This is a genomic window from uncultured Lactobacillus sp. (genome assembly GCF_945290125.1).
In the GTDB taxonomy this organism is placed as follows: Bacteria; Bacillota; Bacilli; order Lactobacillales; family Lactobacillaceae; genus Lactobacillus; species Lactobacillus rizhaonensis.
This window is the reverse complement of record NZ_CALYQV010000005.1, coordinates 1-57,671: the sequence shown is the minus strand read 5'-3', so window position 1 is coordinate 57,671 and position 57,671 is coordinate 1. Positions and strand designations below refer to the sequence as shown.

The 57,671-nt window shown below is 35.6% G+C and carries 58 protein-coding genes and 1 riboswitch (1 of these 59 running past the window's edge); of the genes, 50 read left to right on the top strand and 8 right to left on the bottom strand.

Translation table 11 applies throughout. From position 1 onward, the window contains the following. The 4 genes in view from Q0K80_RS01795 to Q0K80_RS01780 are tightly spaced (at most 59 nt apart) and all read left to right on the top strand, a layout consistent with a single transcriptional unit that may run on beyond the window. Positions 1 to 25: the 3' portion of a PTS sugar transporter subunit IIB gene (locus Q0K80_RS01795; RefSeq protein WP_294602278.1), read on the top strand. Its footprint begins 479 nt before the window's first position; 25 of the gene's 504 nt are visible here — the last part of the coding sequence; the start codon falls outside the window, past its left edge; the stop codon is at positions 23 to 25. 59 nt (positions 26 to 84) lie between these two features. Continuing rightward, positions 85 to 951: a PTS sugar transporter subunit IIC gene (locus tag Q0K80_RS01790; protein ID WP_294602276.1), complete on the top strand. Its 867-nt coding sequence runs from the start codon at positions 85 to 87 to the stop codon at positions 949 to 951. A gap of 2 nt (positions 952 to 953) precedes the next feature. Further along, on the top strand, positions 954 to 1,796 hold the full coding sequence (locus Q0K80_RS01785) for a PTS system mannose/fructose/sorbose family transporter subunit IID (RefSeq protein WP_294602274.1): 843 nt from the start codon (positions 954 to 956) through the stop codon (positions 1,794 to 1,796). A gap of 19 nt (positions 1,797 to 1,815) precedes the next feature. Continuing rightward, complete coding sequence (locus tag Q0K80_RS01780) at positions 1,816 to 2,112, top strand: DUF202 domain-containing protein (protein WP_294602273.1); 297 nt, start codon at positions 1,816 to 1,818, stop codon at positions 2,110 to 2,112. Positions 2,113 to 2,229: 117 nt separating this feature from the next. Here the strand turns inward: Q0K80_RS01780 and Q0K80_RS01775 are convergent, their stop codons facing one another. Beyond that, positions 2,230 to 2,991: a DeoR/GlpR family DNA-binding transcription regulator gene (locus tag Q0K80_RS01775; protein ID WP_294602271.1), complete on the bottom strand. Its 762-nt coding sequence runs from the start codon at positions 2,989 to 2,991 to the stop codon at positions 2,230 to 2,232. A 202-nt stretch (positions 2,992 to 3,193) separates the two neighbouring features. Here Q0K80_RS01775 and ulaG point away from each other — a divergent pair, with 202 nt between their 5' ends. The 7 genes from ulaG to Q0K80_RS01740 all read left to right on the top strand — a co-directional run bounded on the left by ulaG (position 3,194) and on the right by Q0K80_RS01740 (position 8,914). Beyond that, positions 3,194 to 4,267, top strand: coding sequence for an L-ascorbate 6-phosphate lactonase (ulaG, locus tag Q0K80_RS01770; RefSeq protein ID WP_294602268.1), 1,074 nt, complete (start codon positions 3,194 to 3,196; stop codon positions 4,265 to 4,267). A gap of 36 nt (positions 4,268 to 4,303) precedes the next feature. Further along, on the top strand, positions 4,304 to 4,780 hold the full coding sequence (locus tag Q0K80_RS01765) for a PTS sugar transporter subunit IIA (protein ID WP_294602265.1): 477 nt from the start codon (positions 4,304 to 4,306) through the stop codon (positions 4,778 to 4,780). A 5-nt stretch (positions 4,781 to 4,785) separates the two neighbouring features. Next, positions 4,786 to 6,279 carry a PTS ascorbate transporter subunit IIC gene (locus Q0K80_RS01760; protein WP_122025595.1) on the top strand — a complete coding sequence of 498 codons (1,494 nt, stop codon included), beginning with the start codon at positions 4,786 to 4,788 and terminating at the stop codon, positions 6,277 to 6,279. Positions 6,280 to 6,300: 21 nt separating this feature from the next. Beyond that, positions 6,301 to 6,603, top strand: a complete 303-nt coding sequence (locus Q0K80_RS01755) for a PTS sugar transporter subunit IIB (protein ID WP_122025596.1) — start codon at positions 6,301 to 6,303, stop codon at positions 6,601 to 6,603. A 12-nt stretch (positions 6,604 to 6,615) separates the two neighbouring features. Then, positions 6,616 to 7,254, top strand: coding sequence for a 3-keto-L-gulonate-6-phosphate decarboxylase UlaD (locus Q0K80_RS01750; RefSeq protein ID WP_294602258.1), 639 nt, complete (start codon positions 6,616 to 6,618; stop codon positions 7,252 to 7,254). 70 nt (positions 7,255 to 7,324) lie between these two features. Next, a complete protein-coding gene (locus Q0K80_RS01745) occupies positions 7,325 to 8,206 on the top strand; it encodes an L-ribulose-5-phosphate 3-epimerase (RefSeq protein ID WP_294602256.1) in 882 nt (293 codons plus the stop codon). Positions 8,207 to 8,218: 12 nt separating this feature from the next. Then, entirely contained in the window at positions 8,219 to 8,914 is a 696-nt protein-coding gene (locus Q0K80_RS01740; RefSeq protein WP_294602254.1) for an L-ribulose-5-phosphate 4-epimerase, read from the top strand. A 123-nt stretch (positions 8,915 to 9,037) separates the two neighbouring features. Here Q0K80_RS01740 and Q0K80_RS01735 read toward each other — a convergent pair whose 3' ends face one another. Next, complete coding sequence (locus Q0K80_RS01735; protein ID WP_294602251.1) at positions 9,038 to 9,718, bottom strand: hypothetical protein; 681 nt, start codon at positions 9,716 to 9,718, stop codon at positions 9,038 to 9,040. 56 nt (positions 9,719 to 9,774) lie between these two features. Here Q0K80_RS01735 and yaaA point away from each other — a divergent pair, with 56 nt between their 5' ends. The 11 genes from yaaA to Q0K80_RS01680 all read left to right on the top strand — a co-directional run bounded on the left by yaaA (position 9,775) and on the right by Q0K80_RS01680 (position 18,052). Next, positions 9,775 to 10,542, top strand: coding sequence for a peroxide stress protein YaaA (gene yaaA, locus Q0K80_RS01730; RefSeq protein ID WP_294602248.1), 768 nt, complete (start codon positions 9,775 to 9,777; stop codon positions 10,540 to 10,542). A 50-nt stretch (positions 10,543 to 10,592) separates the two neighbouring features. Continuing rightward, positions 10,593 to 11,198: a histidine phosphatase family protein gene (locus tag Q0K80_RS01725; RefSeq protein ID WP_294602246.1), complete on the top strand. Its 606-nt coding sequence runs from the start codon at positions 10,593 to 10,595 to the stop codon at positions 11,196 to 11,198. A gap of 139 nt (positions 11,199 to 11,337) precedes the next feature. Beyond that, a complete protein-coding gene (locus Q0K80_RS01720) occupies positions 11,338 to 11,859 on the top strand; it encodes a TetR/AcrR family transcriptional regulator (RefSeq protein ID WP_294602244.1) in 522 nt (173 codons plus the stop codon). Then, positions 11,859 to 12,920, top strand: a complete 1,062-nt coding sequence (locus Q0K80_RS01715) for an ABC transporter permease (RefSeq protein ID WP_294602240.1) — start codon at positions 11,859 to 11,861, stop codon at positions 12,918 to 12,920. The genes Q0K80_RS01720 and Q0K80_RS01715 overlap by 1 nt, the downstream gene beginning before the upstream one ends. A gap of 1 nt (position 12,921) precedes the next feature. Beyond that, positions 12,922 to 13,596, top strand: a complete 675-nt coding sequence (locus Q0K80_RS01710; protein ID WP_294602237.1) for an ABC transporter ATP-binding protein — start codon at positions 12,922 to 12,924, stop codon at positions 13,594 to 13,596. Positions 13,597 to 14,050: 454 nt separating this feature from the next. Continuing rightward, positions 14,051 to 14,272: a hypothetical protein gene (locus tag Q0K80_RS01705; protein ID WP_046324227.1), complete on the top strand. Its 222-nt coding sequence runs from the start codon at positions 14,051 to 14,053 to the stop codon at positions 14,270 to 14,272. A 105-nt stretch (positions 14,273 to 14,377) separates the two neighbouring features. Continuing rightward, the gene (locus tag Q0K80_RS01700; RefSeq protein WP_294602235.1) at positions 14,378 to 14,974 is read left to right on the top strand and encodes a TetR/AcrR family transcriptional regulator; all 597 of its coding nucleotides are present in this window, start codon (positions 14,378 to 14,380) and stop codon (positions 14,972 to 14,974) included. 163 nt (positions 14,975 to 15,137) lie between these two features. Then, on the top strand, positions 15,138 to 15,677 hold the full coding sequence (locus Q0K80_RS01695; RefSeq protein ID WP_294602232.1) for an NAD(P)H-dependent oxidoreductase: 540 nt from the start codon (positions 15,138 to 15,140) through the stop codon (positions 15,675 to 15,677). Positions 15,678 to 15,688: 11 nt separating this feature from the next. After that, positions 15,689 to 16,237, top strand: a complete 549-nt coding sequence (locus tag Q0K80_RS01690) for an NADPH-dependent FMN reductase (RefSeq protein WP_294602229.1) — start codon at positions 15,689 to 15,691, stop codon at positions 16,235 to 16,237. Between the two features lie 83 nt (positions 16,238 to 16,320). Then, positions 16,321 to 17,112 (top strand): tyrosine-protein phosphatase, encoded by a 792-nt coding sequence (locus tag Q0K80_RS01685; RefSeq protein ID WP_294602226.1) that lies wholly within the window; start codon positions 16,321 to 16,323, stop codon positions 17,110 to 17,112. Between the two features lie 10 nt (positions 17,113 to 17,122). Beyond that, the gene (locus Q0K80_RS01680; protein WP_294602224.1) at positions 17,123 to 18,052 is read left to right on the top strand and encodes an FAD:protein FMN transferase; all 930 of its coding nucleotides are present in this window, start codon (positions 17,123 to 17,125) and stop codon (positions 18,050 to 18,052) included. 58 nt (positions 18,053 to 18,110) lie between these two features. Here Q0K80_RS01680 and Q0K80_RS01675 read toward each other — a convergent pair whose 3' ends face one another. After that, positions 18,111 to 19,181 (bottom strand): C39 family peptidase, encoded by a 1,071-nt coding sequence (locus tag Q0K80_RS01675; protein WP_294602222.1) that lies wholly within the window; start codon positions 19,179 to 19,181, stop codon positions 18,111 to 18,113. A 230-nt stretch (positions 19,182 to 19,411) separates the two neighbouring features. After that, positions 19,412 to 19,948 carry a CvpA family protein gene (locus tag Q0K80_RS01670; protein WP_110445543.1) on the bottom strand — a complete coding sequence of 179 codons (537 nt, stop codon included), beginning with the start codon at positions 19,946 to 19,948 and terminating at the stop codon, positions 19,412 to 19,414. 157 nt (positions 19,949 to 20,105) lie between these two features. On the opposite strand from Q0K80_RS01670, the gene rsmG reads away from it, so the two are divergent. The 16 genes from rsmG to Q0K80_RS01590 all read left to right on the top strand — a co-directional run bounded on the left by rsmG (position 20,106) and on the right by Q0K80_RS01590 (position 36,703). Next, complete coding sequence (gene rsmG, locus Q0K80_RS01665; RefSeq protein WP_294602217.1) at positions 20,106 to 20,828, top strand: 16S rRNA (guanine(527)-N(7))-methyltransferase RsmG; 723 nt, start codon at positions 20,106 to 20,108, stop codon at positions 20,826 to 20,828. Between the two features lie 15 nt (positions 20,829 to 20,843). Further along, a complete protein-coding gene (gene noc / locus Q0K80_RS01660; protein WP_294602215.1) occupies positions 20,844 to 21,692 on the top strand; it encodes a nucleoid occlusion protein in 849 nt (282 codons plus the stop codon). 15 nt (positions 21,693 to 21,707) lie between these two features. Beyond that, positions 21,708 to 22,487: an AAA family ATPase gene (locus Q0K80_RS01655; RefSeq protein ID WP_122037228.1), complete on the top strand. Its 780-nt coding sequence runs from the start codon at positions 21,708 to 21,710 to the stop codon at positions 22,485 to 22,487. Next, on the top strand, positions 22,465 to 23,352 hold the full coding sequence (locus Q0K80_RS01650) for a ParB/RepB/Spo0J family partition protein (protein ID WP_294602210.1): 888 nt from the start codon (positions 22,465 to 22,467) through the stop codon (positions 23,350 to 23,352). Before Q0K80_RS01655 ends, Q0K80_RS01650 begins: the two co-directional genes overlap by 23 nt. Continuing rightward, positions 23,345 to 23,620, top strand: coding sequence for a DUF951 domain-containing protein (locus Q0K80_RS01645; RefSeq protein WP_294602207.1), 276 nt, complete (start codon positions 23,345 to 23,347; stop codon positions 23,618 to 23,620). Before Q0K80_RS01650 ends, Q0K80_RS01645 begins: the two co-directional genes overlap by 8 nt. Before the next feature lie 24 nt (positions 23,621 to 23,644). Further along, positions 23,645 to 24,745: a redox-regulated ATPase YchF gene (gene ychF, locus Q0K80_RS01640; RefSeq protein ID WP_294602205.1), complete on the top strand. Its 1,101-nt coding sequence runs from the start codon at positions 23,645 to 23,647 to the stop codon at positions 24,743 to 24,745. A 9-nt stretch (positions 24,746 to 24,754) separates the two neighbouring features. Next, complete coding sequence (locus Q0K80_RS01635) at positions 24,755 to 25,537, top strand: DUF1129 family protein (RefSeq protein WP_294602202.1); 783 nt, start codon at positions 24,755 to 24,757, stop codon at positions 25,535 to 25,537. A 142-nt stretch (positions 25,538 to 25,679) separates the two neighbouring features. Then, the gene (locus Q0K80_RS01630; RefSeq protein ID WP_294602199.1) at positions 25,680 to 27,404 is read left to right on the top strand and encodes an ABC transporter ATP-binding protein; all 1,725 of its coding nucleotides are present in this window, start codon (positions 25,680 to 25,682) and stop codon (positions 27,402 to 27,404) included. Positions 27,405 to 27,413: 9 nt separating this feature from the next. Beyond that, positions 27,414 to 29,276: an ABC transporter ATP-binding protein gene (locus Q0K80_RS01625; RefSeq protein WP_294602196.1), complete on the top strand. Its 1,863-nt coding sequence runs from the start codon at positions 27,414 to 27,416 to the stop codon at positions 29,274 to 29,276. A gap of 187 nt (positions 29,277 to 29,463) precedes the next feature. After that, a complete protein-coding gene (locus Q0K80_RS01620; protein WP_294602194.1) occupies positions 29,464 to 30,990 on the top strand; it encodes an ABC transporter permease/substrate-binding protein in 1,527 nt (508 codons plus the stop codon). Between the two features lies 1 nt (position 30,991). Beyond that, the gene (locus tag Q0K80_RS01615; protein ID WP_294602192.1) at positions 30,992 to 31,960 is read left to right on the top strand and encodes an ABC transporter ATP-binding protein; all 969 of its coding nucleotides are present in this window, start codon (positions 30,992 to 30,994) and stop codon (positions 31,958 to 31,960) included. Between the two features lie 178 nt (positions 31,961 to 32,138). Next, the gene (locus Q0K80_RS01610) at positions 32,139 to 32,825 is read left to right on the top strand and encodes a response regulator transcription factor (protein WP_046324244.1); all 687 of its coding nucleotides are present in this window, start codon (positions 32,139 to 32,141) and stop codon (positions 32,823 to 32,825) included. Between the two features lie 4 nt (positions 32,826 to 32,829). Further along, a complete protein-coding gene (locus Q0K80_RS01605) occupies positions 32,830 to 33,984 on the top strand; it encodes a HAMP domain-containing sensor histidine kinase (protein ID WP_046324245.1) in 1,155 nt (384 codons plus the stop codon). 44 nt (positions 33,985 to 34,028) lie between these two features. After that, a complete protein-coding gene (locus tag Q0K80_RS01600) occupies positions 34,029 to 35,600 on the top strand; it encodes a UDP-N-acetylmuramoyl-L-alanyl-D-glutamate--2,6-diaminopimelate ligase (protein WP_294602184.1) in 1,572 nt (523 codons plus the stop codon). Positions 35,601 to 35,614: 14 nt separating this feature from the next. Continuing rightward, complete coding sequence (locus Q0K80_RS01595) at positions 35,615 to 36,361, top strand: amino acid racemase (protein ID WP_294602181.1); 747 nt, start codon at positions 35,615 to 35,617, stop codon at positions 36,359 to 36,361. A gap of 147 nt (positions 36,362 to 36,508) precedes the next feature. Then, the gene (locus tag Q0K80_RS01590; protein WP_294602178.1) at positions 36,509 to 36,703 is read left to right on the top strand and encodes a hypothetical protein; all 195 of its coding nucleotides are present in this window, start codon (positions 36,509 to 36,511) and stop codon (positions 36,701 to 36,703) included. A gap of 113 nt (positions 36,704 to 36,816) precedes the next feature. Here the strand turns inward: Q0K80_RS01590 and Q0K80_RS01585 are convergent, their stop codons facing one another. Both Q0K80_RS01585 and Q0K80_RS01580 read right to left on the bottom strand, forming a co-directional pair. Then, positions 36,817 to 38,055, bottom strand: a complete 1,239-nt coding sequence (locus Q0K80_RS01585; RefSeq protein ID WP_294602175.1) for a PTS transporter subunit EIIC — start codon at positions 38,053 to 38,055, stop codon at positions 36,817 to 36,819. 98 nt (positions 38,056 to 38,153) lie between these two features. Continuing rightward, on the bottom strand, positions 38,154 to 39,272 hold the full coding sequence (locus Q0K80_RS01580; protein WP_294602172.1) for an ROK family protein: 1,119 nt from the start codon (positions 39,270 to 39,272) through the stop codon (positions 38,154 to 38,156). Between the two features lie 155 nt (positions 39,273 to 39,427). On the opposite strand from Q0K80_RS01580, the gene Q0K80_RS01575 reads away from it, so the two are divergent. From Q0K80_RS01575 to yicI, 3 genes are read left to right on the top strand one after another with little or no spacing between them, the layout of a single operon-like run. Next, a complete protein-coding gene (locus tag Q0K80_RS01575) occupies positions 39,428 to 40,315 on the top strand; it encodes an ROK family protein (protein ID WP_294602169.1) in 888 nt (295 codons plus the stop codon). After that, a complete protein-coding gene (locus Q0K80_RS01570) occupies positions 40,305 to 41,783 on the top strand; it encodes a glycoside hydrolase family 1 protein (protein WP_294602166.1) in 1,479 nt (492 codons plus the stop codon). Before Q0K80_RS01575 ends, Q0K80_RS01570 begins: the two co-directional genes overlap by 11 nt. A gap of 2 nt (positions 41,784 to 41,785) precedes the next feature. Continuing rightward, on the top strand, positions 41,786 to 44,065 hold the full coding sequence (gene yicI / locus Q0K80_RS01565) for an alpha-xylosidase (protein WP_294602162.1): 2,280 nt from the start codon (positions 41,786 to 41,788) through the stop codon (positions 44,063 to 44,065). 186 nt (positions 44,066 to 44,251) lie between these two features. Here yicI and Q0K80_RS01560 read toward each other — a convergent pair whose 3' ends face one another. Then, the gene (locus tag Q0K80_RS01560; RefSeq protein ID WP_294602159.1) at positions 44,252 to 45,034 is read right to left on the bottom strand and encodes a MurR/RpiR family transcriptional regulator; all 783 of its coding nucleotides are present in this window, start codon (positions 45,032 to 45,034) and stop codon (positions 44,252 to 44,254) included. A 124-nt stretch (positions 45,035 to 45,158) separates the two neighbouring features. Here Q0K80_RS01560 and Q0K80_RS01555 point away from each other — a divergent pair, with 124 nt between their 5' ends. The 7 genes from Q0K80_RS01555 (at position 45,159) to Q0K80_RS01525 (ending at position 54,130) form a co-directional block, all read left to right on the top strand. Next, a complete protein-coding gene (locus tag Q0K80_RS01555) occupies positions 45,159 to 46,475 on the top strand; it encodes a PTS transporter subunit EIIC (RefSeq protein ID WP_294602156.1) in 1,317 nt (438 codons plus the stop codon). Positions 46,476 to 46,492: 17 nt separating this feature from the next. Further along, complete coding sequence (locus Q0K80_RS01550) at positions 46,493 to 47,371, top strand: Nif3-like dinuclear metal center hexameric protein (RefSeq protein ID WP_294602153.1); 879 nt, start codon at positions 46,493 to 46,495, stop codon at positions 47,369 to 47,371. Between the two features lie 154 nt (positions 47,372 to 47,525). After that, positions 47,526 to 47,659, top strand: a riboswitch (FMN riboswitch). 120 nt (positions 47,660 to 47,779) lie between these two features. Beyond that, positions 47,780 to 48,841 (top strand): bifunctional diaminohydroxyphosphoribosylaminopyrimidine deaminase/5-amino-6-(5-phosphoribosylamino)uracil reductase RibD, encoded by a 1,062-nt coding sequence (gene ribD / locus Q0K80_RS01545; RefSeq protein WP_294602150.1) that lies wholly within the window; start codon positions 47,780 to 47,782, stop codon positions 48,839 to 48,841. After that, positions 48,826 to 49,431, top strand: coding sequence for a riboflavin synthase (locus Q0K80_RS01540; RefSeq protein ID WP_294602148.1), 606 nt, complete (start codon positions 48,826 to 48,828; stop codon positions 49,429 to 49,431). The genes ribD and Q0K80_RS01540 overlap by 16 nt, the downstream gene beginning before the upstream one ends. Before the next feature lie 11 nt (positions 49,432 to 49,442). Then, on the top strand, positions 49,443 to 50,669 hold the full coding sequence (ribA, locus tag Q0K80_RS01535; RefSeq protein ID WP_294602146.1) for a GTP cyclohydrolase II: 1,227 nt from the start codon (positions 49,443 to 49,445) through the stop codon (positions 50,667 to 50,669). A 1-nt stretch (position 50,670) separates the two neighbouring features. Further along, positions 50,671 to 51,144: a 6,7-dimethyl-8-ribityllumazine synthase gene (gene ribH / locus Q0K80_RS01530; protein ID WP_294602143.1), complete on the top strand. Its 474-nt coding sequence runs from the start codon at positions 50,671 to 50,673 to the stop codon at positions 51,142 to 51,144. A 352-nt stretch (positions 51,145 to 51,496) separates the two neighbouring features. Further along, entirely contained in the window at positions 51,497 to 54,130 is a 2,634-nt protein-coding gene (locus Q0K80_RS01525) for a BspA family leucine-rich repeat surface protein (protein WP_294602140.1), read from the top strand. 188 nt (positions 54,131 to 54,318) lie between these two features. Here Q0K80_RS01525 and Q0K80_RS01520 read toward each other — a convergent pair whose 3' ends face one another. Further along, the gene (locus Q0K80_RS01520) at positions 54,319 to 55,503 is read right to left on the bottom strand and encodes an MFS transporter (RefSeq protein ID WP_294602137.1); all 1,185 of its coding nucleotides are present in this window, start codon (positions 55,501 to 55,503) and stop codon (positions 54,319 to 54,321) included. A 279-nt stretch (positions 55,504 to 55,782) separates the two neighbouring features. Between Q0K80_RS01520 and Q0K80_RS01515 the strand changes: the two genes are divergently transcribed. Together Q0K80_RS01515 and Q0K80_RS01510 are read left to right on the top strand one after the other, a co-directional pair. Continuing rightward, positions 55,783 to 56,490 carry a coenzyme F420-0:L-glutamate ligase gene (locus Q0K80_RS01515; protein WP_294602135.1) on the top strand — a complete coding sequence of 236 codons (708 nt, stop codon included), beginning with the start codon at positions 55,783 to 55,785 and terminating at the stop codon, positions 56,488 to 56,490. 75 nt (positions 56,491 to 56,565) lie between these two features. Further along, a complete protein-coding gene (locus Q0K80_RS01510) occupies positions 56,566 to 57,555 on the top strand; it encodes a D-2-hydroxyacid dehydrogenase (protein WP_294602132.1) in 990 nt (329 codons plus the stop codon). Positions 57,556 to 57,671 lie beyond the last annotated feature (116 nt).

Here is a 57,671-nt window from a genome sequence, read left to right as displayed (position 1 = left end):
ATTCAAAGGAAAATTCGGTTATTGAGATACATTTACTCAAACGAATATCTAACCTTAATAATTTTATAAGAAGAAGGAGAAAAAATGACTATAAGTTGGTTACAAGCCGCCATTTTGGGAGTATTTGCGTGTTTATGTTCTAACTCCTGTATGGCTGGTCAAGCAGTCGGTAATTATACTATTGGACGACCACTAGTTGGTGGATTGGTCTGTGGTATCGTTTTAGGCAACTTGCCGCTAGGAATTGCCTGTGGAGTTGCTACCCAGTTGGTTTACATTGCGTTAGTTACACCCGGTGGTACGGTTGCTGCTGACGTGCGGGCAATTTCATATATTGGTATTCCTCTAGCTATGGTTGCTATTTCATCACGTGGACTTAATCCAATGGGTTCAGCAGCTGCAAACATGGCAAAATCTCTTGCCACTTTAGTAGGTACAGTCGGATCAGTACTATTTTATGCAGTGGCATTTATGAACCTGATTTGGCAGGCATTTGGTTGGAAAGATATTGAAAAAGGTAAGTTAAATCGCCTATACGGAGTTGATTTTAGCTGGCCTTGGTTATCTCACTTAGTATTTTCATTTCTGCCTACTCTTTTGATGACTCACTACGGTGCAGAAGCCGTAACTGCTTTGAAAACAGCTTTACCAATGAACGGTATCCCAATGAAGACTCTGTTTACTGTTGGTGCGATGCTGCCATGTGTTGGTATCGCTATCTTGCTGCGTCAAATTATTAATAAAGCGATTGATTTCATTCCATTTTTAGTTGGTTTTACTTTAGCCGCTTCATTACACTTAAACCTTGTTGCTGTAACAGTTATTTCATTATTATTTGCTGTAATTATGTATGAAATTGAAATGGCTAAGGGCTCAGGAAATTCAAATGCAAGTTATGCCTCATCAAATGGAAATGCTGTTGATGACGACGAAGACGAGGAGGACATCTAAAAATGGATGCAGAGAAAAAGAGAATTAGCCATAAGACCCTGAGTAAGTCTTTTAACATCTGGTTTTGGGGCGCTTTAACCTGCTTTTCACAGGAGCACATGCAGACATTTGGCTATTTATGTTCAATGTTGCCAATTATCAAGGAATTATATCCTAATGACAATGAAACACAGACTAATAACATTAAGGCATATACAGCTTTCTTCAACACCAACCCAATGTTAGGTTCGGTTATCATTGGTGCTATTGCCAGTCTTGAAGAAGCTCGTGCAAACGGTGAAAATATTGATAGTCAAACTATTAATGACATGCGTGCCGGTTTGATGGGACCAATAGCTGGTATTGGTGACTCACTAATTGATGGTACTTTGATTCCGATTTTACTTGGTATCGCTTTAGGTATGTCAAGAAATGGTTCACCAGTTGGTGCTATTTTTTACATCATCGTTTGGGATCTTATCGCTTACTTTGGTCAACGTTTCCTTTACTTCCGTGGTTACAAGCTGGGAGATAAAGCTGTCGGCTTTTTAGTAGGTAAGCAAGGTAAAGCCGTTAGACGTGCGATCTCCATTGTCGGTGGTATGGTTGTTGGTGGTGTTTTGGCTACCTGGGTTAACGTCACTACTTCCTTACAACTTAGAGATAATACCGGACACGTTTTCCTTGATTTGCAAAAGCAGTTAGATGGTATTTTCCCTGGTATCTTAACAGTAATCGTTACTCTTTTCTGCTGGTGGTTAATGTCCAAAAAGCATGTTTCTGCTATCTGGACAATGATCATTCTGATTGGTGTAGCTTTTGTCGGTGTTGTCCTCGGCGTATTCAATCCAGGACTTAAGTACTAAAAGTAAAAGCGGTGTAATAATGGACCTTAAGAAAATAACTGCTGGTTATCAAAACGAAGTTAATTATCAAAAAAAGATGCTGCAAAATTTACAGTATTGGCTGCAGACTTTATTGGCAATTGCCGCAATCGGCTTGGTCTTATGCTATTATTTCTATGGCAAAACCACTTGGCTGTTTATTGTAGGTCTGATTTTACTAGTAATTGGTGCGCTTTGTGCGGCTATTGTTGCTTATGGTAGGCACCGTGGTAAGCAGAACGTTAAACTGATAATTTCTGATTACGAAAAGAAAATTAACTATTTGAAAAATAAATAAAAGTTCTAATAAATAGTAAAAGACTAATAAATTACGTTAATGACGCGTTAATTTATTAGCCTTTTTATTTTTTTATATAAAAATAAAGATACTAAATACTTATATCAAATTTTATACTTATAACTGTATCTGAACAACTTGAACTCCAGCTTTCATGAAACTTTCAACTGTGTCTCTAGGAGTGAATGAATCGGTAATTAATAAGTCAATATCACTGGCCTGGCCAATTGTAAAATTAGAAAATTGGTTAAATTTACTGTAATCAGCAACGACAATTAGTTTACGGGATTGTCTAATAATTGCCTTGTTCACTTTGGCTTCTTCCATAAATGGTGTTGAGATGCCACGTTCAAGGCTTAAGCCTGCACAACCAATTATTGCCCAATCAGCGAAAATTTTTAAAAAAGGTTCAACAGCGAGATCACCGCTCATAATCATTTTGCGAGTGACATTACCACCGCTTAAAATGATTTGGCTGTTACTGGCATGCATGTCTAAATTTCCTGCATAGCCATTATTGGTCAAAATATTGACATCTTTTTTTAACAAATAAGGAATTGCTTCAAAAGCAGTAGTGCTTGAATTGATGAAAACCCAATTATGCTTTTCAACATGATTGGCTGCTTCTTCACCCAATCTTTGTTTGATATAACTAACGGAATCAGTAAAAGGAACTTCTTCAGGGCTGACCAAAGAAATGACGCCTTTTTCTTGTAATATCTTACCTTGGTTGGCCAGATTACTACAATCTCTGCGGACTGTCATGATTGAAACATTCAGCTTTTGACTCAGTTCATCTAAGCTGATTTTTTTTTGGTGGTTAAGTAAATTAATAATTTTTTGACGTCTGTTTTTGATTTCTTGATATGAATTCTTCATTTTTAATTCACCGTATAATGTTAAGTTCAATTTTTTATTATAAAAAATAACATAAAAAACGATAATTATCACTAAATTTATTTATTTTTTTGGAAAAATATCATTTAAAACAAATATTATCATAAAATATGGTTGAAAGCGATAACATGGAACAATATAATTTACTTTGAGATCAAAAGTAAAATAGTTTTAGGAGGAAAAGATGACAAAACCAACAAACATTAATGAAGTCACACCAGCAGTTTTCGCAGAGAATAATTTTCCAGAATGGGGCACGTTCTTGAATGAACAGATTGCCGCGAAGCAGGTACCTGAAAAGTCATTTGCAATTTGGTGGCTTGGCTGCATGGGTACATGGCTCAAAACTCATGAGGGAACAAATATTGCCATTGACATGTGGAACGGTACAGGAAAGCATACCCACGGTGATGGCAAGATGCGCCAAGGTCACCAAATGATGAGAATGACAGGTGGAGAGGCCCTACAACCTAATTTACGTAACAAACCTTACGTAATTGACCCATTTGCCATCAGAGACTTAGATGCATTATGTGTTACACATACTCATCATGATCACTTGGATATTTACACAGCCGCTTGTGTTAATAAGTTCTGCCCTAATGCTAAATTTATCGGTCCACAAGGTGTAGCTGATGAATGGGAAGAATGGGGTGTACCTGCTGAAAAGATTACAGTTGTTAAACCTGGCGATGAAGTTAAAGTTGGTTCAGTAACAATTAAGGCTTTGGAAGCCTTCGATCGTACAGAACTTGTTACTGAAGATGACCCTAACGTTAAATTAGCTGGTACTAAACCAATAGAAATGGCTAAAGTGGCCGTTAATTATTTGGTTAAAACTTCAGGCGGTAATCTCTACCATTCAGGCGATTCACATTATTCTAACACTTTTGTGAAACATGGTAACGAAAATGAGGTAGATGTGGCACTTTGTGCATATGGTGAAAATCCGCGCGGAATCACGGATAAACTAGATGATTCTCAAGTTTTGCGTATGGCAGAAGCTTTGAATACTAAAGTAATTATCCCAATGCATTATGATATTTGGACTAATTTCTATAGTGACCCCAAAGATATCTTAGCTCTGTGGAACAGAAAGAAGTATCGTCTACAATATCAATTTAAGCCATATATTTGGCAAGTTGGTGGTGAATTTAATTACCCACAAGATAAAGATAAATTTGAATATATGTATGATCGTGGATTCCACGATGCGTTTAAGAATGACCCTGATTTACCATTCCCAGAATTATTATAATTTGATTTTTAATTGAAAGTTTGGCGGGAGGAAATCATGCTCAGTTATTTTTTAGAAAATCACTTGATTAATATCAGTCACAAACACCCAAAGGATTGGCAGGAAGCCATTAGGATATCCGGTGAAATAATGAAAGAAAATAATCTTGTTACGGATAAGTATATTGATCAGGTAATTGCAGATGTTAAGCAATATGGACCGTATATTGTAATTGTTCCCGGAGTGGCAATGCCACATTCACAAGCTGACAGTTCGGGAGTTTTAGGGACTGGGATTGGTCTGACGATATTTCCAGAAGCAGTTTCCTTCGATCAGAAAGATCCAGAAAAAGATGCACAATTATTTTTTATGCTGGCAGCTAAAGACAATCCAACTCATATGAAAAATATTGCCAATTTGTCTAACTTACTAATGGAAGATGGCATGATTGAAGACCTCCGTAAAGTAAAAAGTTTACGAGATTATCAAGAAGTCATGCGAAAACATGATATGAGTAAAGAAAAAAGCAGGTAAGAAAAATGCAAAATATTTTAAATGCTTTGTTAGCTGTTTGGAGTTACTTTGCCACTAATGTTTTAAATCAACCAGCTTTTATGATTGGTTTTATCGTTCTTATTGGTTATATTTTGGAACGCAAAAAGTGGTATGAAGTTTTATCAGGATTTTTAAAAGCCACAGTTGGTTATTTTATTTTAGCTGCTGGTTCCGGCGGTTTGGTTAATACCTTTAGGCCGATTTTAGTAGGATTGAAGGACCGTTTTCATTTGAGTGCTATGATTATCGATCCTTATTTTGGACAAAATGCTGTTAATGCGGGAATAATGCAACGCTTTGGCCGTTCCTTTGCAGATACAATGCTTTTGTTATTGTTCGCATATATTATCAATATCTTATTAGTTAGATTTTCTAAGTATACTAAATTACGCGCAGTTTTTACAACGGGTAACGTTCAAGTACAACAAGCGGCAACGGCTTTTTGGCTGATATTATTCTGCTTTCCTAAATTAAATCGTTTCTCAATCTTAGCAATCATGAGCTTGATTTTGGGATTGTACTGGGCAGTTGGTTCTAACCTGACCGTAGGAATTACCCAGGAACTGACAGATGGTGCCGGCTTTGCCGTTGCTCACCAGCAAATGTTTGGTATTTACTTTTTTGCTAAACTTTCTGAAATGATTGAGAAGCATTCAGTTAAAAAGAGTAAGGGCAAAAATAAGCGACTGGAAGATATTAAACTGCCAAGTTTTATGTCAATCTTTAACGATAACATGGTATCGACTTCAATTTTAATGCTGATTTTCATCGGTGCAATTTTGGTTGTGCTCGGTCCTGACTATTTAACTAAAGCTCATTTTATGCAAAAAGGGCAAAGTTTTATCTTTTACATTTTGCAAACTTCTCTACAATTTTCAGTTTACTTAGCAATTTTACAACTAGGTGTCAGGACTTTCGTTAATGAATTAACCGAATCATTTACAGGAATTTCAGATCGCTGGCTTCCAGGTGCGGTACCTGGTATTGATGTTGCTGCCACACTGGGTTTTGGCTCACAAAATGCTCAGACAATTGGATTTATGTTTGGTGCGCTTGGTCAATTTACGATGATTATTTTATTGCTAGTTTTCCATTCACCGACACTAGTTATAGCAGGATTTATTCCATTATTCTTTGACAATGCCGCAATAGGTCTATATTCAAATGACCGTGGAGGATATAAGTGTGCGATGATTATGCCTTTCATCTCAGGTTTAATTCAAGTTGCCGGTTCAGCTTTAATCGCTACCTGGGTAGGTATGGCAAGATACGGTGGCTACTTAGGAATGTTTGATTGGGCTACTGTTTGGCCATTCTTTACAGTAGTTATGAAATACCTTGGCTATATCGGTGTTGCACTTATCATTATTTTGCTTTTGGCAATTCCCCAATTACAATACCGTGCTGATCCGGAAGGATACTTTATGATCACTGAAGATTACCCAGCATGGAAGAAATTAAATAATAAAGAAGAATAATTAGAGAAAGGAAAATTCAATATGAAAATTTTGACTGCCTGTGCTAATGGTTCAGGAACAAGCTTAATGTTACTGCGGACTGTTAAAAAGACGTTAGAGAAGATGGGCTATCAAATAACGCAAGCTGATCATACTTCCATTTCGGAAGCTAAGGGTATTGCTCGCAACTATGACGTAGTATTTACCTCAGTTCCGTTTATTAATATGTTTGACGAAGTAAAAAAACGCGGCGGTGAAGTGATTGGCATAAAAAATGTTATTTCGGCCAAAGAAGTTGAAGATAAAGTAAATGCCTCTGACATTCCCACAAAGTTTAAGAAGTAATAGGAGATAAAAATGAATTTACCAAAATTACAGGTTGCTTTAGATAGTGATAACACAGCTCAGGCAATAGAAGTTTTACGCAAAGTAGAAGATGTAATTGATGTTGTTGAAGCAGGAACTATTCTCATTTACCGTGATGGATTGAGTGCAGTCAGAAACTTGCGTGCAATGGCGCCAGATAAAATCTTGTTAGCCGATGCTAAATGCGCTGATGCTGGAACCAAATGTGGTCAATCATGCAAGGAAGCCGGTGCAGACTGGATGACATGCATTAACGCTGCGACTGTTCCCACTATGAGCAATGCCCAAAAGGAAATTGAAGTTCAAGTTGAACTCTATGAAGGTTGGGACAATAAAGATAGAATGCAGGAATGGCTCGATCATGGTATTCACCAGGTAGTTTATCATCAAAGTAGAGATGCTAAATTTGCAGGTCAAAAATGGTCAGAGCAGGATGTTGAAAACGTCAAAGATTTGATTGCTATGGGCTTTAAAGTTTCAGTAACTGGTGGCGTTCATCCCGAAATCCTGAAACTATTTAAAGGAGTTCCAGTTTATACGTTCATTGCTGGTCGTGCAATTAGAGAAGCTGACGATCCTCATGCTGTTGCTAAACAATTTAAGGATGAGATCAACAGAATCTGGGGTTAATTATATGTTAAAAAGGGATAAATGAGCGATTGTTCATTTTCCCTTTTTTTATTAATTATGAGGAGAAAAAATGACAGTTAATGCTTTAGGAATTTATGAAAAAGCTTTGCCTCAAAACTTGTCGTGGCGTGAAACTTTTGAATTAACTCATGATTTGGGTTTTAATTTTTTAGAATTTTCAGTTGATGAGAGTGACAAGAGACTGGCAAGACTAGACTGGACACGTGAACAAAGAAATGAAATTCGTAATTTGATGTGGGAGACAAACACACGCATTAATAATTTAATGCTTTCTGGTCATAGACGTTTTCCTTTGGGATCAGCTGACCCAGCGATTAGAGAAAAATCTTTATCAATGATGCAGAAGGCGATAGATCTTTGTGTAGATTTGGGTATACATAACATTCAAATGGCTGGTTACGATGTTTATTATGAAAAAAAGTCTGCAACGTCTCGGGAATATTATGTTGAGAATTTGATCAAGTGTGTTCATATGGCAGCTAGCAAAAATATTATGTTGTCAATTGAAACAATGGATGATCCCTTTATAAATAGCTTACCTAAAATTGCACATTATCACGACTTAGCCAAGAGCCCTTGGCTCCAAGCTTATCCCGATTTGGGAAACTTGAGTGCCTGGCCGGAAAATGATGTGCCGGTACAACTTGAAAAATACATTGATACTATCTGTGCAATTCACCTAAAGGACAGTAAAATGGTTACTTCAGCTTTTAAAGGGCAGTTTAAAAATGTACCTTTTGGTGAAGGATGCGTTGACTTTAAAGGCCTGCTTCGAACGCTAGTGAGATTAAACTATAATGGCAGTTTTACCATTGAAATGTGGTCTGGAGATAATGGTGATAAAAACGCGCTTGACGAAGTGAAAAGTGCGAAGGCATTTTTTGACGATATTTTTAAGTGCGTAGGAATAACTCAAGAGAAGGTTAATTAAAGGAGAAAAAGAATGCTGGAAAAATTGAAAAAGGAAGTTTACCAAGCAAATATGTCACTACCTAAGTTGAATCTAGTCACTTTCACTTGGGGAAATGTTTCAGGAATAGACAGAAAAAAAGGACTATTTGTTATTAAGCCTTCTGGTGTTCCTTATGAAGAATTACAGCCAGAAGATATGGTAGTTATTAATTTAAAAGGAGAGGTTGTTGAAGGTGATAAGAATCCATCTTCTGATACTCCAACTCATACATATCTCTATAATCATTTTCCTAAAATTGGCGGAATTGTTCATACCCATTCACCATGGGCAGTTTCCTTTGCGGCAGCCAAAATGGATATTCCCGCTTTGAATACTACTCATGCAGATACTTTTTATACTGATGTACCGGCTGCAGATGCTTTGACGAAAGAAGAAATAGAAGAAGATTATGAGGGTAATACTGGTAAAACGATTGTCCGTACCTTTAAGGAGCGTAATTTAGATTATGAAGCAACTCCCGCTGCACTAGTTAGTCAGCATGGTCCTTTTACATGGGGAGAAACACCTGCAAAAGCCGTTTATAATGCTAAAGTATTGGAAGTAGTAGCTGAAGAAGATTTCCATACTTTGGAACTAACTCATCAAAGGTCTGAACTGCCACAGTACTTACTTGACAAACATTATTATCGTAAACATGGTCCTAATGCTTATTATGGTCAAAGATAAATATTAAAAACTAATTCATTTAAAAAACTGATAAATCTTATAAAATATACTACTTGAAGAAAAATTCAGCTAGCATTTTAAAACACAGATTTATCAGTTTTTAAGTTGGGTTTTTACCGCTTGCTAATATTTTGTTTCTTTAATATCATCTTCTGGCCGGTGCTCTTGAATCCTGATCACTTGCCAGGTAAAATCACTTTTAGATGCATTTTCTAAATTGATTGTCAATTCATTATCAGCAAAAGTGAAATCAAGTTCAGTTCTTTGCGCAACCGTTTCAACGCGGTTGGGTTCATTGCTCAAGCCTTGAATTTTTAGTATTTCAGGCAATGGGGTCTTAATGAAGACGTACTTCTGATAGTGCATGTGTCTATTTTGCAATACAAAGCCATTATCTTCATTAACATTGCTGATAGTAAGATTACACGGCTCGCCTTCATTAAGAGCATGACCAAAGAGATGCATCCAGTTATTGAGTTGCGTAAGCAACGCTTTAGTTTCTGCCAGTAAATTGCCGTCATCCGTGATTGGAATATCAATTATTGCTTTTTGTCCTGCTTTGCGCTGTGAAACCAGTTGTTCTACCGCATTTGTCGCAGATAATTTACAGTCACTTTGAATAGGCTCAGTAGTGACTAAGGCAATAGTATACTTTCTGCAGGCTTTTTCAAAGTCAGTTTTAAATGCATCCGTAGCAACAGCTCGAGCACCAATATTGCGTGCAGTTTTTACTAAGAAATCAGCATCTACACCTTTAGCATTTTTTAGTTTAAAATTTAATATAATGGCAAAATCAGGATTCATTAATTTTTCTCCTCTAGTAATTATCAGTAATAAGTTTAACCCAAAAGGTGGTAAAGATGAAAATTATTATTTCACCAGCGATGAAGATGATAGTCGACCGCGAATCTTTTCCTGCAAGAACGCACCCACAGTTTTTACCGCAAGCTCAAGAATTAGCTGCTTTTTTGAAAAAGTGCAGTTACCAGAAATTGCAAAAAATCTGGCAGTCAAGTGAACGCATGACCAAGGAAGGTCAAAGACAAATTAAAGAACTTAATTTGCAGCAAAAGGACAATCTAACTCCAGCCGTTATTTCATATTCTGGTATTCAATATCAATACATGGCTGCTGACTTGTTTACTGCCCCTGCTCTATCTTATTTACAAGATAATGTTCGGATATTATCGGGACTATATGGCGTTTTACGGCCTTTTGACGGTGTATGGCCTTACCGTTTAGAGATGAAAAATAAAGTTTGGGGTTTTAGTCAGCCCAACTTGTACCAATTTTGGGGTTCAACAATCGCCGATAATCTTTTTAATGAAGATCAAGTGTTAATTAATTTAGCTTCAAAAGAATATTCGCGTAATATTGCGCCTTTTGTTGCAAATAACAGACAAATGGTTAGCATTGATTTTCAAGAAAAGAAAAATGGCCAGTGGAAGACAGTTGGTGTGCATGCCAAAATGGCACGTGGAGAGATGGTGCGTTATATTGCAGAAAAGCAATTGAGTAAGCCGCAGCAATTGCAGGACTTTCATGATTTTGGCTTTAATTATGTACCAAATATTAGCACCGCCAATACTTATGTATTTCGAACAGAATATGATTTTAGGCGGCGCTGAAGAATTTAGAGTAAAGGTAAATATTTACGACATGGAAATGTGAGGTTATTATGGAAATTGTTTTTGTTCGTCATGGTCAAACTGATTTAAATAAAACTGGTCGTATTCAAGGCTCAGTCTATGATCATGATTTGGATGAGGTTGGCCGTGTAAGCGCTGAAAAAGCTGCTGCCAATTTTGATCCTTCTGGTTTTGACGTGGTCTTTTCAAGTCCCTTAAAGAGGTCTTTGACTACCGCTAAAATTTTTACTAAGGGACAAAAAGAAATTAAAATTGATCAGAGATTAACAGAAATTAATTTTGGCGAGTGGGATGGTGAATTTCTTTCCGAATTAGGACAAAAATATCCTGATGCCATCGATCCATGGGGTAAGGCAGCTGCTGCTTACATTAAATACGCACCTAGTGGTGAATCATTTACGTCATTAGATGAAAGATGCGGCAGCTTTTTAGATGATATGAAAAAGAACTATTTAACTAAAAAAGTTTTGGTATTTTGTCATGGCACCCTTATCAGAATGATGTTTGCTCATTATTTTACACAAGGTGATATGAACTTCTTTGAAACCATGGACAATTGTGCTTTGGCAAAGGTTTCTTATCGTGACGGTATTCCCCGGATAAACTATTATAACCGCATCTTGACAATAGAATAAAAAGCAATAGACCTCAAAAAGAGGTCTTTTTTGATGGCTGCAATTAATTGAGCGTTGTAATTGACGACTTGTCAAAAATGAATTATTCTTTTATTCAAGTGACACGGTGTCACCAAGAGTAAAAGGAGATGAATTGAATATGGCTAAGTCAACTTTTATTAATTTGCCACGAGATAAGAAGCAAAAAATTGAAAGTGCTTTACTGAAAGAATTCAGTCAATATCCTTTGGCAAAAGCTCAGGTAGCCCGAATAGTTAAAGAGACTGGGATTGCGCGTGGTGCTTTTTATAAGTATTTTACGGATTTAAATGACGCTTATCACTATATGTATGATTTAGTTCTGAAAACTGTTCATTCACCAGTGAAAATATTGCCGCAATTTCAAGCCCAGCAGTATTACGATAATGTAACTCATTTCCTGGATGAAACAAAAGAAAGTACATATGCAGGATTAATTAAAATGCATATTTTGTATAACGAGAATACATTTGATCATCATTTTCCGTCAAAAATACTGTCCGCACTAGATTCCCAAAATTGGAGTGCCATGGTACTTAGCCATGCAGCTATTAGAATGGTACTTGAGAATCCAGAACAAAAAGAAGCTATTATGACTCGCTTGAAGGCAAGTTTGGAACTGTTAAACAGAGGAAAAAATTAATGTTTTTAGCAATTAAAGAAATAAAAAGAGAAAAACTTCGTTATGGCTTAATTATTTTAATGATCTTTTTGATTAGCTATCTGATATTTATTTTGTCAGCACTGGCAACAGGTTTAGCCAGTGAAAATACCCAAGCATTAGAATCTTGGAATGCGCAGAAAGTAATTTTAAACATAAATGCCAATGTCAGTATGAGTCAGTCGATTTTAACAAAAAGCGACTTAAAAAAAGATGCATTAACTAAAGATGAAGCCTTAGTTGGACAAATTCCGGTAGTAGTCAAGAACTCAAAGCGACCACAAATTTCAGCACAGTTCATCGGAATTAAAAAGGAGCAGTTCATTTATCATGATCAGGAACTGATTGCAGGTAGAAGAGCAAAAAAGAATAATGAAGTAACTGTCGATCAGGCATTTAAAACTAAGGGTTACCAGTTAGGCGATAAATTAGCGCTAAACGGTTCTGCTAAAAAGTACCGCATTGTTGGTTTTATTAAAAATGCTAAAATCAATATTGCCCCAATTATTTATGGTACGCTGCAGTCTTGGAAAAAATTACGTCAAGGAATGCCAACTTTGCGTGCTTCGGCAATAGTGTCTCGTAATCCGGATTATAAATATAATTACCAAAACTGTAAGACATATCCCATTGATCAGTTTATTAAAAAACTTCCGGGGTATACTGCCCAAAATATGACTTTTGAATTAATGATTGGTTTTTTATATGTTATTTCGTTAATTATAATTGCAGTTTTCCTTTATATTTTAACAATGCAGAAAATGCATAATTATGCGGTTATGCGTGCTCAGGGGATTCCCAGCAGTACGTTAGTTAAAGCGACTATTAGTCAAGCACTGATATTAGTGCTTGCAGGTTTAATTATCGGATTAATAGCCACGATGATAACAATTAAGGTTTTACCAGCTGCTGTTCCGATTAGTTTCACACCAAAAATTATTTTAACCGGAACAATCGGATTATTGGTAACTGCAATTATCGGCAGCTTAATTCCGGTTAGATCAATATTAAAAGTAGATCCAGCACAGGCAATAGGTGAATAACATGGCAATTATTGAATTAAAGAATGTTCAAAAAGTTTATGGCACAGGGGCGGCACAAGTTGTTGCGCTAAAAAACATTAATTTTAAGGCAAGCCTAGGCGAAGTAGTATTAATTATGGGCCCCTCAGGAGCTGGTAAAAGCACTTTTTTAACAATTGCCGGCTCTTTGCAAAAACCGACTGCGGGTAAAGTTATTGTTGGCAGTCGGGACATTGCGCATATTTCTACCAGAGAAAGTGACCGTTTACGACTAACGCAACTTGGTTTTGTACTGCAGGCTTATAATTTAGTACCGTTTCTAAAAATTAAAGAGCAATTTGAATTAGTTAATAAGGTAAAAAAAGAGGGCAATATCGGTGCTGCCAAATTGCAAGAATTACTCAAGCAGCTGGGAATTAGTTCTTTAATTGATAAGTATCCTAATGAACTATCAGGTGGGCAACAGCAACGCGCAGCTATTGCCCGTGCTCTTTATGCTAACCCACAAATTTTGCTGGCTGATGAGCCTACCGCTTCTCTTGACAGTGAGAATGTGGCTGAAGTAGGGCAATTGTTTAAAAAATTAGCCAAAGATTATCACAAAGCCATTTTGCTAGTCACACATGATCCGCGGCTAGAACAATACGCAGATCATATTTATGAAATGATGGATGGAAAAATCAAGCAAAAGAGTTAATTGCTAATTTTCAAGAATAAAATAACTATTAGCAATGTTTTTTTAAAAAATGTCAAAGTAACTAAATTGTTTTATCAATAGTAATTTTTTGTTTATAATTTTTTTAACTAGTTCTAATTATTGTTATTAATTGAAATCGCTTATTAAAAGTTAGAAAAATCCTTTATTCTTTTGTGTTGGAAAAAAGTACTTTGTCCTTGACAAAGTACTTTTAAATTTACTATTCTTAATGATAGTAAAAAATGTGTTATTTTTAATCAAAATAACAAAAGTAATTAAAAATAAAATTATTAATTTTTAAGCTGTTTGCTGAATTGATTAAGAAATGAATTCTACGTTAAACTGACTAAAATATTTTATTTCATGTTTTTATTTGGCAGGCTTTTTGTTTTATAGATTAATAGTGTAATACTAAATTTTTGCTAAATAAAGCTTTTTATCTAGAGGTACAATGATGAACGATATTCCTGAAGACAAATCTATTGAATTAACAACCGACTACCAGAACCATAGCATTAATATGGCTTTTTCAGATAATCTCACAGATGATTCTGAACGTGGCTATATTCTATCAGCTGCTTTCTTTTCATTTTGTGCAGCTCAAGGCTTAAGTAAAGAAGAATTAAGTGATATGGTTTCAACTTATTATGATGAATTCTTGAATAATGAGGATTAACTGCTCATTACATTTGTGTGCTTAAATATATTTCACCGGCGGCAATACCGGTTCTAAAAAACCGGTTTAAAAAATATGTTTTAATGTTAATCAAGGAAAAACAAAATGGCTAGAAAAAAAGAAATAGGGAAAAGTAAGATCTTAAATATTGCTTATAAAATGGTTGTTAAGGATGGAGTTGAAAGCTTAACGGCCCGCAGCATTGCTAAGGCTGGCCATTTTTCTACTCAGCCTTTGTATCTTGAATTTGATAGTATGGAAGATTTGCGCCAAGAGGTTTTGCGTAAAATTGCGGACAACTTAAGGAATAAAATTTTACAAAAAAGATATACTACTGAACCATTGATTGACATGGATTTATCGTATATTGATTTTGCCCAAGAACAAGAGAACCTCTTCAAGGCAATGTTTGTTGAAGGTAAGTGCGGCAATAAAATAATCGCTAATACTTTAATAAATTTTGGAACTGAAAAATTTAAAGAGCAATATCCGGATAGTAAGTATTCAGCAGAAAAAATCAGAAGTATTATTATTGCTAACTGTATAACTACTAGTGGAATTGCTTCATTAATAGTTAATAAAATTGCAGCTTTTTCACAAACACAAATTATCAACGTTTTAAAGGCACAAATTAATGATGCAATTTTAAACGATTGGCTCAGCAAGAAAAGTAATGTTTCTTTGTTTAAGACAGAAGAATAGACAAGCAAAGCTCCAAAATGGTTTTTACTACTTACATAATGTAAGGGAAATAACCTATACAAGTGTATTAAATTATTAAAGCTATCTGAAATCAGGAACATGGTAAAAAGGTACGGATATGCTATAATTAACAGTAAAATTAGTTTCCTGAAAGGTGGTTTTTATGAAAATCCTTGCATTATCTGGCTCAAATGCCAAAAATTCATTTAATGAAGCATTGCTTAAATTTATTTCTAAGCGTTTTGCCGACAGGTATGATTTTAAGCTGGCAACAGTTAAAGGGCTGCCAATGTTTAAAGAAGGTGAGGATGCCCCAGAAGCAGTCCAAACCTTGAGTAAAGAAATTGAAGATGCCGACTTGGTATTAATCGGTTCTCCTGAGCAACAACACTCTGTTACCAGTGCTTTAAGTAGCGCGCTTGAGTGGTTATCTTGTGTAACCCACCCATTTAAGGGTAAGCCAGTTGCTATTGTTTCAACTTCACCAATGCCACAAGGCGCATCTCGTTCACAAAGTCGTTTGAAGAGTCTGTTTTTAGCACCTGGTTTTGGCGCTAAGGTCTTCAATGGTGATGAATTCATGATGGGTGTTGCACCAAAGCAATTTGATGATAATAGTGACTTGAAAGATGAAGAAACCGTTAAATTCTTAGATCACTTTTTCGATGAAGTTGATAGTTGGTACGCACAAGTAACTAAATAGGAGGGTTGAGAATGAAAATATTAGCAATTGTTGGTACAAATGCACCTTTTTCATATAATCGCTTTTTAGCACAATTTATTGCCAAGCGTTATAGTGACAAAGCAGATATTGAAGTTAAAGAAGTCGACAAGTTGACACCTTTCTGCAGAACAGAAATGGCTGATGATACTATCAAGGCTTGGATCGAAGATGTTAAGAGTGCTGATGGTATTGTAATTACTACTCCAGAATATGATCATACAATTCCTGCTGCTTTAAAGAGCAGTCTTGAATGGCTAGGTTCACACGCTGGTCCTAACGTTATGAAGATGAAGCCCGTTGCTGTTGCTGGTGCATCATATGGTTCACAAGGTACTGGCCGTGCTCAAGAAGACATGCGTGAAATTTTGCTTTCACCTGATATGAGTGCAAATGTTTTACCAGGTAATGAAGTTTTAATTGGTCAAGCTCCAGATAAATTCAACAAAGAAACTGGTGAATTGACTGATGAAGCAACCATCAAGCAATTAGATGGTATGATGGACAACTTCTTTAAGTTTGTTGAGCAAGCACATAAATAAACTTTTGCTAGATTAACTGGCAGAGAGTAAAATAACCGGATAGGGGGTATCCTATTCGGTTATTTTTTTGAAAGGAAGTTGGCATGACTGAACCTGTCATTTTACCTGTAAAATCTGTTCGTAATCCGCGTGATTTAGGTGGCTATATTGGCTTTAACGGACATCAGATTAAGTTTCATCGCTTATTACGCACTGGTAACATAAGTAAAATAACGCCAGAAGATGAACAATTTTTACTTAATTATGGTCTGACTAAAATTATTGATTTGCGTTCTCCAGCAGAATGTAAAGCTAATTCTGATAAAAGCATTCATGGCGTTGCTCATTATGAATTTCCATTATCGGCTGATGATAATACCGGTGGTAATGGTTTGGATATGAGCAGAGAATTTGAGCAATACCGCAAGGATCAATATGCCGGCTTTTATATGATGTGTCAAAGGTATCATGATCATATCAGTAATCAATTTTCTCAGAATAATATTCATCAAATTGTCAGTTTAATTGCTGCTACAACTGATGGTGCAGTTTTATATCATTGCTCAGAAGGTAAGGACAGAACGGGATTAGTCACAGTAATACTGCTTTATATTTTAGGCGTAGATTTAGAAACAATTCGCCAGGATTACCTTTATTCCAATATAATGCTCAATGATTACCGTAAAGTTCGCGATGAAAGGTTTAAAAAAGCTGGTGAAAATGATAAATTTCGGGCCAACATGCGTATTTTAGGTTCAGTTGCTAACGCATATTTTGATACCAGCTTGATTACCATCAATGAAGATTTTGGTGGAATTGATTCTTATATTGTTAATCAATTAGGAATTGACCAGCAAATGCAAGAGAAAATAAGAAAGAGCTATTTGGAAAATTAGGGATAAAATAATGATTAAAAATTTGGCTTTAGAACAACAAGTAGGACAGCATCATGCCTTGGGTACAGCAATCACTTTGCAGGTTTTTGGTGCTCGTGATCAAAGCGTGATTAATGATTCCTTTACTTTGATTGACCATTATGAAGACTTATTGACAGTTAATCGTGATGAATCGGAAGTAATGGATGTTAATCATGCTGCAGGTAAGCATCCAGTTCAAGTTTCAAGTGGTACCTACGATTTGGTTAAATTGGCGGTAGAAAAAAGTCGGGAAAATTTTGGTTTCAATGCTCTGATAGGCCCAGTTGTTAAGTTATGGGCAATTGGTTTTAAAAATGCTCACGTTCCTACTGCTGAGCAAATTAAGCAAAGAATGGCACTGATTGATCCGTTTAAAGTTGATCTAAACGATGCTGATCAAACCATTTTTTTACAAAAAGAGGGCATGGAATTAGATTTAGGCGGTATTGCTAAAGGCTGGATTGCCGACCGTATCAAAGATTACTGGCGGGCATACGGTGTTCATGCCGGAATTATTAATCTTGGTGGTAATATTTTACTTGTAGGTGATTCACCCAAGAGAGCCAGTGGTGAATGGTCAGTAGGAGTACAGGATCCAAAAGAGTCTCGTGGCAATAATATTGCTTCGGTAATGGTGCCAGAATGTTCTGCAGTTACCAGCGGAACTTATGAACGTTATTTAGAAGTTGATGGTCATAAGTATCATCATTTAATTGATCCGCGAACTGGTTATCCGGTTGAAACTGATTTAGCCGGAGTAACTACTTTTACCAAGTATTCAGTTGAAGCTGAAATCGAATGTAAGAGATTGTTTTTTGCAGGTAAGCCGGTTACTGGTTGGCATGATGATCCTGACCGCATTGGAGCAGTTTTTGTTTATAACGATGAACACGTTGAGTATGATAACTTTCAAAAGTAATAAAAAAGTGCCCCTAAGGCACTTTTTTACTTACAATTTAAATTTGTAAGTAAGTATATTATTTGAATGAGAGAGCTTTATGACAAAATTCTGCTTGAATAGCACTCTTTGGTACCCAAGCAATTGCACCATGATCATAATTCATGTTCTTGCTACCAGTACTCTCTTTATCAAACTTGGAATAATAGAGTGGATCATAAACTAAGAACTTGTCTTTCTTGTAGCCAGTGATAACTTTGCAGTGATTGCGCTTGTAATCGCCGGCTTTTTGATATGAAGAAAAGCCATAGTATAATACTGGCTTGCCAGCCTGGATGTACATCTTAAGATCATCAACTGATAGTTTTTTACTGGAAACATTAATGATCTTTTTGCCCTTCTTAAAAGTCCGGGCATATTTAGCTAAGGCACCTGGACTAATTACATAGCCAAAACCGACACCGGTGTAAACATTGCCCTTTTGTCCGCCTTTAACTGGCTGCATTGGTAAATTATTTTGAATTTTTGTAAGCAAGCTAGTGGTAATTTTCTGCCCCTGAGAACCCAACAACATCGCCATTGACGCTCCTGCGCAGCCCCATGGGGTTTTAACAGGAACGTATTGACTGACATACGGCGTCTTCTCAATTGTTTTAGCTTGATTAGGAGTAGCTACAGCTTTTTTATTAATGTAGCCAATGGCCTTCATACCCTTTTTGTTAAGCCAGTAGTATGTTTTGCCGTTGTGGGTAAATTTTTTATTGACATTAAATGTTTGATGAAAATATTTCTTGGCTGCTTTCTTCTTGGTAAAATTATCGAGATAAATACCATAATTCTTTTTAATAATTGCTACTTTGAAAGTTTTGACTTTTTTGGCAGTGGTATTAGCAGGCTTTTTATTTTGAGTCTCGGCTTCGGGGACATTGGTTTCAGTCTTATCTGTTTCTTTATCTGTCTTTTGGCTTTCTTGCGGCTTTTGAGTCTCAGAATCTTTATTTACTTGATTATTGTCCTGCTTTAATTGCTTATTTTGAGATTCTGTTTTTGCGCTAACTGTTTTCGTCAGATCGTTACTGAAAACGGGTGTTGCAAGAATAATGGCTGCAGAAATAGTTACAATTTTCTTTAAGGTTAATTTACTTTTCAATTTATCCTCCTAGTTTTTCTTATTCAAATTACCTTCATAACAAGTTTACTACAACAAATGGCAAATATATGCCAAAAAATTATGTGGATTTCTATTATGTGTAGAGGTATATATAACGTAATTACTTAAATTATTTTAGCTAAAAGATCAAAGTAAATTTTTGTTAATTGTTTGAACAAAAACAGCGCCTAAACTAACAAGTTTAAACGCTGATGATTATTTTATTCAATTTAGGCAGCAGTTCTGCTGATACTGAAGATACTGTTGAACAATCCGTTGGATAAGCCAGGTGTGTTATAAATGATGAAACGAATAAATGATGAATCTAAAGTTTGCTGAATAAACCACGGATTTTGCAGAGCATTAAGCATTGACAGGATAATGTAAACGAAGAAATAACTGGCAAAAAAAGATACGACAGCACCTAAAACGCTATCTAGTAAATTGCCAAAGTTAGTTGCATGGGGATTTTTATTAGGTACCCAGCCTTTAAAAATCTTAACAACCATTTTGCCAAAAAAGACAATGATAAAAAATGCCAGAAAGCGAAAGAGCATTAAGTTGGTTCCAGGAGTTAAAGTAGTTTGAATATTTTGCCCGGTAATCTGACTGTAAAGCCAATTGCCGACAGGATTTTGAAACAGAATAGCTGTAATGAAAACAATGGCAGCAAATATCAGATTAATAATTAATCTGGTGAAGCCTGTTTGGAATCCTTTGTAGGTTTTTAGTGTCAAATAAGCCAGTACAATTAAAGTAACAATCATATTTATCTCCTTTGACGATATTATAGCTTAATTTATGCGTTTAGACTTTGACGACAGTCGAAAAATATTTCATAATTAAAGGGATGCATTGACTTTACATTAAGCCAATTTTAGCGTTAAATTTAAAGGGTGTGAAACAAGGTTTCACGGGTGAAAAATGAATCCTGAACAGTTCGTCCAAGAATTATCAAAACGTAATTTTAAATTAAATGAAAAACAAATCAACCAATTTAACCAATACTTTACCAGTCTGATTGAGACTAATAAAAAAGTTAATCTTACGCGAATAACAGAAAAAGATGAGGTCTATCTAAAGCATTTTTGGGATAGTATCACACCTCTTTTCACATTTGGTTCAGTATTAAAAGCGGCTGATACTTTATGTGATGTTGGTGCCGGTGCCGGTTTTCCTTCTATTCCATTGAAGATTATGCTGCCTGAATTAAAGGTTACTATCGTCGATTCTCTGGGCAAACGGTTGAGTTTTTTACAGGGCTTAATCACCCAGTTAAATTTAAAGAATGTTACCTTGGTTCATGGTCGTGCCGAAGATGTGGGGCAAAATAAACAATATCGTGAACAATTTGATGTTGTGACTGCCCGTGCTGTTGCTAACATGGCCGTTTTAAGTGAGTATTGTTTGCCGTTAATTAAAGAAAGTGGCAATTTCATTGCTCTCAAGGGGCCAAAAGCTGAAGACGAACTGAAATCAGCTCGGAAAGCCTTAAAAGTTTTAGGTGGTAAGGTCATTGCAGTTAAAGAATTACAATTACCTCAGAGTACTGAAGAGCGCACTTTGATTCTGATAGAAAAAGTGCAGGCTACGCCTAAGAAATATCCGCGGCAGGCGGGAACTCCGCACCGCAAACCAATTCATTAAACAGGGGGACTCAAAATGTCATTATTTTCTTCTTTACGTCATCATGAAGAAATACCTAAAAATAAGCAAATTCAGGATATTGAGCTAAGTAAAATAAAACCCAATTCTTTTCAGCCGCGGCACCAGTTTTCTGAAGAATCAATTCATGAGTTGGCATCAACCCTTGATAAAGACGGGTTACTGCAACCAATTGTTGTACGTGAAAAAGAGGGCAATTATGAAATTATTGCTGGTGAGCGCAGACTGAGAGCCGCAAAGCAGCTTGCTTGGGCAAAAATACCGGCAATAGTTAATAACATGGATGATAGCCAGGCTGCATCATTAGCTTTAATTGAAAACCTGCAAAGGGAAGATTTAAATCCGATTGATGAAGCACAGGCTTATAGTAATCTTATGAAATTAAACAACCTGACTCAAACTACCTTGGCCCAAAATATTGGCAAGTCACAATCTTATGTTGCGAACAAGTTGCGTCTTTTAAAGTTAACACCAAAGGTACAAAGTTATTTGGCCAGTGGTGAAATTTCACCACGTCATGGTCGTTGCTTAGTGGGATTAAGCGAGAAAGATCAAGGTCGTGTCTTAGACGAAATACTTGCAAATAACCTGAATGTTAGCGACACCGAAAAAATTGTTAAAAATGTTGAACAATATTTTGCAGGCAAAAAAGTTAAGGATAAAGAAAAAGAGCAGGCAGAACAAACAAGACGAGCAGCTAATCGCATTCCTAAAGATTTGAAAGTACAAATTAATACAATCAAAAAGGCAATAAAACTCGCACAACAGTCTGGCATCAAGGTTAAGTTCAAAGAAAATAATGATCCGGATGATTATATGATTACGATTGAATTGAAAAGAAAGTAGGAAGGCATGGAAAATATGGTGAGTGTAATTTCAGTTGCTAACCAAAAAGGTGGCGTCGGTAAAACGACAACAACTATAAATTTAGCGGCTTCGATTGCGGAACGCGGTTATCAAGTCTTAATTGTCGACATTGATCCGCAGGGTAATGCAACCTCTGGCCTGGGGATTGAAAAATCTGCTATTGATCAAGATATTTACAGCGTTTTGATTAATGATGTTCCCCTTAAAGATACGATTTTCCATACTTCAACTAAGCGGCTAGATCTAGTTCCGGCAACTATCAATTTGTCTGGGGCTGAAACGGAATTAATCAGTATGATGGCCAGAGAAACGCGCTTGAAATCAGCTTTAGATTCAATTAGCGGCAATTATGATTTTATTTTTATTGATTGTCCGCCTTCATTAGGACAATTATCTATCAATGCTTTTACGGCATCTGATTCAATTTTAATTCCCGTTCAAAGCGAGTATTACGCTATGGAGGGGCTTAGCCAGCTGCTTAATACCATCCGTTTAGTGCAAAAACACTTTAATAAAGATTTAGGTGTTGAGGGCGTTTTGCTGACCATGCTGGATGCTCGGACTAATTTAGGTGCAGAAGTTGTAAAAGAAGTACGTTCCTATTTTTCTGATAAGGTTTATAAAACTATTATCCCGAGAATTACTAAGCTGGCTGAAGCTCCTAGTTACGGAGAAGCAATTACTGAATATGCCCCAAATTCTCGTGGTGCTGAAGTTTATGATGATTTAGCTAAGGAGGTGTTAAAGAATCATGGTAAGAAACTCAAGAAATAAAGATACTAAAAAGCATGGTGGTTTAGGTCGGGGAATCGAAGCCTTGTTTGAAGACGAGCCGCAAATTGAAGATAATGAAGAAGAAATTCAGGATTTAAATTTAAGCGATATTAGACCTAATCCTTATCAGCCACGTAAAAACTTTGATGATAAGTCTCTTAAGGAGCTGGCTGATTCGATTAAAGAAAATGGTGTTTTTCAACCGATTATTGTGCGTAAGTCGGTTAAAGGCTATGAAATTATTGCGGGTGAACGCAGATTCCGTGCTTCAAAACTAGCTAAAAAGACTACTATACCCGCCATTGTCCGTGATTTTAGCGAAAGCCAAATGATGGAAGTTGCCGTTTTAGAGAATCTGCAACGTGAGGACTTAACGCCTCTTGAAGAAGCTCAGGCATACGAAATGTTGCAAAAAAACTTGGGTTTGACCCAAGAAGAAGTTTCTAAAAGAATGGGTAAGTCCCGTCCGTATATTGCTAACTACTTGCGTCTTCTGACACTCCCTAATAAAACTAAGCATTTATTACAGCACGGTGAGCTTTCAATGGGACAAGCCAGAACGCTTTTAGGTTTAAAGAATAAGGACAAAATTGATGAAGTAGCCAAGCAGGTGGTTAAGGAAGGGATGCCGGTACGCAAAGTTGAGGCGCTGGTAGCCAATCTTAATTCTAAAAAGCCGCGCAAAAAGTCAGTACATAAATCACCTTTTATTCGTGCTACCGAACATCAATTAGCTGATAAGCTGGGTTCAACTGTCAACATTTCCGCAAGCAAAAAGGGTAGCGGCCATTTGTCGATTGGCTTTTCTTCAACAGACGAGCTGAATAGGATACTCGATGTTCTGGGAGTTGACATTGATGAATAAAGAAATTACATATGGCTTGGCAGATACGGTATTAATGAAAAAACCACATGCTTGTAAAACTAATGACTGGGAAGTTTTGCGTTTAGGAGCTGATATCAGGTTAAAATGCATGGGGTGTGGCCATATCGTAATGATGCCGCGTTCAAAATTCGCGCATAACTTAAAAAAAGTTTTAACTAAGGCTAATGATCCGGTTAATATTAAAAATACGCTTTATGTCCCTAAAGGAGAAATAGCCCGTCCGGATATTAATCAAGAAAATAACTGATTTTGTTAAAGAAAGAGGATTAAAATGTCATTAACTGCTGGGATTGTTGGATTGCCTAACGTTGGCAAGTCAACTTTGTTTAACGCAATTACTAAAGCGGGTGCGGAAATGGCCAACTACCCGTTTGCAACGATTGAGCCTAATGTCGGAATGGTTGAGGTTCCGGACAAGAGACTGGCTCGAATTCAGGAATTAATTCCGGCTAAGAAAATTGTTCACACTACTTTTGAGTTTACCGATATTGCCGGACTAGTTAAGGGTGCTTCAAAAGGCGAAGGTCTGGGTAATAAATTTTTGGAAAATATTAGGCAAACAGATGCTATTATCCATGTTGTTAGGGCCTTTGAAGATGATAATATTACTTCCGTCACTGGTAAAGTAGATCCGGAAGAAGATATTAACACTATTAATTTGGAATTGGCAATTGCAGATCTTGACGCCGTTAATCGCCGTATTAATAAGGTAAAAAAGATTGCCCAGCAAAATGACAAAGAGGCTAAAGCAGAATTTAATGTTTTGCAAAAAATTAAGCCTGTTTTAGAAGAAGGTAAAGCTGTCCGTTCAATCAGTTTTAATGACGATGAGCAAAAAATTGTGAAGGCTTTGTTCTTGTTAACGGATAAACCCGTTATCTATGTAGCTAACATCGCTGAAAGTTCAATGGCCGATCCGAAAAAAGACCAGTACTACCAAGTGGTTAAAAAACACGCAGAAAGTGAAAATGCGGAATGTTTAGGTATATCTGCTGCAACCGAAGAAGAAATTGCTGGCTTGGATGACGATGAAAAAGCCGAGTTTTTAGAAGCAGAAGGCGTAACCGAATCTGGCCTTGACCGGTTAATCCGTGCGGCCTACCATATTTTGGGTCTGAGGACTTTCTTTACGGCTGGTGGCCCTGAAACACGTGCATGGACTTTTCATAAGGGAATGAAGGCTCCGCAAGTCGCAGGTGTTATTCACTCTGATTTTGAGCGAGGATTTATTCGCGCTGAGGTAGTTTCATTTACTGACCTCGATCAGTATGAAACTATGCAAAAGGTTAAAGAAGCGGGAAAGCTACGTCTTGAAGGCAAGGATTACGAAGTTCAAGATGGCGACATTATTGAATTTAGATTTAACGTTTAGGAAAAAATAATGGCAGAAAAGAAAACTGAAGAACAAGCTAAGATAGATACTAATAAGCAGGAAAAGTTAAAAGAAAAAGTAATTAATCAGAATAAGGATGACGAAGTTAAGCAAATGCAGCCTGCTGAGTTGCGTAAGCAGCTTAGTAATAAGAACTCTGACTATGTTTTTCGTTTGCAAAAAGAACTGGAAACACAGGGTAAAATGAGTCAAGAAGATGCACAAAAAAGAGTGGATGAGCTTTTAAAAGACTTGGTAATTGTTCAACGTCATGGTCAACCAGCCAGCACATATTATAATATGTCGCCTAAGCTTAAGGCTGCAGATATGTTAAAACCCAAAAAGAAAAAAGCCTCAGATATTCCATTTTGGCAATACGCGACGGATAATGCCTTATTTTATGTTGCTATTTTCTTTGGCCTTTTTGGCTTAATTGGCTTGTTCCAAAAGAATGATAAATATAATTCGCAAATGGGTGTATTAACGCTGCTGATTGTTGGTGCTTCACTAGGCGTTTTCATGACCAAATATAATGACTGGGTTTTGCCTAATGGCAGTAAAAATCGTAAAATTCCGTGGTCAAAATTAATCTGGGGTTTTGTTTTACTGATGGGCATGCTCTTCATCTGCTTTGGCGTGTTAGGCCTGCCTGCGTTACAAGTGATCAACCCAGCTTTGCCAGGAATATATAACTTAATTATTGCAGCGGTAGCGTATGGCATTCGCTGGTTGTTCCGCCGGCATTATGAAATTATTGGTTCAGCCTTTTCACCAGCTGATAAGAGCAAATAGGTGCTTTTTGTCAAGAAAAGAGCTATACTTAGATAACTATATGTTTTAAAGGATAAATAGATTTATTATGAATCTATTTATCCTTTTTAAACTGAATACACGTTAAAAAAGAACGCATTAATAAATTAGAAAGAGGTATTTAATGATTAACACTCTGCGAAAGTCAATCAGGCAGTATAAGAAACTGTCTTTGCTGTCGCCATTATTTGTTACTGGTGAAGTTATCATTGAAATGTTAATACCGTATTTAGTTGGTATATTAATAGACAATGGCATTATGAAGGGAAATATGTCATATATCACTAAAAATGGTGTTATTTTACTAGTGTTAACAGTTGTTTCACTTGTTTTAGGTTCCGGTGCCAGTTATGCCTCTGCTCATGCTGCTTCTGGTTTTGCGGCTAACTTGCGTAAAGATATGTTCTATCATGTGCAAGATTATTCATTTGAAAATATTGACAGGTTTTCCAGCGCGAGTCTAGTTACGAGGATGACTACTGATGTTAATAACATTCAAATGTCCTATCAAATGCTGATTAGAATAGCAGTCCGGGCACCAATGATGTTGCTGGTTTCAATTATCATGTCAATAATAGTTAGTCCACAATTGTCACTTGTTTTTGTCGTAATTGCACCAGTTTTTGTAATCCTTTTAGGCTTGGTAATAAAAAGTGCCAGCAAATATTTTCCTAAAATCTTCCGCGGTTATGACCGTATGAATCAGGTTGTGAGGGAAAATGTTCGTGGTATTCGCGAAGTCAAAACCTATGTGCAAGAAGAAGCACAAACTGTCAAGTTTAAAAAATCAGCCGGCTTTATTTATAGACTTTTTGCTACAGCTCAGAAGATCATGTCTCTTAACTCAATGATTGTCATGGCTGTTTTGAATATTTCTAATTTAGCTATTTGCTGGTTTGGTGCTAAGGAAATAGTGGGTGGCAGTTTACAGACTGGTCAATTAATTTCAATGTTCTCATATTCCAACTCTGTCTTGGGCAGCCTGAATATGCTGGCTATGATCATTACTCAGCTGGTAGTTTCAGGAGCTAGTGGTCATAGGGTTGCTGCTGTTATTAATGAAAAGCCTTCAATTGAGAATCCACGTAAACCGTTAAAGCATGTGAATAATGGAGAAGTGATTTTTGATCATGTCAACTTTAAGTATGACCCAGATGATAAGGAACTGGCTTTAAGTGATATTAATTTAAATATCAGGCCGGGTGAAACAATAGGAATAATTGGTCGTACGGGGGCATCAAAATCCACATTAGTTTCTATGATTCCGCGGCTTTACGATACCGATTCCGGAGCAGTGCGTGTATCAGGACACAATGTTAAGTCTTATGACTTAAAGACGTTGCGTGATAATGTTGCCATGGTTTTACAAAATAATGTTTTGTTTTCAGGCACTATAAAGGAAAACCTCAAATGGGGCAATGAAAATGCAACAGATGAAGAAATTATCGCTGCCTCAAAAATTGCTCACGCTGATGACTTTATCCGTGAAATGCCAGACCAATATGATACTATGGTCGAGCAAGGCGGAAATAATGTTTCTGGTGGTCAAAAGCAAAGAATCACTATTGCAAGAGCATTGCTCAAAAAGCCGAAGATTCTGATACTAGATGATTCTACTTCTGCAGTTGATACACAAACTGAGCGTCAAATTCGGGAAGCCTTGGCAAAGGATATGCCCGATACCACCAAAATTATTATTTCTCAAAGAATTGTGTCAATTAAAGATGCAGACAGGATAATTGTAATGGATGAAGGCAAGATTCAGGATATCGGGACACATGAAGAGCTATTGCAGCGTAATGATTTATACAGCTCTATTGCTAAGTTTCAAGAAGAACAGAAGAAGTAGGTGATTAATTTGGATAAAGCAGTAGAAAATAAAAACAGCCAGAATACTGGTAAGCGTTCCACAATTTTATGGCGTCTGCTTAAATTAGTTGCCAGTACAAGTCCTTGGATGCTGATTGCTTCAACGGTTGCAATAATTTTAACAGCTGCAGCAAACGTTTTAGGTTCACTATTTATTGAACGTTTGATTAATGCTTACATCATTCCGTTAACTAAAGAAGCTCAGCCAAATTTTGGTCCGCTTTTACATGCGATTGCCGTTATGTTCGGTTGCTATGCCATAGGTTTTATTTCTAATTATCTTTTTGCTGTGTTAATGGCAGTTTTAGCACAAAAAGTACAATATAGAGTGCGGCTGGAAATGTTTGAGCACATGGAGAAGTTGCCAATTTCCTATTTTGATGAAAATGATTATGGCGACATCATGAGTTGCTATACTAATGATATTGATACCTTGCAACAAATGATTTCGCAGTCAATTCCGCAGTTTATGAACTCTGCGTTGAACCTCATCTTTGTTTTGGGTGCAATGTTGGCTTTAAGTTGGCAATTAACTATCTTTACCTTGATTGTGTTTGCACTCTCTATTATAATCGTCCGTTTTTTGACCGTTCGGTCCTCTCATTATTTTCAATTGCAACAAAAAGAATTGGGTCAAGTTAACGGCTACAATGAAGAAATGCTTAATGGCCTTAAGGTAATAAAAGTCTTTAGCCATGAGCCTGAAGTTGAAGAAGACTTTGATGCTTATAATGAATCTTTAAAAGTAGCTTCTGGTAAAGCTCATACATACGCTACAATTTTATTCCCTATTATGGGTAACATGGGCAATTTGCTGTATGTCTTAATCGCCATTTTAGGTGGAGCAGTTGCTATTAACCGTATTGCTCCACTTTCATTAGGTGTCATTGGAGCTTTCTTGCAATTATCCAAGCAATTTGCAATGCCAATAGCCCAGATTTCACAACAATTAAATTCAATTGTAATGGCTTTAGCGGGTGCTGAAAGAATCTTTAAGTTAGAGGATCAACCCGTTGAAATTGATAATGGTGACGTCACTATTACCAAGGATGAAAATGTTAAGGGTGCCTGGCACTGGAACGTACCGCAAAAAGATGGCTCTATCAAGAAGGTCACAGTTAAAGGACATATTGTCTTCGATCATGTTAATTTTGGCTATACGCCCAATAAACAAATTTTGTACAATATTTCTATTGATGCTAAACCAGGCATGAAAGTAGCCTTAGTTGGTGAAACCGGTGCTGGTAAAACAACGATTTCTAATATGATTAATCGCTTTTATGAAATTAATTCTGGTACGATTACTTATGATGGTATTCCTATTAACAGAATCAAGAAGGATGATTTGCGGCAGTCACTGTCAATTGTTTTACAGGATACTCACATGTTTACCGGTACAGTGATGGATAATATCCGTTTTGGTAATACCGATGCCAGCGATGATGATGTATATCAGGCTGCACACTTATCTCATGCTGATGAATTTATTCATCATTTGGATGAAGGTTATAAAACAATCATCGATGGCAATGGTGGAGACTTATCTCAAGGGCAAATGCAGCTGCTCAGTATTGCACGAGCAATGATAGCAGATGAACCAGTGATGATTTTGGATGAAGCCACTTCAAGCATTGATACTCAAACGGAAAAACTGGTACAAGCTGGTATGGATAACTTGCTTGCTGGTCGTACTAGCTTTGTCATAGCTCACCGCTTGTCTACAATTGTTAACTCGGATCTAATTCTGGTACTTGATCATGGCCATATTATAGAGGCCGGCAATCATGAACAACTTCTTAAGAAGAAGGGTTATTACTATGAGTTATATACTGGTAAAAAAGAAATTGAATAGATGTATTCAAAAAATTCCTAGTCTTATAGACCGGGATTTTTTTTGCCTTGAATAACGGTGTAAGCAATAATTACTTTTTAACCATTAGTTTGTGTTATGGTAAAACAAATGAAATTTATCAGGTTCAACACTATTAATATAATTTGGTTATAATTCAAATTTTAAAAAGTAACAAAGGAATTAAGCGATGAATCAAATTATCCAGATTTTAAGCGAACGCAAAGGCGATTTGGGAGTTGCTTTATTACAGCACTTGCAAATATCGTTAGTTTCGTTGCTGATTGCAATGATGATTGCCATGCCTTTGGCCTTTTGGGCAGTAAAGCATACTAAAATAGCAGAATTATTATTGCAAGTTGCCAGTATTTTACAGACCGTTCCGTCACTAGCACTTCTAGGTTTATTAATTCCGCTTGTTGGTATCGGAACAGTACCTGCCGTGATCGCTTTAGTGGTATATGCACTATTACCGATTTTTCAGAATACATACCTGGGATTAACTGAAATCGATCCAGCGCTAGAAGAAGCTGCTGGCGCTTTTGGCATGTCACGCATGCAAAAACTGCTTAAGGTGGAGTTACCTTTAGCTATGCCGACGATCATTTCTGGTATTAGGACGGCCTTAGTTTTAATTATTGGTACTGCCACCATGGCAGCTTTAATTGGTGCTGGAGGCTTGGGCAGTTTTATTTTATTAGGAATTGACCGCAACAATACCGGACTAATTGTAATAGGCGCTGTTTGTTCTGGCGTTTTGGCGATTACTTTAAGCGCGTTGATTAAGTGGTTGGAACACGCATCAGTTAAAGCAGCTTTGGGAATATTAGGAGCTAGTGTCATCTTCTTAGCAGGAAGTGGAATTTATCAAACTGTTACTAGTCAGAAAGAAACAGTTACAATTGCCGGTAAGTTAGGTTCTGAACCAGAAATTTTGATTAACATGTATAAAGAGTTAATTGAACAAGACGATCCACACGTTCAATTGACGTTGAAACCTAATTTTGGTAAAACCACCTTTTTATATACTGCTTTGAAAAATAATAAAATAGATATTTATCCAGAATTTACGGGAACTGTTTTGGAAACCTTCGCAAAATCCCTGGTTAAAACGGCCGGTTTGTCTGAAAAGGAAACCTATGAAAAAGCAAAAGAATTGCTGAACAAACAGGATAAGCTCACTTTGCTTAAACCCATGGCGTATGACAATACTTATGCCTTAGCAGTTAAAACTTCATTTAAAAATAAAAATCATTTAAGAAAGATCAGTGATTTGGCTAATATTACCAATCAGCTAAAAGGGGGAATGACATTAGAATTTATTGATCGTGGTGATGGGTTCAAGGGTATTAAGAAATTATACAAAATTGATTTCCCCGTCAAGTCAATGGAGCCAGCGTTGCGTTACCAGGCAATCAATCAGAATAAAGTTAACATAGTTGATGCTTATTCAACTGATAGTGAATTGCGGCAATATCATTTGAGTATTTTAAAAGATGACAAGCATAATTTTCCTATTTATCAAGGCGCTCCTTTAATGACCAATGATTTTGCCCGCAAGCATCCGCAAATTGTCCACAGTTTGAATAAGCTGGCTAACAAGATTACCGAAAAGCAGATGCAGGAAATGAACTATGAAGTTAATGTTAAAAATATGGATCCTGGACGAGTAGCGCATCATTTTTTAGTAAAACAGCATTTGCTTAAGGAGAAGTAAGATGACTTCAGCGATTAAATTTGAGCATGTAAATAAAACTTTTGCTAATAAAGTAGTAGTTAACGATCTTAATTTAGATATTCAGCAAGGCGAACTTTTCGTTTTGGTAGGAAATTCAGGCAGTGGTAAAACTACGTCGATTAAAATGATTAACCGTTTGGAAGATCCTAGTACGGGCCAGATTTTAGTTAATGAGCAGCCTACAACTGATTATAACGTCCAAAAATTGCGCTGGAAAATTGGCTATGTTTTGCAACAAATTGCTCTTTTTCCCAACATGACTGTTGCTAAAAATATTACTTTGATTCCAGAAATTCAAGGTGCTAAAGCTGATCTGGCGGAAATGGCGGCAAATTTATTGGAAAAAGTTGGTCTCAATCCACAAGAATATGCTCACCGTTACCCGCATGAACTGTCTGGTGGCGAACAACAAAGAATTGGAATTTTACGCGCGATTGCGTCAAAGCCCCCGATTGTTTTAATGGATGAACCATTTAGCGCTTTGGATCCACTTTCGCGCGCAAATTTACAAGAGCTGGTGATCAATTTGCACAAGCAGCTGCATAATACAATCTTATTTGTGACGCATGATATGAATGAAGCTCTGCACTTAGCTGACAGGATTGGCGTTATGAAGGATGGCAAATTATTACAGGTCGATCAGCCACAAGAAATTTTACGCCATCCTGCAAATAATTTTGTCAGAGACTTTTTCAAAGGCAGTTTAGGGAATAATTTATATGAAACTCCATTAAAGCAAGCAGCCTTATTTAATGAATTTAAGCAAACTGATTCTAATTCGCTGGCAGCAATGCCTGTAATTAATATTAATGAAAAAATTGCTGTTTTGCTGGTACTTTTGAGTCATCAAAATGAAGTTGCCGTGCAAAATAATAATGGCAAAAATGTGGGCTTCATTGATCGCCAGTGGCTGATTAAATATTTGAACAATATTAATAGTTTAAAATAAAAGTTAAGCTGGTAATTATCCGGCTTTTTTAATAAAACGATAAAGTTATGCTTGAATATTAGTAGTTTGTTACAAAATTGACTAAAATATTAGACATAGATTCTGCTAAACTATATTTAGTGGAATAATGAAATAAAGCGAAAATAATCAATAAATAAAAAGAAGGGAAATTAGCCCTATGAAAATTTTAGTTGTTGACGATGATAAAGAAATCGTCGAGCTGTTAAGTATTTATCTTAAAAATGAAGGTTACACTCCAGTTGTTGCCTATAGCGGCAAAGAAGCAATTACGAAATTAACTACGACGCCAGATATTGCATTAATGATTTTAGACATCATGATGCCTAATATGAGCGGAATTGATGTTATCAAGGAAGTACGCAAAGATTCTGATATCCCAATTATTATTGTATCAGCCAAAACTGGTGACATGGATAAAATTCAAGGCTTGATTACTGGAGCAGATGACTACGTTTCTAAACCGTTTAATCCTTTGGAAGTAATGGCACGAGTTCGTTCACTTTTGCGTCGCAGTCAAAAGCAGGTTAAGGATGATGAACCTGATATTTTAGAGGTGGGACCACTGATTATTAACCGTGATTCACACGAAGTTAAGACAATTGATGGTAAAGATATTCAGTTGACTGCCTTAGAATTTGGTATTTTATACTTGCTTGCCAGTCATCCTAACCGGGTATTTTCAGCGGATGAAATTTTTGAACGGGTTTGGCAACAGGAATCAATAGTTTCTGCTAAAACCGTTATGGTACATGTTTCACACCTGCGTGACAAAATTCAATCAGCAACGGGTGGTGAAGATGTTATTCAGACCGTCTGGGGAGTAGGCTATAAAGTTGAGGCTTAACTAGATGAAAAAAGAAAGGGTCAAGCTGACGGCCGCGGAAAAAAGTGAGCTGTTTGCTGAAGGCGTTATAACGGTAGTTCTAGAGCTACTATTGAACCTGTCAGTGATTATTTTAATTAACTTGACAATTTTACAAGATAAAAACCTGGTTAACGGGATTTATTTTCTAAAAAAGACCATTACTTTTGCTGGCGGGCGCCACTTATGGTCCTGGCAGAATACCTTTATTATTTTCATGGGTATTGGTGATTTAATCGTTCTGTACTGGCGCTTAATTCGGCGCTATCATCAAATGCAGTTAAGACATGTTATTTCTGAACTGCATTATATTGCTAAGGGACATTTTGACCATACAATTTCTTTTAAAGTCAAAACTGATTTGCAAAAAGTAATTGATTCAATTAATTCGTTAGTGGATAGTACAGTAAATGCGATTAATGAAGAAAAAGCGATTGAAAAGTCAAAGGACGAACTGATTAGCAATGTTTCTCATGATATCAGAACGCCTTTAACTTCTATCATCGGCTATTTGGGTTTACTGAAATCGGGGGTGTCAAATCCAGCAGATCAACAAAGATACCTTAATATTGCATATATGAAGGCTGAACAAATGAAATCGCTGGCTCATGATTTGCTTGAGTATACAACGTTAAAATCAACTAGTACCAAATTAAATTTGTCTTCTTTACATATTTTTTCTATGTTAGAGCAAGTTGCCGCGGGGTTTGAATTCGAAGGTCAGGAAAAAGGGATAGTATTTAATATAGAAGCAAGACCCAAGAATTTAACTATTCAAGCTGATGCGGAAAAGCTGGTACGTGTTTATAATAATCTCATCACTAATGCGCTCAAGTATGGTACAGGTGCAACACAAATTAATTTAATTGCTAATTTAGTTAATAACAATGAAGTTGAGTTACGGGTGGAAAACAATGGTGCTCAAATTCCGGAAGATTCGTTAAAAAAAATCTTTGAACGTTTTTACAGAGTCGAAGGTTCCCGTAATACCCAAACGGGTGGTACAGGGCTAGGTCTATCGATTACTAAAAGTATTGTTGATCTTCATCAGGGCAAAATTCGCTGTGAATCTGATAAAGATTGGACCCGTTTCATTATTTGCCTGCCTTTAAACTTAAAGAGTGAAAAAACTCCAGCATAGCTGTGGTATAATTTTGACTGAGATAATAAATAGAGGAGTATAGCATGAGTATTTCTTTAAATACCTGTATTTTAATTTTAAAAGAACACCATTTGCTTAAATCGAGTGCGGTCCAAGATACTATATCTTCTAAGATGGAGTATGTGTCGTATGATTCGCGTGACGTCCATACTGATACACTATTCTTCTGTAAAGGTGCTGGTTTTCGTCCCACTTATTTGTCAATGGCGAAAGCTAATGGTGCTAATTGTTATGTAGCAGAACAACCCTATCCGGAAGGTAAGGGAATGCATGCACTGATTGTGCGCAATGTTTCCAAAGCAATGGCGTTATTGTCTGCGGCATTTTTCCGTTTCCCGCAAGACGATTTATATTTAATAGCTATTACTGGTACTAAAGGCAAGACTACAACGGCCTACTTTTTAAAGGGGATGTTAGATCAGGTTAACGGCGGTAAAACCGCGCTAATTTCATCAGTCAACACAGTTGTGGGACCTAAAAAAGATGATACTTTTAAGTCTAGTTTGACTACACCTGAATCACTTGATTTGTTCCGTGATATGCGAATAGCTGTAGATAACGGAATGACGCATATGGTTATGGAAGTTTCCAGTCAGGCCTATAAGAAAAACAGGGTATTTGGATTAACCTATGACCTGGGCTTTTTCTTAAATATTACACCTGATCATATTGGGCCCAATGAGCATCCCAATTTTGCTGATTATTTACATTGTAAGTTGCAACTGCTGGTTAATGCTCGTAAATGTATTATTAACGCTCAGACTGATCATTTCCCTGAAGTTTATGCTGCGGCTATGACAACTACTGATCCAGACAGTATTTATTTGTTTGCTGACGAGAAGTTTACTAATCCGGATTTGAAGCAGACCATTGATTTTCGCTTTTCAACCCAAGAACTTGATATGTCCCGGACTAGGTTCCAGGTATTGTGTGTTACGAGCAAAGCAAAGCAACTTAAAATAGCTGGCGATTACCAGTTAAAGATGTTGGGTGATTTTAACGAATCTAACGGTACCGCTGCAGTAATTGGTGCAGGACTAGCCGGAATGAATCATGACGATGCTGCTAAAGGTATTAGTCAAGTTACCGTCCCTGGAAGAATGCAAACAGAAGTTACAAAGAAGCACGGAGTAGTGGTAGTGGACTTTGCACATAATGAGGCCTCAATGATGGCTCTTATGGGCTTTATACAACGAGAATTTAATAATCCTAAAATTATTGTCGTTGTGGGGGCACCTGGTGACAAAGGAGTTTCTCGTCGTCCCGGTTTTAGTAACAGTCTAAATGCATACGCTGATAAAACTTTTTTGACAACAGATGATCCTGGCTTTGAAGATCCCATGGATATAGCACAGGAAATTGATGCTGGCATTGATCATTCTAAAGTTGATGTCACAATTGAGTTAGATCGTAAGAAGGCCATCCATGATGCAATTACTATGTCCAAGCAGGGTGATGTTGTCCTAATCTGTGGTAAAGGTGAGGATAGTTTTCAAAAAATACGGGGTGTAGATACTCCTTATCCGTCTGATATTACAGTTGCACAACAGGTAATTGATGAACTTGAAGGGCAAAAAGAACATTTTAACGGTTAGAAACGCAGGTATTAATGAAACATTTTTTTAGTATTATTGGCGGTATGGGTACAATTGCTACGGAAAGCTACGTCCGCATGATTAATCACCGTATAAAGATTACTAAAGATCAGGACTATCTGAATTATATTTTAGTTAATGATGCCCAAATTCCTGACCGCACGGCTTATATCAAAGACCACAGCCAACCTAATTTTTTCAATGCTTTGCGTGATGATGTGCTCCAGCAAGCAATGTTAAAGCCTGATTTTTTCGTGATGCCATGTAACACTGCACATTATTTTTATGATGACTTGGCTAAACTAACTGATATTCCTTTTTTACATATGATGCGTATTGCTGTACATAAATTTGCAAGTGACTTTCCTAAGGAAAAAAAGATTGGCTTGATTGCTACGGAAGGTTCGATTTATGATCATCTGTACGAAGACGAAATTAAACAGGTAGGTTGTGAAGTAGAACTGGGTGGTCCTGAGATTCAACCAATGGTTACTGAGCTGATTTATTCTAACATTAAAGAAAAAGGCGTAGTTGATGGCGAACTGTATCACCGCATATTACGCATTATGCATGATCAATATGGCTGTAATGTAATTTTACTTGGCTGTACTGAATTATCTTTAGCTCAGGAAAAGGCGCCAGAGCATCCATATAATGTTATTGATCCGCAAGTTATTATTGCTGATGTGGCAATTGAATTAGAACTAAAAATTCGTGCAGGAATGGATCCTAAGACAACTATAGAGAAATATATGTATTAAATAATACGTATGATTTAACACAAATTAAAATAGACTAGTAATCAATTTGATTATTAGTCTATTTATTTTTCCAAAAAAGTATTGACAATGTTTCTACTGTGTAGTAGTGTATTAGAAAAGTATTACATTAAGAGTGGGAGGGTTAAAATGCTATATCTTTTATATATATTTATTAGCATACTGATAATTGTGACTACTAATTTAACTGTGACAGCAATTTTAAGTATTAGAGACGCCTATCGCAATCATCTTAAAGATCATTTGTCATTTGGCACTGCATTTAAGAAATATTTTGGTAAAAATAATAATATTCCCCTCCATCTGTCTGATTGGAAGTTTTAAAAATTTTTGTGATAAGAGAGTATATTTATAATGAAAAATAAAAGATATAACAAATAAGGAAAATCATTTAGATTTTCCTTATTTGTTATCTGAATTTTTGAAAGTTAATAATATTAATTATTAACTGCTTCTTCTTGCTTTAAGGCCTGTCTGTCAAGTGACTTAAAGAACGGATAGTAGGCAAGTATAGCAAATATCAATTCAATTGCTTGCCACACCGCTGCTCTCCAGTCTCCACCAGTCATTAAAAATCCACTAATGATTGTTGGTGTTGTCCAAGGTACTTGGGCTACAATCATTCCGATGATGTGAAGCTTCATTAAAAAGTAAGTAATAAATTGTAGAATCATTGGAACTAAAATAAATGGAATCATTAATGTTGGATTCAAGACAACCGGTACACCAAACATAACCGGTTCACTGATATTAAAGATAGCTGGCATGATACTTAAATTGCGCATTGCTTGATATCTTTTACTTTTGGCGGTAAACATACAAAGAACTAATCCTAAAATTGCACCAGTGCCACCAATGGTCATACCAAAATTTAAAAATCCGTCTGCAGTAATGTTAATTGGAGCTTTTCCTTTTGCAACTGCATTAATGTTTTGAGTTAAAAAAGTTAAGAATACTGGAGTATATATACTGCCCACAATATTAGTGCCATGAATTCCAACAGTCCATAGTAAACAAACAAGAAAGATCGCTAGTTCAACCCCCCAAATACTTGAAAGACCTACTACGAGGGGACTGAAGATCATTGTAACTACACTATTGATATCAATGTTACATACTACTCTAATAATCCATACAACTAATAAAGCTGCAGCACCAGGGATTAAGGATGAAAAAGAGTTTGCAACTGCAGGTGGTACAGAATCAGGTAGAGTAATAACCCAGTGATGATTAATACAGAAACGCATTACTTCTACTGTTAAGATACAAATTACAATAGCAGTAAAAATACCACCTGAGCCTAGTTGAGATGGATCAATTGCTAATTTGTTATTTAACATTGCCATTAAGAAAGCTATAGTACCAATAGCAGTAGTGGACATTGGATCCATCTTGTTAGCTTTAGCTGCTTGGTAGCTAATTCCCATTGCTACTATTAATGCTAGAATTCCAAATGTAACCGTGACACAAGCGTTTAAGGCAGGTGCAAAAGGTTTAATAATATTTGCCCAACCTGGAATAGGTAGTTGCGCAATAATCATAAATATTGATCCAAAAATAGTAAATGGAATAGTAATGATCATTCCGTCTCTAAGAACGATCATATATTTTAAGTTACCAACTTTTGCCAGTTTAGGCAGTAGCTTTTGTTGCATAGTTGTCATTATGTTATGCATGATAAAATCCTCCTAAAAGATTGTTTAATCAGGTATGTAAAGTGAACTAACTAACCATGCATAATGTAATCCCTTACATGAATTTTGTCAAATTATTTTTAAGGAATAAGTCGCAACCTCTTGTTTCCTAATTCAAATACTTCTCGTAACAAAAGTGAATAACCTCCCAAAAGAGGTGCAAATCGCGATTTACGGGCTATTTGCAATTGTGTTTTATGTTTTCTTAAAATTGGTAGATTATTTTTTATTTGAATAAGTAAGTTAGGAATGTTTTCAAGTAAGGTTGAGTCAAGAATTATCATTTGTGGTGAAAAGGTAGCAATAAGATTATTTAGCACAAGAGATAAGCATTTAACAAATTGAGAAATAGATTCACTAACTTGCTTATTTCCTTTAAAGTATAATTTTGCTATTTGTTGAATGGATAAATTATTTAGTCCTTTAGCTTGGGAGATATTTTTTAATATGGCTTCTTGAGAACAATATATTTCAGGATTAAATAGTTTTAGTGTTTCATCTCTTGTTGACAAAAATTGCATTTCACCCAAATCTCCTGCATTATTTCCCAATCCTGTATATAAATTTTCGTTAATAATTATGCCAGCATTAATGGTTTCGTCAATGGCAACTGTTATCAGATTTTTTATGTGATTATTAGAAGAAAAATCTCGTTGAAAAATTGCTGCCGCATCAGCGTTATTGGCAACTATTACGGGAACAGAATAGTTTTCTTTAAGCCAGGTGTCTAATAAATTACATTTTGGCTGTTCCTTTTTATGGATTGCCAGGGAAATACCAAGTAATCCTCTTTGTGTACCTAATATGTGAAAATCGGAGATTTTCTTTTTTAGTACTTCTTTAATACTTCTGCTTTTATTAGTTAACGCTATTTCTTCAAAACGATTAATGTAACCATTTGCTAAAGTAGCCATAATTTTAAGTGAATTAGAACCCAATTCTAAATTGATAAAGTATCCGTATTTAGAATTAAAGGAGACAAGTAATGGTCTTCTACCGCCAACAGTGGTACTTTCACCTTCACCTATTTCTGTGACATATTTTTTAGTTAGTAAATCATCTAAAATACTTGAAATTGTAACCTTATTGATTGAAAGATCCTTAGAAATTTGGCTACGAGAAATTGGTCCATAATTAATAACGTGTTTTATGACGGAAATCTCATTGCTTTTGCGCATAGCCTGCTTATTTATAACCATTTTGTTAATTACCTTTCTTACTTTTTATTATAAAGGAATTTTCTCAATACATTCAATAATATTCATTGAATGTATTTACATTTAAACTGGATAATATTATTCTAACTATCAAGGTATGCAAACTAAACTAACTAACTCGAACAGGAGATGCGGCAATGGCGGTATTAACAGTAGACGTTGGGCAAAAGTATATCAGGTATGGTTTTTTTGATAGAAACGATAACTTAACGGGTAAAGGTCAGTATCAAATTTCAAATGGCTCTGCCAATACTTTTTATGAATCTTTAGCAAAATTGGTAAAAGAAAGTGACTTTGAAGTTACTGCGATTAGTATTAGTTTTCCTGGGTTCATTGATGTTAAACATAATATTGCTATCAGAGCCGGATCACTGAGAAACTTGGATGGTCACAATATTGTTGCAGACTTGCATCATTATTTAAATAATAACATTGAAATATTTATTGAAAATAATTCTAATTGTGCAGCAATAGCGGAAAAATTAAATGGAAATGCCCAAGATGTTCATGACTTTGTAGTTATGACTTTGGGAAATGGTATAGGTGGAGCTATTTTTATCAATAATACTTTACTTCGAGGCGTTGGTTATTCTGCTGGTGAATTTGGTATGATGATCAGTGATTATTCTGGTCATGGCTATGATAGTGAGCATTTTTTAGGTTCAGCAAAAGCATTGATTACTAGTTACTCAGAAATGAGAGGAATTCCGAATGACTTAGTCGAAGAATTTCAAATATTTTCTGAATTAGATGATCCACAAGTGAAAAAGATTGTAGATCAATGGGCTACTTACGTAGCTATTTGCATTTTTAATATTGCTTGCACTCTTAATCCACAAAAATTTTTGATTGGTGGAAGTGTTAGTCAAAATAGTGAACTAATTCCAATACTCAATAATAAATTGGATGGAATTCCGAATTGGAGAGATTTTCAAGCTGAATTAGAGCCGTGTCGATTTTATGATGATGCGAGTCTTTACGGAGCATATTGGGCCTACATGGGGAGTGAAAAAGATGTTTCATAAAAAATTAGATAATTTCCCAGCAGATTTTTTATGGGGAGCCAGTTCAGCCGCTTATCAAATAGAGGGTGCATCAGCTGAAGATGGAAAAGGAAAATCAATTTGGGATGTATATGCACATGAGAAGGGGAATACTTATAAAGGTACTAGTGGAGATGTAGCGGTAGATCATTATCATAAATATAAAGAGGATGTAAGCTTAATGAAAAAGATGGGATTAAAAGCCTATCGCTTTTCTATTTCTTGGAGTCGTATTATTCCTGAAGGAGAGGGAAAAGTAAATATAAATGGATTGCAATTTTACCATAATTTAATTCATGAACTTAAAAAAACACATATTGAACCTATATTGACTATATATCATTGGGATCTTCCATTGGCACTACAGGAAAAATATGGTGGTTGGGAATCCGTTAAAACTATTGCAGCATTTAAAAATTATGCGAAGCTTCTATTCAAAGAATTTGGTACAAAAGTAAAGTATTGGGTAACAATAAACGAACAGAATGTTTTTACGTCCATGGGATATCGTTGGGGTACACATCCACCTAAAAAGCATAGTATTAAATTAATGTTATTAGCAAATCATCATATCAATATTGCAAATGCAGAAGTAATTAAACTCTTTCATCAAATGGTTCCAAATGGCATGATAGGACCAAGTTTTGGTTATGGACCAACTTATGCAAAAACTTCAGATCCAGAAGACGTATTAGCATCGATGAATGCAAATGATTTTAATAATAATTGGTGGTTAGATGTATATTGCACAGGTAAGTACCCATTTTTCTGCAAGAAACAATTTGAAAAGTTGAATATCATGCCTGAAGTCTCAGGAAAAGAACAAAAGATTTTAGAAGATACTGAAGCACACCCAGATTTTCTCGGCATTAATTACTATCATGGTGGTACTTTTCAACAAAATAGAATCCAAAAAGCCGTTAAATCTGATGAGCAAGAAAGATTTAATAAAACTGATCCTTATTTAGAACAGCCCAAAGAAGGAAAGGCTAATGAACCTGAAATTCCTATGTTTAATAATGTAGAAAATGCATATGTAGATAAAACTCAATGGGGTTGGGAAAAAGATCCAACCGGATTGAGAATTGCACTTAGACAAGTTTATGAAAAATACCACCTACCCATCATGATTACTGAAAATGGTCTAGGAGCACAGGATAAGGTAGTTAATGGCAAAATTAATGACAGTTATCGCATTTCTTATTTATCAGATCATATTATTGCAATGCAGGAAGCTATTACTGATGGTGTAAACCTGCTAGGTTATTGTGCTTGGTCTTTTACAGATTTATTAAGTTGGCTAAACGGATATTCTAAACGTTATGGCTTTGTTTATGTTGATCAAAATGATCAAGAAAATGGTAGCTTAAAACGTATCCCTAAACGCAGTTTTTCGTGGTATAAGAATGTTATTAAATCAAATGGTAAAGATTTAAAAGTTGAGGAATAATCATGAAGTATTTAAACGGTAATTGGCTTGTTCGTGATGGTTATGCTATTGATTATGGTCAAAGTATATATGATAGTAAAATTGAGAGAAACAAGTTAACCCTATGGATTCCGTTTAAGGAAATAACTAATCCTGGCATGACTTTAGACGATGGGATGTTGACAGTAGAAGTATCGGCCCCACGTAAAAATATAATTAATATTAAGATTATCAATTTTAAAGGCGCAATAGATCATAGTCCTAATTTCAAACTAAATGAGAGTGCAGATTATAAACCAGAAATAATAGAAAAAAAGGACAGATTTATTATTAGATCCGATAAAACATCTCTTGAAATAACAAAGGGTAAACAAGTTAAGTTTATTTATTTATATGAGGATAATTTCAAAGCAGAAGTAGTTGATAGATCTATTGCGAGAATTTTTGATCCGCATGGTCAAGTTCACATGTCTAATTCTTTTGTTTTACAACCAGGCGAAAAAATATATGGACTTGGTGAGCGTTTTTCCAACTTCGTTAAAAATGGACAAGAAGTTGAGATTTGGAATAAAGATGGAGGTACTGAAACTACCCAATCATATAAAAATATTCCTTTATATTTATCAAATAGAAATTACGGAATCCTAGTAGATACCCCTGAAAAAGTTTCATATGAGATTGCATCTCAACAAGTTGATAGGGTTGAATTTTCTGTTCCTGATCAGGAGCTTTCCTTTATGTTTATAGGTGGTAAAAACAATAAAGAAGTTCTCGATCACTACACTGCATTAACAGGTAGGTCACCACTGTTACCAGCTTGGAGTTACGGCTTGTGGCTAACTACTTCATTTACCACTAAATATGATGAAAGAACTGTTATGAGTTTTATTAATGGTATGTTGGAACGGAATATTCCGTTATCAGTTTTCCATTTTGATTGTTGTTGGATGAAACCAACGGAATGGTGTAATTTTGAATGGGATGCAGATACTTTTCCTGACCCAGAAGGCTTGCTAAAAAGAATTCACGATAAGGGAATTAAAATTTGCGTTTGGATTAATCCATATATTGCACAAAAATCACATTTGTTTGTGGAAGGGATGGATAAGGGTTACTTCATTAAAAAAATTAATGGCGATATTTGGCAATGGGATAAATGGCAAGCAGGTATGGCAATTGTTGATTTTACAAATCCCGCAGCAGTTAAGTGGTATCAAAGCTATTTGAAAAAATTATTGTATCAAGGCGTTGATGTATTCAAAACAGATTTTGGTGAAAGAATACCTAGTGAGGATGTAAAGTTCTTTGACGGATCTGATCCTAAAAAAATGCATAATTATTATACTTTGCTATATAATAAGATTGTGTTTGATACTATTGCTGAAGTTAAAGGTGAAAAAGAAGCATTAGTATTTGCCCGTTCTGGAACAGTTGGCAGTCAGTGTTATCCAGTACATTGGGGTGGCGATTCTTCCTCCAACTATTCTTCTATGGCAGAAACTTTACGTAGTGGTCTTTCATTTGGTATGAGTGGTTTTGGCTACTGGTCTCACGATATTTCTGGTTTTGAAGCTAGTGCAACTCCGGATTTATATATGCGTTGGACTCAATTCGGACTGTTAACCTCCCATTCACGTTACCATGGTTCGACAACATATAAGGTTCCTTGGCTGTATGGTGAAGAAGCTGTAGAAAATACAAAAAAGTTTACAAATCTTAAATTAAAGTTATTACCTTATTTAATGTATATGTCGTTAAAAGCCCATCTTCATGGGACCCCAATTCTTCGCCCAATGATTTTGGAATTTCCTAAAGATCCGGGAGTAGAAGATTTGGACATGCAATACATGTTAGGAGATAATTTGTTAGTTGCTCCTATTTTCAATGTTCAAGGAAAAGTACAGTTTTATGTTCCAGAAACTCATGGCAGGTGGATAAATATTTTGACCGGAGAAGCCTATGAAGGTGGAAGATGGTATAAACAAACTTTTGATGAATTAAGCTTACCAATACTGGCTCGCCCAAATTCGGTTATTGTGACAGGAGAGTTTGACGATAAAACTATGTATGATTTTACCAATCATCCAACAATTAATATTTTTGAACCAGAGGAAGGAAAACTAGCAAGTCTAATTACTGATAGTTATGGTAAAGGAATTGGTAAAGTTAAAATTATCAAGCAAGGTAATACTTTAACTATACAGCCTCATAACATTCAATCTTTTGACGTGAAAATTTATATTGCTAATAAGAAAGTTGAGAAATATACCGATTTAGTAAGCGAAACAAGATTAACTATTTAGCAGTATTTAATTGTACATAATATCAAATAAAACATCTTACCTTTTTCAGTAAGATGTTTTTTTTGCTTAAGAAATAATTAATATAGAATATTAAATTATAATTTGTCAAGTTTAGAATTTTTTAAAATTACTATATTTTAGTTGATATAATGAAATGTTTCTAAAATATACATAATATTCAGTTAATTACTTACTACTGAAAATATTTTTGTATATTCGTGTTAAAGCACTAGCAAAAATCCAAAAAATAGGTTGAGGATCTATTGATTGAACTTGTAAATTTTCGTTAACAGTAGAAACTGTTGGAAGTATAAAATCTAAACTAATATCTTTTAATGTATTAAGATTCGGATTCATAGTTACTATTGTAAGTAAAATATTGTCTTGCTTACACTTTTTATATATTTTTTTATATTGTTTCAAAGAACCTGAAGCTGAAAAAATAATAACTAAATCACCCTTTTTTAAGGACTGATCAACATGATTAATCATTGATACATCATCAAAAACAATAGGAGTTTTACCGAGTGAAAGAAACATAAATTTTAGGTAATCGGTAACTAATCCTGTATATCCATATCCAATAAAAAATGTTCGCTTAGCGTCATGTATTTCTTTTGCAAGCTGAATTATTTTTTCATTATTTGAATTAGTAGGAATTTTACTTATAGATTTGCAGAATCCGTTTGTTACTTTTGCAAGTTCATTAGTACTGTCGCTAGCTTCTTCCTTTGATACATTATTTTGAAGATATAATTTTGTTTGAAAGGAGAACTCGCTATAACCGGAAAGACCTATTCTTTTAGCTAATCGAACAAGAGTTGTAGTAGAAGTTCCGTAGATAAATGCTGCTTCTTTGGCAGAAGAAGATGCTAATGGCTTAAGATTGCTTAATATCTTTTCCGTTGCTTCTCTTTCTTTAGTAGACATTTGGGAATGAAAAGTTTCTAATTGATTGACTATATCCATATTAACCTCACTTTTTTAAATTATATATGTAATATATTCCAATTTAAAATAAAAATTGAAATATATTTTAAAATAGATTACAATTTAATTGAAGAAACAAATTTTATGTAAGGAGGAAATCTGAATGACTGATTCAAAAAACCAAAATAAAGTCATAACCTGGGTACAACAAAAAGTTGCTCCTATTGCAGGTAAAATTTCTAATGAAAAGTATTTGGCTGCTATAAGAGATGGTATGACTGCAATAATTCCTGTTACTATTATTGGTGGTATAGCAGCCATAATTAGTTCGCCACCAGTACCGAATACAGTTAAAGCAACAAATTTTGTATCTTCATTTTTGATAAATTGGAGAAATTGGGCAACTGTAAATGCAGCAATTCTTACTATACCTTATAACTTAACCATTGGTCTACTCGGTCTATATACAGTAATTGCTATTGCTTACTATTTAACACAATACTATAAGATGAATCTGATTACTAATGAAATAACAGCCATTTTGGCATTTTTAATAGTTGCATCTCCACCAGTTGCTATCAGAAATATTATCTATTTGCCAGCTACAAATTTAGGTGCAATTGGAATGTTTGCTGGAATTGTGATTGCTATAGTTACAGTCGAAGTAAACCGCTTATTTATTTCAAACCATATTTCAATCAAACTTCCATCTAGTGTTCCACCAAATGTTGCGGCTCCTTTTGAAGTACTTTTACCTATGTTAGTTACAACATTTGTCTTATTCATTTTAAATAATTGGTGTGTAAATTTCACGCATAATGATATTGCCTCAGTTATATATTTATTGTTTACACCATTTACTAATTTAACTGGATCTTTAGCGGTAGTATTATTAATAGCATTTACTGCAACTACTCTTTGGTTTTTTGGAATCCATGGTAATAATATGCTTGGAGCAATAGTTACACCTATAACAACATTAAATGTAGCTTTGAATTTAAAACAATATAATGCTGGCCAGCCAATGACACATATTTTTGCTGGCTCATTTTATTCCGTATTTGGTGGATGGATTACGTATACAGCGTTTATTATTGCAATGATTTTGTTTGCAAAATCTGTGAGATTAAAAACCTTGTGGAAGATAGGGTTACCGGGTAATCTATTTAATATTAATGAACCGTTTATTTTCGGTATTCCGACTGTTTTAAATTTATATTTTTATATTCCAATTGTAATTTCAGAAATAATAAACTTAACGATTGCATATTTATTGATGCAATATAATATTTTGGGAAAATTTTACATTATGGTTCCATGGTCAACTCCTGGTTTTATTCAGGTCTTTTTGGCCTCAATGGATTGGAAAAACTGTATTTTATGGGTAAGTTTATTAATATTAGATATATTTATTTGTACTCCATTTTTGAAGTTATATGATAGAGAATTAATTAAAGAGGAAAGTATACAAAATAGGTAGAAAAGGAAGTTGTTTTAATGAAAATCAGAGAAGTTATTGATCATCTTATTTCATATGAACGTGGAGTTTGGCCTCAAAACCCAACTGAACCTTTAGGACATGATACTACAAGAGATAAGGTCCTTTATGGAGAAAAGCATATAGATGATGAATGTTATGGTATTGTAACAACTTGTTGGGCTACGGCTAATGTAATTGAAGAAGCCCATAAAAGAGGAGCAAACTTGATAATTGCTCATGAAGCCTTGTTTTGGAATCATGGTGATAAACAAAAATGGCTAAAAGATGTTAATAACAAAACTTTTCTAGCAAAAATAAAATTATTAGATAAGTATAAAATCGTTGTAAGAAGAGATCATGATCATTTGCATTCAGGTATTCCAAAGCCTGGAGAGACTAGTGAATGGGTAGACGGTATTTTTTATGGTTTTGCTAAAGAATTAGGTTGGGAGAAATACTTGCATCCAAATTTAGGAATACCATTATTCATTGACTTACCTAAGCCTATGACAGCTGAAGAAATAGGGTTACATTTAATTCATAAGCTAAATTTAAATGGATGTAGGATTGAAGGAAGTCCTAAAACAACATGTCAAAAATTGATGATCCCTCAACACAATCTTGGGGAAGCTAAAAAGTATATAGAAGAAATTGATAAAACAGGTATAGACTGTTTATTGACTATGGAAATGATTGATTTTACATTAGCTGAATATATTCGTGATAGCAGTATGTTGGGCTTTAATAAATGTATTGTACAAATTGGCCATTTTAATACTGAAGAAGCTGGTATGAAGTATATGACTCATTGGTTACCAAGTGCGATTGAGACACAGAAAATACCTATAAGCTTTGTTCAATCAGGCGATATGTATCACTATATTACTGAGAATTAGAGGCTTGGTATAAAGCAAAATTATCTAATTAAAAAGAATTAAATTGAGATATATCTATGTAGTAAGAAGCATACTTGAATTATTTTTTAGATTATAACAACAAATTGCTATTGTCTATATAGGATATCTATATTATACTGTAATAAGTTGAATACGGTTTCTTCGGGGCAGGGTGTAATTCCCTACCGACGGTGACAATTAATAATTGAAGTCCGTGACCCGCGTTTTGCGGTGGAACTAGTGCAAGTCTAGTACCGACAGTTAAAGTCTGGATGGGAGAAGAACAAACAAGATTAGACAGAAAACTCGCGTTGTTATTAAACTTCGCTGAAATCTTATTTGATGAATATAAAATAAGCCTCGTTGATTAAATCAACGAGGTTTTTTAATGCTTAGGAAGTGAGATTAGTGCAGGATAAGGATTATATGCAAATGGCAGTTCAAGAAGCATTGAAAGCTCAGGGAATGACGTGGACAAATCCTTTAGTTGGCGCAGTTTTGGTTAAAAATGGTCAGGTTTTAGCAACCGGCTATCACCATCAGTTTGGTAAGGAACATGCAGAAGTAAATACGCTATCACATTTAGCTGATCCTCAACAGGCACAGGGAGCAACTTTGTACGTCACACTAGAGCCTTGCAGTCATTATGGTAAGCAACCTCCTTGTTGCAAAAAGGTCGCTGAAGCTGGAATAAAAAAAGTTGTTATTGGTCAGATTGATCCTCATCAAATTGTAGCTGGCAAAGGTATTAAATATTTAGAAAGCCATGGGGTGCAAACTGAGATAATCGGTGGTACAGAAAGTTTAAATGTTGCTTATAATTTCTTTTATCACAAAAAGAGACCATTTGTGACGCTTAAATATGCAATGTCCGTTGATGGCAAAATTAATGCTGCTGGGAAAACTAGAACAATTTTGACTGGGGATGCAGCTCAGGTGGATGTGCAAAAGTTGCGCTTGCAAAACCAAGCCATTTTAATTGGGGCAAATACTTTGCGAATAGACAATCCGCTTTTAACGGTCAGAATTAAAAATTTACCCCATCCACCTATCCGAATAGTGCTGACTAAAGATGCTAATCAATTAGACTTTAACAGTCGCATGTTTAAGACACAAGGCGAAATTTGGCTATTAAGTAGAACTGAACTGACACAAAAAGTAGCTGAAAATGTTCGCTGCTTTACTGCTGCTAAATGGACACCTTCAAAAATTGTGCAGTTTTTAGCCGAACATGAAATTCAATCATTATTAGTTGAGGGCGGCAGCAATGTTCAAAGTCAATTTGTAGCAGCAAATTTGGCTGACGAAATAGTGACATACATTGCTCCTTTAGTTTTAGGCGGTACAGCATTACCTGCTGTATTTGGCCAGCCTGCAGCAGCAAAAAGTGAATATCAACTTTTGGATGTTAAGAAATTTAATCAAGACATCAGAATTCGCGTGAGCAGAAAAGAATGTTTACAGGAATAATTCAAACTACGGGTACAATTACCCGTTTGGAAATTAGTGAGCAACATGCCAGACTAGGTATTTGTGCTCCTAAATTGGTACAAGCAGATTTGCCTTTAGGGGCAAGCATTGCCATTAATGGTATTTGTTTAACCGTTACCGACTGGAGTGATAATGATTTTGTAGTAGACGTGATGCCGGAAACAATGAAAAGGACTAATTTGGGCAATTTGCAAAAAGGTAGTTTGGTAAATTTAGAGCCATCATTGTCTTTAAACGGTAAGCTTGATGGTCATATTGTTGCGGGACACGTTGATACTACAGCAGAATTGATAAAGCAGGATGAAAATGAAAATTCTGTAGAATTAGAATTCACAATACCGCATAAATATGCTCCTTTTATTGTTGAAAAGGGTTCAATTGCCATTGACGGTATTAGTTTAACCGTGACAATGGCGCAAAATGATCATTTTGGGGTGAGTTTAATACCATATACAATACAAAATACTACTTTGGCCCACTACCAAGTGCATGACAAAGTAAATATTGAAGTGGATATGATTGGTCGGTACGCTGTTAAACAAATTCAAGCTTGGAAAAAGGAATTTTAATGGAGGAAAAAATGACAGAACAACTGAATGAAAAAATGCAAAAGGTATTGCAACATATGCTAACAGGTGGGTTGGTTATTGTGGCTGATTCGCCGCAGCGTGAGTCTGAGGGGGATATGATTGGTCTGGCTGAAAAGGTAACACCTCAAGCTGTTAACATGATGATTACTAAAGCCCGTGGATTATTATGTGTACCGATGAGTAAAGCATACGCTGACCGCTTGCAGCTAAAACCAATTGAAACTGGTTCGAATGATACTTTTGGCACGGCTTTTACTCTTAGTGTTGATTCTACTGAAACCACTACGGGAATTTCAGCTTTTGACCGTGCTAAAACTATTAAAAAACTGGCTGATCCGAATAGCCAGTGGGCTGATTTTTATCATCCGGGTCATGTCTTTCCCTTAGTAGCTAAAGAAGGCGGTGTACTGGAACGCACAGGTCATACTGAAGCCGCTTTGGATCTGGCCAGATTGGCAGGAGTTGCGCCTATTGGCTTTATTTGTGAGTGCATTAAAAAAGACGGAACAATGGCCAGACGCAAAGATTTGAAAGCTTTGGCAGAAGGACTTGGCATTCCTTATTTGACCATTGAAGAGTTAATAGCATACCGCAAAAATCTAGAAAACAAAGATTTGGGCATTGAATCTTTTACCAAGGTTGACTTTCCTACAAAATACGGTCACTTCCAGCTTGAAGGCTTCAGGGATAAAAAGCATCCTGAAAAACAGCCTACTTTATTAATTAGCAAGGGTGAAGTTAAAAAAGGTGAGCCACTTTTATTGCGACTTCACAGTGAATGCTTAACGGGAGATGTATTTGGTTCTAAGCGGTGTGATTGTGGCGCTCAACTTGCCGCAGCATTGACTAAAATTGAACAAAATGGTTCAGGAGCGGTTTTATACTTGCGTCAAGAAGGTCGGGGAATCGGCTTAGAGAACAAGTTACGAACTTATAAGCTGCAAGATGAAGGCATGAATACAGTTGAAGCTAACCAGCATCTTGGCTTGCCGGTTGACGCCCGCCGCTATAATGTTGCTGCCGAGATTTTAAGACAAAAAGGCGTGAGCGAAGTTGAATTAATGACCAATAATCCGGATAAAGTAACGCAACTAGAAAACTATGGTATTAAAGTTACTAAACGTATTCCAGTTGAAGTCGGCATGACTGCAGAAAATAAAAATTACTTGGCTACTAAAAAGCATGAAATGAATCATATTTTAAACGAGGTAGATTAACATGAAAGAAATTATTGGCAATATTGCCCAAGGACAGGATAAAAAGATTGGTATTGTCGTTGCTCAGTTTAACGGTGTAGTAACTGACCGCCTACTTTCAGGTGCGCTAGAGCAATTGAAAAAATCAGGAGTAAAAGATGAAAATATAGTGATTGTTAAAGTACCCGGTGCTTTTGAAATTGCTCGTACAATCAACTGCCTGGCAAAAAGTGGCAAGGTTGATGGCATTATTGCATTAGGAGCTGTAATTAGAGGTGAAACGGCTCACTTTACGTATGTTTGTGAAGGTACAACTTCTCAGCTAGCTGCCGCATCAGCCAATGGGCCGGTCCCAGTCATGTTTGGTGTACTTATGACCGATACGGTCGCACAAGCAACCGATCGTGCCGGAGGTAAAGCAGGCAATAAAGGAGCTGAGTGTGCTACAGATGTCTTAGAAGTATTAAACATAGAAGAACAGATAAAGCAACTATAATTTTTTAAGTGCATAATCCTAAATAAAGAAAAAACAGGTCGTTTCTAGAAATAGAAGTGGCTTGTTTTTGGATCTTGATGGCTTTTACCGCCTTGCTAATAGTTTTTATTATTAGTTAATTGATATTAAAATTATTAAAACTCATTTTAAAGGGATATATACATATACTAACAGTTAATAGCAAAATTGTTGTTTTAATTTGTTATTAATATTAATTTTCTGGCTCTTTTAAGCACTTTTATGAAAATAATTCTATTTGAAATGTTATTAAATGACGTATATACTAGATGTGTAATAATATGCATACTTTTTTTGTGGCAAAATTAAATAAGTTTTATTATTGAGGTGAAAAATGAATAGAGGATTGAACCATAACAAGAGAACTGAAACGCTTCTTTTTACCAGTCTAACTACTGCCGCAATTGGTTTAGCAATTTTAAATACTAATGTGGTTAAGGCTGATAGCAATTCAGGAACACAAGAAACTGCACAAAATTTGGATAAGAATGACAGTCGTGCTAAAACACGTGTAGCAAATAGTACTGTGTCTCAAGAAAATAATCAGGGCGATACTACTGATAATGCAAATACCACTGCACCAGAAGGAAATGCTAATGGTACTACAGATAATGTAGATGAAACTCAAAATGGGAGTGTAGACTCGCCGCAGGGTACCAATAAAGAATCAAATTCTCAAACTTCTGCTGGTAATGATCAACCAGAAACAGACATCACTAAGAATGAAAATAAAATTAGTACAAAAACTATTAAAACAGGTAAGTGGGGCAATGCTGACTTAAGTTACGATAGTGATACTAACGTATTAACTGTGAGTGGGAGTCATGATAAGAATAATCCGACTATTGTAAAAAATAATCCCGGGGTCTTAGGTGGTTTTCTAGGTGACAATGAGTCTGCGAAGGTAAAAAAGGTAATCTTTGACGGTAACTTTAAAATTGTCGGCGAAGTCAAGTCAGTTTTTATTCGTCTTAAAGGCCTAACTGATATTGAAGGTTTAGAAAACGTTGATACTTCGGAAGCGACCACCATGTATGCCTGGTTTTATCAATGCATTAGCCTTAAACACGTAGATCTATCTCATTTTAATACATCAAATGTTGAAAACATGAATTCTATGTTTGAAGCCTGTACCAATCTCGAAGAAATTGACCTGAGTAAATTTGATACTTCCCAAGTCACAGATATGTCATATATGTTTGCTGGTTGTGAAAGTCTCAAAGAATTAGATTTGAAGAATTTTAATACTTCCCAAGTCACAGATATGTCATTTATGTTTGCAGAGTGTAAGGGTCTTGAAAAATTAAATGTTACTAGCTTTGACACCTCTAAGGTTAAAAATATGGAGTATATGTTTAATTATTGTGCAAGTTTACCTACTGTTGACGTACACAATTTTAATACCAGTAATGTGACAAATATGGCGGCAATGTTCTGTATGTATTATTTTCATATTAGCGGTACAGGCCAAGTCTTTGGTTGGGATTCTAAACTTACGTCCCTTGATCTTTCCAACTTTGATACTAGTAATGTGACTGAGATGGATGGAATGTTTTTCAAATGTACAAAATTAAAAGAGCTGAACATTTCTAGCTTTGATACTTCTAAAGTTACAACTATGAATAGTATGTTTCAAGCATGTAATAAGTTAACATCTTTAGATCTTAGCAACTTTAATACCGCAAAAGTTACGGACATGTACGGCATGTTTCGAGATACGAATAGTTTAATCAGTTTGAACGTGTCAAGTTTTGATACAACAAATGTAACTAACATGGGGGAAATGTTCTATCTCTACGCTGATACTACAAATGGCGAGAAGTATCCTGAACTTTCTAACTTAAGGACTCTAGATATCAGCAATTTTAAAATTAGCGATAAAACTCATTGTGGCTACATGTTAAAAGGTCAAGCAGGATTGCTAGTTTTGAAACTGGGAAAAGGAAACAAACACGTTTCAGATATGGGTCTTGATACACCAGGGACTTGGTTAAATGTTGGTATTAACGGAACAATGCAGCACCCTGAGGCCTCAGAAAAATGGTCATCAGATGAACTGATGAAAAATTGGCAAGATGGTGCAAAAGATGAAACGTACGTGCGTGAAACTACAATAACAGCTCATTATCAAGATGAAAAGGGCAAGACGCTTGCGCCTGATGAGACTTACACTGGTACATACAGCACTCCTTATGAAGCTAAAGTCAAAGAAATTCCTGGTTATGTTTTAACAGTTATGCCGAAAAATGCTAAAGGACTGATAGGCGAAAACGTAGATGACATTATATTTGTCTACAAAAAGAAGGATTCTAATAATAATTCTGATTCAAACAATTCCGATTCAAACAATTCAGGCTCAAACGGTCATGGAACAAACTCAGGAATAAATGATAATAATACTATAGCAAGGGTTGAAGTTCATTATCAGGATGAGAACGATAATGAAATTGCTCCGTCTAAGATTTTAACTGGTGTTGTTGGTGAAGGTTACATTACTAAGGCTTTGGATATTACAGGTTATACTCTTAAAATTAGACCTGTTAATGCTACCGGCTTCTTTAGCAGCCAGCCACAAACTGTTACTTATGTTTATTCGAGAAATGGTGTCATTCGAACTGTTCGTCATAATTCCTATCTATATGACCAAAATGGTAGCCGTAAAGCTGGCGAATACTTTATAGGCCAAAAAATTACAACTTATGGCAGTAGGCTTATTCAGAATCAGAAATATTACGAACTTGAAAACGATACTTTTGTTAAGGCTAATAATGTTACAGGTATTAAACGCAAACTTAAGCACAATGCCTATATCTACACTAGGAAGGCTAATAAGAAAGTAAAGCGTTCTGGTCGTAAAGTATTGATAAAGAAACAAACGATCAGAACATATGGTGGAGCAGTTAAAATGCATAATAAGCTGTACTATATTGTTGGTAAGAATCGCTATATTAAAAAAGCTAATTTTTAGCAATTGAGAAATAATAATTAGAAAAGTTCTATCATAGTAAAAATGGGCTAGATAGAGCTTTTTTTATTGTTTTACTAAATTGATATATCGAAGAAGAAAAAATTTAATTAGACCTGTTGCTTTTGCCTAAGCGGTATTTTTGCACGTTAATACCAAAAATGACAAAAACTATTAATAACGAAATTCCGCTAGCAAGGAGCGTAAGAACAGGCCGGTGTAAGGCCATTGGCAATAGCCGAAACTCCAACTGTAAAAAAGATATTTAATAGTGCACTGCCTAGTTGCAAAAAACTTGATTGAGCAGACTGAACATTTTTACTAGTCCTTTTAATTCTTACTTTGCTGCACCAATTACCGATTGGTAAAGTTTCTCCATAAATTAACACTGTACCAATGAACATGGTAGCGATTGTTTGTTTTAAAAAGAAAATGCCTAATGCTAAAGTGGTAATTATGACTAGGGTGCACAGTATACCAGCGGTACTTATTCCAATCAAACATAATGCTAAAGTGGTAATTATGACTAGGGTGCACAGTAACCAGAAGTGGCTGTCAAAGCGAATAAGCACAGCTCCTAAAAAGAGGCCACTGACTACGGCAAACAGCAGCCAGTATACTTGACTGTATTTAGGATCAATTACTTTCCAGAAGTAGATCATCAGTCCGTTGAATACAGATTGAAGAGCACCATTAAACATGGCAACAATAATTGCTGCGCGTAAGCCTTTACTAGTGATAATCTCGTGCCAGACTTTGATCAAATGAGTTATGGTTTTAAAATTGTTTTTATCTTTAATAAAATGCCTCTGGTGCAAAGCTAGAGATAGAAAAATGTTAATGAAAAAGCCGCTGCTTGCTACTAGGAGAAAATATAAATAATTGTGCGTAGTCAAAATCAATATTGCTATTGCAGCTACACTGGCTATATTACCGATCAGACCAGCAATAGAATTGTAGTTAATTGTTTTTTCAAGGGATTTATCAGTCAGAAGAGATTTTAAAGTTCCCGTAAATGATAGTCCTTCAACTAAACTGAACATTGTAATGCAAAGGTCAACTAGAATATATAAGGGGATAAAGTATATTTTGGGAAAAGAAAAGGGCAGTAATAAGAATAAACACAGAAAGATATATATCCAAATTAACATGCGGCGCTTGTCGACATTATCAAGTCGTGATCCAATAAATAGGACGCTTAAAATAAGTGCTAAGGAACTAATACTGGATATCAAGCCATTAACAACGATATTATCTGAGTATTCACGGATAATTAGTGAACCACCTATTCCAACCAGAATACTACCAAAATTCGATAGCAAGTTGATTAGCGGTAATAATATTTGATTGCGATTGAGAAATTTATTACTGTCCATTTTTATCACGCTTTCATTTGTTATAATGAGAAGCGTAACATGTAGGAATTTTGCTGGCAGCAAAAGTAACATAAACGGCCATTTTCATTAGTTAAAACGGACTTTTTCACTATACAAATTCCTAGACCTAGATTTAATTGTTAACTTTATCAAGATCATTAAGAATAATGTTTTTTTATGCTGCCAAAGCCATAAAATACATTGTGTTGTTCAACATTTTAGAGTATTATATAAATATTAAAAAAAAATAATAATACCGGACATGATAAGGATTTTTATATGGTTACTATTACTGGCTTGCAAGGCGTGCCCATAATTTCTAAAGCTTGTGACTTACCCCAAATATTGGTTGAAACGGTCAAAAAGGAACATTTCCAAATTGCTGCTGGCGACATTATTTGTGTAACGTCTAAAATTTGCTCAATGGCAGAGGGCAATATTGTGGATTTAAGCCAAGTAGCACCAACTTCTGTGGCAAAAAGAATTCATCAACGCATACCCAGAAAGGATGCCAGTTTAATTCAAGTGATTATTGACCAAACCGATGACCCATCTGACAGTAAATTAGAAATAAGTGGAAATCATATTGGTGCTTGGCTTCCCAACGGTTTGTTTTTAACTAGTGGCGGTGTTGACAAGGGTAAAAATAATACAGCGATAATTTTGCCTCAAAATTGTGATTTAACGGCTAAACATATTAGCAATACTTTTTACCAAGAATTAGGTGTAAAAACTAGTGTAATCATTACTGACAGTGATGGCAGAATAGATAAAAAAGGTGCTAATCAGGTAGCAGTTGGCTTATACGGATTAAATGGCTTAAGGATAAATAAAGAAGCTGGTACAGCTGAAACGCTTTGTGATTTGCTGGCAGCTGCTGCTGGTTTAGTAATGGGGCAACGAGGAGTCAATATACCTTTAGTGTGTATTCATGGACTTGAATATGACCAAAATACTAGTTCTGGTATTGGAGATGTTGTGAATTAAAGTTTATAAGACTTTTTAGTTCATAAATATTGAAGTAAACTTTTAGGTTTGAATTAAGAATAGGAGAAAGAGTAAATGAAGATTATTTGTTACGGTGTAATCAAAATGGAAGAATCCCGTATTGAAAATTGGGCTCAAAAAAATAATGTTGAAGTAAAAATTGTCCACGATGATTTGTGTACTGAAAATGCGGAACTGGCTGAAGGTTTTGACGGCGTAAGCTCTGAAGGCAATCTTCCTGTAGGTGCCAGTGTATATGAAAAATTTAAGCAGTATGGCATTACGCAACTAGCCATTCGGCAAGTTGGGATTGATAACCAGGATTTAGCTGCAGCAAAAAAGAACGGCATTAAGATTACTAACGTTGCAGCGTATTCACCAAGAGCTATTGCAGAGCTTGGCGTAACTGACGCAATGTACTTATTGCGTAAAATTGGTATTTACCGAGACAGAATGGCACATGGTGATTTTACTTATGACGAAAGTACAATTAGCACAGAAATTTTTAACTGTACTGTTGGCATAATTGGAGCTGGCCATATCGGTGGAGCCAGTGCACACCTATACAGCGTATTAGGAGCTAAAGTTTTGGCTTGTGATCCGGTTTATGACGCGTCTTTAGAACCATATCTTACTTATACTGACTTTGATACGATTCTTGCTGAATCCGATATTATTTCTTTGCATACCCCGTTATTAGCAAGTACCGAAAACATGATTGACAAAACTGCTTTTGATAAAATGAAGAAAAAGCCTATTTTGGTTAACGTAGCTCGTGGGGGCTTGGTTGACACACAAGCTTTAATTGCGGCACTAAAAAATGGACAAATTTCTGCCGCTGCTCTTGATACCTTAGCCGATGAAACTGATTTTTATAATAAAAAGGATATGCTGAACTCATTGCCGGCAGATTACAAGGAATTAAAAGCAATGCCCCAAGTTTTGATTACACCGCACATTGCCTTTTTCACTAAACTAGCCGTTAAAAACAGTATTGAGATTGCTTTGAGCGATGCCAAAACAATTATTTCCGGTGGAGAAGTAAAGAGCGTGGTTAACTTGTAAAGACAAAAGTTAATTTAGGACAAAATACTCCAATAAATAGTTAATAATAGGTTAGAAATATATAAAAAGCTTTGGGAATGTAGTTCTCAAAGCTTTTTTATTTTATTTGTTTTTGT

Bases quoted from the DNA above. Each gene is read 5' to 3' on its own strand.
- Q0K80_RS01790 (WP_294602276.1), top strand. From the start codon at position 85: ATGACTATAAGTTGGTTACAAGCCGCCATTTTGGGAGTATTTGCGTGT.
- Q0K80_RS01785 (WP_294602274.1), top strand. From the start codon at position 954: ATGGATGCAGAGAAAAAGAGAATTAGCCATAAGACCCTGAGTAAGTCT.
- Q0K80_RS01780 (WP_294602273.1), top strand. From the start codon at position 1,816: ATGGACCTTAAGAAAATAACTGCTGGTTATCAAAACGAAGTTAATTAT.
- Q0K80_RS01775 (WP_294602271.1), bottom strand. From the start codon at position 2,991: ATGAAGAATTCATATCAAGAAATCAAAAACAGACGTCAAAAAATTATT.
- ulaG (WP_294602268.1), top strand. From the start codon at position 3,194: ATGACAAAACCAACAAACATTAATGAAGTCACACCAGCAGTTTTCGCA.
- Q0K80_RS01765 (WP_294602265.1), top strand. From the start codon at position 4,304: ATGCTCAGTTATTTTTTAGAAAATCACTTGATTAATATCAGTCACAAA.
- Q0K80_RS01760 (WP_122025595.1), top strand. From the start codon at position 4,786: ATGCAAAATATTTTAAATGCTTTGTTAGCTGTTTGGAGTTACTTTGCC.
- Q0K80_RS01755 (WP_122025596.1), top strand. From the start codon at position 6,301: ATGAAAATTTTGACTGCCTGTGCTAATGGTTCAGGAACAAGCTTAATG.
- Q0K80_RS01750 (WP_294602258.1), top strand. From the start codon at position 6,616: ATGAATTTACCAAAATTACAGGTTGCTTTAGATAGTGATAACACAGCT.
- Q0K80_RS01745 (WP_294602256.1), top strand. From the start codon at position 7,325: ATGACAGTTAATGCTTTAGGAATTTATGAAAAAGCTTTGCCTCAAAAC.
- Q0K80_RS01740 (WP_294602254.1), top strand. From the start codon at position 8,219: ATGCTGGAAAAATTGAAAAAGGAAGTTTACCAAGCAAATATGTCACTA.
- Q0K80_RS01735 (WP_294602251.1), bottom strand. From the start codon at position 9,718: ATGAATCCTGATTTTGCCATTATATTAAATTTTAAACTAAAAAATGCT.
- yaaA (WP_294602248.1), top strand. From the start codon at position 9,775: ATGAAAATTATTATTTCACCAGCGATGAAGATGATAGTCGACCGCGAA.
- Q0K80_RS01725 (WP_294602246.1), top strand. From the start codon at position 10,593: ATGGAAATTGTTTTTGTTCGTCATGGTCAAACTGATTTAAATAAAACT.
- Q0K80_RS01720 (WP_294602244.1), top strand. From the start codon at position 11,338: ATGGCTAAGTCAACTTTTATTAATTTGCCACGAGATAAGAAGCAAAAA.
- Q0K80_RS01715 (WP_294602240.1), top strand. From the start codon at position 11,859: ATGTTTTTAGCAATTAAAGAAATAAAAAGAGAAAAACTTCGTTATGGC.
- Q0K80_RS01710 (WP_294602237.1), top strand. From the start codon at position 12,922: ATGGCAATTATTGAATTAAAGAATGTTCAAAAAGTTTATGGCACAGGG.
- Q0K80_RS01705 (WP_046324227.1), top strand. From the start codon at position 14,051: ATGAACGATATTCCTGAAGACAAATCTATTGAATTAACAACCGACTAC.
- Q0K80_RS01700 (WP_294602235.1), top strand. From the start codon at position 14,378: ATGGCTAGAAAAAAAGAAATAGGGAAAAGTAAGATCTTAAATATTGCT.
- Q0K80_RS01695 (WP_294602232.1), top strand. From the start codon at position 15,138: ATGAAAATCCTTGCATTATCTGGCTCAAATGCCAAAAATTCATTTAAT.
- Q0K80_RS01690 (WP_294602229.1), top strand. From the start codon at position 15,689: ATGAAAATATTAGCAATTGTTGGTACAAATGCACCTTTTTCATATAAT.
- Q0K80_RS01685 (WP_294602226.1), top strand. From the start codon at position 16,321: ATGACTGAACCTGTCATTTTACCTGTAAAATCTGTTCGTAATCCGCGT.
- Q0K80_RS01680 (WP_294602224.1), top strand. From the start codon at position 17,123: ATGATTAAAAATTTGGCTTTAGAACAACAAGTAGGACAGCATCATGCC.
- Q0K80_RS01670 (WP_110445543.1), bottom strand. From the start codon at position 19,948: ATGATTGTTACTTTAATTGTACTGGCTTATTTGACACTAAAAACCTAC.
- rsmG (WP_294602217.1), top strand. From the start codon at position 20,106: ATGAATCCTGAACAGTTCGTCCAAGAATTATCAAAACGTAATTTTAAA.
- noc (WP_294602215.1), top strand. From the start codon at position 20,844: ATGTCATTATTTTCTTCTTTACGTCATCATGAAGAAATACCTAAAAAT.
- Q0K80_RS01655 (WP_122037228.1), top strand. From the start codon at position 21,708: ATGGTGAGTGTAATTTCAGTTGCTAACCAAAAAGGTGGCGTCGGTAAA.
- Q0K80_RS01650 (WP_294602210.1), top strand. From the start codon at position 22,465: ATGGTAAGAAACTCAAGAAATAAAGATACTAAAAAGCATGGTGGTTTA.
- Q0K80_RS01645 (WP_294602207.1), top strand. From the start codon at position 23,345: ATGAATAAAGAAATTACATATGGCTTGGCAGATACGGTATTAATGAAA.
- ychF (WP_294602205.1), top strand. From the start codon at position 23,645: ATGTCATTAACTGCTGGGATTGTTGGATTGCCTAACGTTGGCAAGTCA.
- Q0K80_RS01635 (WP_294602202.1), top strand. From the start codon at position 24,755: ATGGCAGAAAAGAAAACTGAAGAACAAGCTAAGATAGATACTAATAAG.
- Q0K80_RS01630 (WP_294602199.1), top strand. From the start codon at position 25,680: ATGATTAACACTCTGCGAAAGTCAATCAGGCAGTATAAGAAACTGTCT.
- Q0K80_RS01620 (WP_294602194.1), top strand. From the start codon at position 29,464: ATGAATCAAATTATCCAGATTTTAAGCGAACGCAAAGGCGATTTGGGA.
- Q0K80_RS01615 (WP_294602192.1), top strand. From the start codon at position 30,992: ATGACTTCAGCGATTAAATTTGAGCATGTAAATAAAACTTTTGCTAAT.
- Q0K80_RS01610 (WP_046324244.1), top strand. From the start codon at position 32,139: ATGAAAATTTTAGTTGTTGACGATGATAAAGAAATCGTCGAGCTGTTA.
- Q0K80_RS01605 (WP_046324245.1), top strand. From the start codon at position 32,830: ATGAAAAAAGAAAGGGTCAAGCTGACGGCCGCGGAAAAAAGTGAGCTG.
- Q0K80_RS01600 (WP_294602184.1), top strand. From the start codon at position 34,029: ATGAGTATTTCTTTAAATACCTGTATTTTAATTTTAAAAGAACACCAT.
- Q0K80_RS01595 (WP_294602181.1), top strand. From the start codon at position 35,615: ATGAAACATTTTTTTAGTATTATTGGCGGTATGGGTACAATTGCTACG.
- Q0K80_RS01590 (WP_294602178.1), top strand. From the start codon at position 36,509: ATGCTATATCTTTTATATATATTTATTAGCATACTGATAATTGTGACT.
- Q0K80_RS01585 (WP_294602175.1), bottom strand. From the start codon at position 38,055: ATGCATAACATAATGACAACTATGCAACAAAAGCTACTGCCTAAACTG.
- Q0K80_RS01580 (WP_294602172.1), bottom strand. From the start codon at position 39,272: ATGGTTATAAATAAGCAGGCTATGCGCAAAAGCAATGAGATTTCCGTC.
- Q0K80_RS01575 (WP_294602169.1), top strand. From the start codon at position 39,428: ATGGCGGTATTAACAGTAGACGTTGGGCAAAAGTATATCAGGTATGGT.
- Q0K80_RS01570 (WP_294602166.1), top strand. From the start codon at position 40,305: ATGTTTCATAAAAAATTAGATAATTTCCCAGCAGATTTTTTATGGGGA.
- yicI (WP_294602162.1), top strand. From the start codon at position 41,786: ATGAAGTATTTAAACGGTAATTGGCTTGTTCGTGATGGTTATGCTATT.
- Q0K80_RS01560 (WP_294602159.1), bottom strand. From the start codon at position 45,034: ATGGATATAGTCAATCAATTAGAAACTTTTCATTCCCAAATGTCTACT.
- Q0K80_RS01555 (WP_294602156.1), top strand. From the start codon at position 45,159: ATGACTGATTCAAAAAACCAAAATAAAGTCATAACCTGGGTACAACAA.
- Q0K80_RS01550 (WP_294602153.1), top strand. From the start codon at position 46,493: ATGAAAATCAGAGAAGTTATTGATCATCTTATTTCATATGAACGTGGA.
- Q0K80_RS01540 (WP_294602148.1), top strand. From the start codon at position 48,826: ATGTTTACAGGAATAATTCAAACTACGGGTACAATTACCCGTTTGGAA.
- ribA (WP_294602146.1), top strand. From the start codon at position 49,443: ATGACAGAACAACTGAATGAAAAAATGCAAAAGGTATTGCAACATATG.
- ribH (WP_294602143.1), top strand. From the start codon at position 50,671: ATGAAAGAAATTATTGGCAATATTGCCCAAGGACAGGATAAAAAGATT.
- Q0K80_RS01525 (WP_294602140.1), top strand. From the start codon at position 51,497: ATGAATAGAGGATTGAACCATAACAAGAGAACTGAAACGCTTCTTTTT.
- Q0K80_RS01520 (WP_294602137.1), bottom strand. From the start codon at position 55,503: ATGGACAGTAATAAATTTCTCAATCGCAATCAAATATTATTACCGCTA.
- Q0K80_RS01515 (WP_294602135.1), top strand. From the start codon at position 55,783: ATGGTTACTATTACTGGCTTGCAAGGCGTGCCCATAATTTCTAAAGCT.
- Q0K80_RS01510 (WP_294602132.1), top strand. From the start codon at position 56,566: ATGAAGATTATTTGTTACGGTGTAATCAAAATGGAAGAATCCCGTATT.